The following is a 57,545-nucleotide window of genomic DNA, read 5'->3' on the forward strand; positions in this document are numbered from 1 at the left end:
AAGATTTAACGATTTTTGGTGACGGTATGCAAACGCGTTCTTTTTGTTATGTAGATGATCAGGTTGAAGGTATTTTCAGACTGTTGCATTCGGATTACGTATATCCGGTAAATATTGGAAATCCGGATGAAATCACGATTAAAGATTTCGCAGAAGAGATCATTAAACTAACAGGAACCAATCAAAAGGTAGTCTACCATCCATTACCAATAAATGATCCGTTACAACGCCAGCCAGACACTACAAAAGCAAAAGAGCTGTTGGGTTGGGAAGCAAAAGTAAGCCGCTCTGAAGGAATGAAGATTACTTATGATTATTTCAGATCACTTTCAAAAGAAGAGCTTTCAAAAGAAGAACACAAAGATTTTTCGAATTATATCAAATAATAATAAAAGAAAACGGGCATTATTCCAGAAATAATGCCCGTTTCTATTTTTCGGAAGCTGCTTAAAAAGCATTATTTTCGATGAGTTTTTTCATTTGCTGATCCAGATTAAAATGATTTTTTGCATGAAAAAAAATAGTCTTTTTCATTTTTTGAATTTCTTCTTTACCAAGTCTGGAGATTTCGATCAAAGTGGTGTTTAAATCCTGAAAGTTTTCAACGGGAACGACCCAGCCAAGGTTATTTTCGGTTACTATATCTTCGCCTTCACCGCCTCCAAAATAAAAAACAGGAAAGCCCAAAGCACTATATTCGAATATTTTTGAAGGAACAGAGCCGTAAATCCTCGTTTTAAGCGGAACAAGGGCAATGTCTAAGCTTTTCAAAGTTTCATGCAAAACGTTACGTTCTAACATTCCGTGAAAAACAATTTTTTTAGTTGGATTTTCATTAAGGTAATTCACAATCTGAGCTTTCTCAGCCCCGTCGCCAAAAATATGAAGTTCGATGTTGCCGTTTTCAAGATTCATTTGCTGAATAAGTTCAAAAAGACCTTGTGCAACCCCCAATAATCCGGCGTAGAATAATTTAATGGGGTCTCCGGAATTGTCTTTTTCCTCCAGGAAATTTTCAACAAAATGATCCGGATAATTGCGATACAAAAAACATTTCTTTTCAGGAAAGATCGAATGAATATGAGTAATGATTTCATTAGATTGCCCGAAAATGTGTGTGGCTTTTTGGTAAATAAACCGTTCAATAAAAAGCAAAATCTTGTGCGAAATACTATTTTTCTTAAGTACTTGTAATTCGATAGCAGCGGTAGGCCAAAGATCTGAAACATTCAAAATTATGGTTTTACGCTTTAGCCAAAGAACAAAAACCGAAATAAAAGAGAGCAGCAAAGGAGGTGATTGTACAATAACTTTTTTAGGCGTTTTGGCAAATAACAAATAGAAAAATAAAGCAGTTGAAAAGGAAAGTGTCGAAACAATTCGTTTAAAGATATTCGGGCTGTTACTTGGATAAATCCAAAGACGTTTTAATGTAATGTTCTGAATCTTCTCAGTAACAGAAAATAGGCCTTTGTATTCCGGAAATAATTCACCTTTCGGATAATTTGGAAGCGGAGAAATTACCGAAACTTCATATCCGTTTTGATTTAATTTTAAAGCAAGTTGTTCTATTCTATTGGCGGCAGCACCTTTTTCAGGTGGATAATAGTTTGATATAATCAGAATATCCTTCATTAGTTTTTATCCAATAAAATTGAAACAATTCGCTCAGATGCTTTTCCATCCCAAAGCTCCGGAATACTACTTTTTCGTGGGCCATTTTTCAAGAACAGACCAAAGACATTTTGTAAATTTTCTAAGGACGTTCCCACAATAGTGTTAGAGCCGATGGTTTCGGTTTCAGGGCGTTCGGTGTTATTTCGCATCGTAAAACAAGGAATTCCCATTACAGTTGTTTCTTCAGAAATACCACCGCTATCGGTAATAACTGCAAAACTGTTTTTTACTAAATACATAAAATTCAGGTAACCTTGGGGCGCAACAAAAATGATGTTTTTAAAAGAAATTGCACTTTCTCCCAAAATAGCCTGTGTTCTTGGATGAATAGGAAACAGTATTTTTTTGTTAGTTACCAAATCATCAATTCCCTGAAGCAAAGCAATAAGAGAAGAAACCTTGTCGACATTTCCGGGGCGGTGTAAGGTCAGGACAACATAGTTTTTGTCGCTAAGCTGATGTTCTTCCCAAAAATCAGGAGGAGAAATTCTATTGATGTTTTGGTATAAAGTATCGATCATAACATTTCCTACGAAATGTACATTTTCAGGATTGGAGCCTAATTTTAGTAAATTTTCTGAGGCTGAAGTTGAGGTTGTAAAAAAGTAATCGGTAATACTATCTGTCAACATTCTATTGATTTCTTCGGGCATTGTTAAATCTCCGGAACGGATTCCTGCTTCAACATGCGCTACCTTGGTATTGCATTTTTTAGCCACGATTGAACATGCCATCGTCGAATTTACATCACCAACAACCAAAACCAAATCGGTAGGATTTTGAAGTAATTCCTTCTCAAAAGCAATCATAATTGCGGCAGTTTGCTCGGCCTGCGAGCCACTTTTTACCTCCAGATTTACATTTGGTTTGGGAATATTTAATTCTTCAAAAAAAGTATCACTTAAATTCTTATCGTAATGCTGACCTGTATGAACCAATCGAAACGAAACATCAAAACCTTCATTTTGTTTGTTTTGTATAGCATTAATAAGGGGAGCTATTTTTATAAAATTAGGTCTTGCACCTGCGATTAGGGTGATTTTCATAGGTTAATTGAATTCTTTTTAAAACATTCTTTTGGCAAAAGTAAAGTTTAAATTGAATTCTTGGTCGATTGAGAGATTTTCTTCAATACCTAAGTGTAATTTTTGAGAATTAAGGAACTATCTTTTATATCCAATTTTCACTCTCTCACTTTCATTTTCTTTTTTCTCCGCTAATTCATCTAAATAAGAAAAAACCAATTCAATATTCTTGTCATGATTCTCTAACTTTTTTTGAATCTGAAGAATATCAACTTTTATTTCAGTTGTATCCAAAAGCATTTGTCTCACTTTGGTGAAAATGCGCATGATTTGAATATTGGTTTGAATTGCTTTGTCGCTATTTAAAATACTTGAAAGCATTAATATTCCATGTTCTGTGAATGCCATTGGGGCATAGCGTAAACCCATCTTTTCAGAATTGGAGGTCGCAATTTGCGACCTCCAATTTTCAAATTCTATTTTGGTAAGTTCAAACATAAAATCATTAGGAAAACGGTTTCGATTCCTTTTGACTTGTTCTTTTAATCGTTTAGTTTCAATTCCATAAAGTAATGCCAAATCACGATCCAGCATTACTTTTTGATTGCGGATATAATATATTTTGTTGGAAATAATTTCTTCAGAAAGTAAAGATTGATCCTTCATAAGTTTTTAATTAGAAAAACAAATGTAGGATTTTATTTATATTAAAGATAAAATTTAAATTGTTTTAACTTTCCGCTTTTGCTTCTTTCTAAGACGGTTTTTCGGGTAAAACTAAAATTCAAATTGGGTTCTAAATACACAGCAATTGCCTTTTCTATTTTTTGAATTTGAGTTGCATTTAATTCAATATCACTTACATACTCAATTTCAAAAGAATCTAATTGCATTTGTTTGATGGTAAATTCTTTAACATTTCCGTCGTCTTCAATAATGCTTTTGGTTATATAATAAAAGGTCAAACCAGGTGATTTTTTGCCGCTTGGGAGAGTCGCAATGTCGTTGGTTCTTCCAGTAAGTTTTTTTAGAATAGGTTTTTGTAGTGTACTTTTTTCGTCTAAAATTCCAATATCACCAATATCATATCTAATAAACGGATGTGCTTTGTTGAATAAAGAGGAAATCACAATGCGGCCTTCGCTACCGTAAGGCAAAACCTGATTGTTTTCGTCTAAAATTTCAACAAACAGGGTTTCAGCATTTACTTGCCAATCGCCGTTTGGGTTTTCAAAAGCAATCAAATCCAATTCTGAAGCACCGTATTCATTGATAATCGGAATTCCGAATTGTTTTTCTAAAAGCTTTTTATCCGATTCAAAAAGCATTTCGGAAGTGACAAAACAGGCTTTTAAAGTAGGGCAAACGTCTTTTAAAATAAGATTTTTTTGTTCTAAGTATTTGGCAAACAAAACGATTGAACTAGTATATCCATTGATATAATCGAATTTTTTAGTTTTAAACTTTTGTAGAAACTTTTCAAGAACAGCATCAGATAAATCAAAAACCGGAAACCGGAAACGATGCGTCAAAAAATCCTTAATTCGTTCTTTGTGATAGCCAATAAAATCCATTGGAATACCATAAAAACGAGCCTGATAGGAGTGATTAAAGTCGATATGGTACCAACCGAAACGCATAAAAATAGAGGTCCAGGTTAGGGCATGGCAGTATTTATCTTTGGCAAAAACAAAGGGAGTACCACTAGACCCGGATGTTTTGTTGAGGTAAATGTTTTTTCTCGAATAACCTTTTGATAGTCTTTCTTCGAGTGGTTTCTGTAAATTTTGTTTGTTTAAAACGGGTAAATTTTCCCATTTCAATTCGGTTATATCCCCGATCAATTCTTTATAAAAAGAGTTGTTTTCCAGATGAAAAGCTACAATTTCTTCTTTTTTCTGTTGAAGAAAACGAAGATATTGTGTTTCCGATAAATTCTTGATTTCATTCAATTCAGCTTTGGCTTTCTTTATCGGAAAACCATTTAATTGCAGTGAAATATCGAAAAGAGAAATCATTTGTGGTATTATTTTTCGTCAAAAATAATACTATCGAATTACTAACAGAGAAGAATCAACAACTTTTTAAGATTTAATTATTTTTTACGTACAAAAGCAATTATTTTTGCACCACAACTAAATACAACTATACCATGACAATTTTACTATTGGGATCCGGCGGAAGAGAGCATGCTTTTGCTTGGAAAATGACTCAGAGTCCACTTTGCGAAAAACTTTTTGTTGCACCAGGAAATGCAGGAACGGCAGCAATTGCTACAAACGTTGCAATGTCTCCAACAGATTTTGATGCAATCAAAGCATTTGTAATTCAGGAAAATGTAAAAATGGTGGTCGTAGGACCAGAAGATCCTTTGGTAAAAGGGATTTACGATTATTTTAAAAACGACGAGAGTTTACAACATATTCCGGTTATTGGCCCATCAAAATTGGGAGCTCAATTAGAAGGAAGTAAAGAATTTGCCAAAGAGTTTTTAATGAAACATAATATTCCAACTGCGGCTTACGACAGTTTTACTGCCGAAACAGTAGAGAATGGATGTGCTTTCTTAGAAACATTGCAGCCTCCATATGTTTTAAAAGCAGACGGTTTGGCAGCAGGAAAAGGAGTTTTGATTATTCAGGATTTAGAAGAAGCTAAAACAGAATTGAGAAACATGTTGGTTCACGAAAAATTTGGAGCAGCAAGTTCAAAAGTAGTAATCGAAGAATTTTTGGACGGAATAGAATTAAGCTGTTTTGTTCTGACTGACGGGAAAAGCTATAAAATTTTACCAACAGCAAAGGATTACAAACGTATTGGTGAAGGTGATACAGGTTTAAATACAGGTGGAATGGGAGCTGTTTCTCCGGTACCTTATGTTGATGCTGTTTTGATGGAAAAAATTGAAACACGTATCGTAAAACCAACTATTGAAGGTTTCCAGAAAGATGGAATTGAATATAAAGGATTTGTATTTATTGGTTTAATCAATGTAAAAAACGAACCAATCGTTATTGAGTACAATGTAAGAATGGGAGATCCTGAGACTGAAGTTGTAGTACCAAGATTACAATCAGATTTAGTTGAATTGTTCCTTTCAGTGGCCAATCAAAAATTAGATTCATTCGAATTAGAGGTTGATCCGAGAAGCGCGACTACAATTATGGTGGTTTCTGGCGGATATCCGGAAGATTTTGAAAAAGGAAAAGTAATTACAGGTTTAGAAAACATTACTGATTCTATTGTTTTTCATGCAGGAACAAAAATAGAAGGCGAGACTGTCGTTAGTAATGGAGGACGTGTATTGACCGTAACTTCTTATGGAGACGATTTCCAACAGGCCATAAAAAAATCTTACCAAAATATAGATAAACTAAATTTTGATAAGATGTATTTTAGAAAAGATATTGGCTTCGACTTACTTTAAAAAAGAGTGAGCTGTAGTATCTTGGTTTTCAGTTCCGGCGTCATCAAAAATGCGTAATTGTTTGATCCAATAAACGATTGCGCATGAACAGATGATCATAAAAATCCAGTTAATAGTATTAGCACCAAACCAGGTAACAAGTTCTAAACGACGTAAAAAATCAAGTGGTGCGAATAAAATGTTAACGAATAAGTACTGTATTCCTTCAAAAAAAGCTGTCATAATTTATAAAATTATATGTTATTTATTGTTGTGTAACGCATTGAAATCAGAATTCCAGTATTAGAATCTTTTTTCAACTTGTTGGTTTTCCTTTTTAAACAAGTATTATATTTACAATCACAAAAGTATAAAATATCCTTATGATAACAAGTGTTTTTAAAAAATCTACGCCATTAAATTATTCATTGGTCGTAATTTTGATACTGGTTTTCTTTTTTCTTTTTCAAATTCAGGAACCATCATGGATGAGTTCTTATTTTTTGGCGTTCCAAAAAGTGAGTTTGTTGTGCTTTATTTTGGCCTCTTTTTTCCTGATTAATTTTATCGTAAAAAAGAACGGGCTCAGTAAAGACAATGGATACGCGATACTTTTTTACTTATTGTTTCTGTTGTTTTTCCCCACAATATTTAACAATGCCAATGTAATATATGCCAACTTTTTTGTACTGTTGGCACTTCGAAGATTAATTTCGCTGCAATCTTTGAAAGCTTCAAAAGAAAAAATATTTGATGCTTCATTTTGGATTTTAATAGCCTCTTTATTTCAATTTTGGTGTATTCTCTTCTTGATTTTAGTTTTTATCTCCATAGTTTTTCATGTTTCGAGAGATTATAGAAACTGGATTTTACCATTTATAGCGCTTGTGGCGGTATCGATTATCTTTTTATTGATCTCTTTAATTTTTCATATTGATATAACTGAATTTTTTCAGAAACGCGCTGTAATCGATTTTAACATTGATTATTTCAAGAGCAATTACGAAAACGGAGCACTATCAATTTATGTGGCTGTAGCTTTATTTTTTGTGGTTTCGATGCTGATGACATTGTCTAATCGACCGCAAATAGTACATTCTTCATACAAAAAAGTAGTGGCATGTTTTTTTATTGCGGCCTTTGTATACATACTTTCAACAGATAAAAGCAACGATTTACTCTTTTTTAGTATTGCTCCTTTGACGATCATGGCAGCAAGCCATGTAGAGTATATGCAACAAAAACTGAATAATGAAATTGTGTTTTACGTGTTGATTTTGTGCAGTTTATTTACATTTTTCTCACAGTTATAATTTACTTCCGTAAGCAAGATCGCCTGCATCACCAAGTCCCGGAACAATGTAGTTCTTCTCATTTAGCTTTTCGTCTAAAGAAGCTACCCATAAATGACAGTTTTCAGGAAGATTTTCCTCAAGAAAAGCAACACCCTCTGGCGCTGCTATAACCACTACAATATGAATCTCTTTTGGAGTTGCGTTTTGAATTAGTTTTTCGTGAACTGCAACAATAGACTGACCTGTTGCCAGCATTGGATCGAGAAGTAAAACCGTTTTATTGTTTATGTTTGAAACTGCTTGATATTCAACCCGAATTTCAAATTCGGCATCGTTATTTGGATGATACCTGCAGGCCGAAACAAAGCTGTTTTCGGCATGGTCAAAGTAATTTAGAAAACCATTATGCAACGGTAAACCAGCTCTTAGAATAGAACATAAAACCAAATCACTTTCTATCTCGGTTGTTTCTTTAATGCCTAGGGGAGTTTGAATTTCGACATTTTTATATGCCAGATCCTTGCTCAGTTCATAAGCCATAATTTCGCCAATTCTTTCAATATTTCTTCGAAAACGCATACTGTCGTTTTGAACATTTACATTTCTGATTTGACCTAAAAAATGATTTAATACACTGTTGTTTTTAGAGATATAATGAATTTTCATAATGAAATTTTAGAATTATGGATATATTGTAGTGCAATAACGAAAAATTAATCGTTTTCTTCACACCATAAAAGTATAAAAAGTATCTTTGTGACTCTAATAAATAAAGACATGTTTTCAAAATTAGCATATTCTGTTTTCGAACAAAGCATCAAAGATTATCACCAATTTGATAATGTTGATCAACCTATAAACAATCCTTACCCAAAGGATAAGTTTGAGCATTTATTGTATTTAAAAAACTGGATTGACACTGTTCAATGGCATTTTGAGGATATTATTCGTGATCCGCAAATTGATCCGGTAGCGGCGCTGACGTTAAAAAGAAGAATCGATGCTTCAAACCAGGAGCGTACAGATATGGTTGAATACATTGACAGCTACTTTTTGCAAAAATACAGTGATGTAAAAGTAAAAGATGGTGCAAAAATCAATTCTGAAAGTCCGGCATGGGCTTTTGATAGATTGTCTATTTTAGCTTTAAAAATTTATCACATGCATGAAGAAGCCACTCGTGCTGAAGCTTCACAAGAACATAGAGATAAATGTCAGGAGAAATTAAACGTGCTTTTAGAGCAAAGAAGTGATTTATCAACTGCAATTGATGATTTACTAACTGACATCGAAAATGGAGATAAATTCATGAAAGTGTACAAACAAATGAAAATGTACAATGATGATGAATTGAATCCAGTTTTATACCAAAACAAAAAATAATTTGGCAGAGTTGTCCAATAGAATAAAGCATGTAGCCGTCATGAGACTATCCGCAATGGGAGATGTCGCCATGACGGTTCCTGTTTTACGCGCTTTTGTAAAACAGTATCCAACGGTTAAAATCACTGTAATATCGCGTCCGTTTTTTAAACCATTTTTTGATGGAATCCCAAATCTTGAGTTTTTTGCTTTTGATGAAAAAGAACGCCACAAAGGATTTGCAGGACTTTTAACATTGTACGCCGATGTAAAAAAACTTAAAATTGATGCTTTTGCAGATCTTCATAACGTTCTGAGATCTAAAATTGTAAGTCTTCTTTTTGCTTTAAGCGGAAAAAAAAGAGCCACAGTTGATAAAGGCCGTGATGGTAAAAAAGAATTAACGCGCGCCGAGAATAAAATTTTTAAGCAATTGCCAACCATGTTCGAAAGACACTCAAAAGTGTTTGAAAAACTTGGTTTTCCTTTAGATTTATCCAATCCGGAATATCCCGCAAAGGCAGAATTAAGTTCAGATATTGTAGAAATCATTGGCAACCAAAACCAAAAATTAATTGGGATTGCACCTTTTGCCCAATACGATTCTAAAGTTTATCCGCAAGATCTGATGCAGGAAGTTATTGCTAAACTGGCTGAAAACAAAGCGTATAAAATTTTACTTTTTGGAGGAGGAAAGAAAGAAATTGAAATTCTGGATTCCCTTTCAGAACCATTTGAAAATGTAATTAATATGGCTGGAAAAATTAAATTTCAGCAGGAATTACAACTTATCAGTAATTTGGACGTCATGCTTTCTATGGATTCCGGAAACGCCCATATCGCTGCAATGCTGGGAGTAAAAGTCATTACACTTTGGGGTGCTACACATCCATATGCGGGATTTTTACCATTCGGACAAAACCTGGAAAATGCTTTGACTTCAGACCGAAATCAATATCCAAAATTGCCCACATCGGTTTATGGAAACAAAATCGTTGAAGGTTATGAAGATGCTATGAGGTCGATTTCTCCAAAAGATATAGTGGAAAAGATTCAGTTAAGCATATAATCCATTTAAATCATAGAGAAAATATCCGATGGTTTTCTTTTTGTTTTTATTGGCAACAATTACAACAAAATGATTTTCTTTTTCTGTAGAGAGCAAAATGTGCTCAAAATCTTCTGTTGAATTTCTGTAGATTTTATGCACCAGTTGAGATTCTTTAACTTTGCTCGATAGTATTTTGGCAGCTTTTAATTTGCTTATATAAGGCCAAATATTAAAAGTATTCTTATCAGAAGGCGTTATTTCGGTCATTTTACCAATCATTGTTGCACTATATTTCTCTTTGCTAAGTAATTTAGGGCCTTTTTTATTTTGTTGTTTTTTAATGATAAAGTAGATACAAAAAAGGGCTGTAATTACAAAAAGTGCTATAAATGATAAACGAAGGATGTGATGTATTGTCATGATATTTAATATTTAAACGTGTTGACAAATTCGATTTAGCTCTACAAATCTCCGGAAGAATAGGAGATTGCGATTACTTTAATTTTACCCCTAATGTAATGAAAATTTAGCAATATTTTAGAAAAAAATCGGCTTTATTGTAATTGGTATTATAGCCAAATCTTCTCATCCCGGCATCTGCCATAAATATAACTTTTTAGATTCGAAATCGTGGCTTGATAATTTGGTGCTTCATAACCAAACCGTTCGTGTTCCATTTGTTCTTTTTCTATAGCATCGCAACCTTTTATAACTTCTTTGAGCATATCCAGCATGGCGAGTTCTTTGTTGTTTGTTTTCTGAAATTTAAATTCTACAAGTTCATCCTGAAGTTCTTCATAATATTCCACAAGTTTCTCAACCTCAGGTTCTTCTAAAAGATATTCTTTATTTTTAAAAATTTCCTGTACCGATTTCATAACGTAATTTTTTAAGTCTCAAATTCCAATTTTACAAAGATTACTAATAATTATAAAACAAAAAAAATTCCAAATCCCAATTGTAAGTTTGGAATTTGGAATTTGAATATTTTTTGAGATTTTAACGACTAAACATCATCATAATCTACATAAATAGACTCTGAAGTTGGATGCGCCTGGCAGGTTAAAATTAAACCTGAAGCAATTTCCTTATCGGTTAAAATAGAGTTTTTAGTCATTTCAGCACTTCCTGAAGTTACACGAGCCAGACAGCTGCTGCAAATTCCACCCTGACAAGAGTATGGAGCGTCAATTCCTTGTTTTAAAGCTGCGTCAAGGATCGTTTGTTTTTGAGACATTTCGAATGAAACTTCGTCATCATCTACCAAAACTGTAATTTTAGTATGTCCTTCTAATGAGGTATTTATTTTATTTTCCTGCGTAGAAGAAGTAAAAAGTTCAAACTTAATAGCTGATTCTTTTACATTTTTCTCTTTCAGAATTCCCGAAACCGTGTCGATCATTTCTTCCGGACCGCAAAGGAAAAATTTATCAAATTGCAGTTCTTTGTGTTTGTTATTCAGAACAAAATTTACCGCCGATTTGTCGATTCTGCCAAACAAAGCATTTTCGGCTTTGGCCTGACTGAAAACATAATGTACAAAAAAGCGACCTACATATTGCAATTGCAAATCGTGTAATTCCTGATAAAAAATAGTTTCGTCTGGAGTTTTATTTCCGTAAACCAATACAAATGAACTTTTTGGCTCACTTTTTAAAACCGATTTTATAATAGAAAGTACAGGAGTAATCCCGCTTCCTGCTACAAAAGCTGCATAATTTTTTTGTCTTTCAGCATCCGGTTCAAAAGTAAATTTTCCTTCGGGATGACCTACTTCAAGAACATCTCCTGCCTTAAGTCTCGTATTGGCAAACTGAGAAAATAAACCATTTTTTACTGCTTTTACAGCAATGCGTAATTCACCGCTTTCCGGTGCAGAGCAAATCGAGTAAGCACGACGAATCTCTTGATTGTCAAGAGTTAATTTTAAATTTATGTATTGTCCCGCTATAAATTTATAGTCGGGTTTTAGTTCTTCGGGAACATTAAAAAGAACAGAAACAGCATCGGCAGTTTCGCGCTTTACCTCTTTAATTATTAGTTTTAAGAATGAAGGCATGGTTGTATTTTTTATGCAAAAGTAGCAAACGACGGTTAATTCACAGGCACTAAGTTATTATTTTTAACTTTTTTTGTAACGTTTTCTTACATTTGATCACATACTAAGAAATTCAAAACAAATAACCATGATTAAAAAGTTTATTTATCTGGAATGGAAAGCCTTTGTTAGGTCTGCATCATTTGGCACAAGTGTCGTGATGAAAGTTTTAATAGGGTTTTTAATGGTCTACTTTTCCTTGCTTTTTGTTGGAGCAGGAGTAGGAGCATTTTATATACTGAAAAAAATGAAACTGGAACCATTAGTAACTGTCAATCAATTTTTGATTTATTATTTTCTTTTCGACCTTGTCATTCGTTTATTGATGCAGGCAATCCCGGTGCTGAACATCAAACCTTTGTTGATTTTACCCTTCAAAAAACCAACCATCGTTCATTTTTCATTGGGCAAAACAGCTTTGTCTTTTTTTAACTGGGTTCACGCGCTCTTTTTTATTCCTTTTTCAATTGTGCTAGTTCTGGAAGGTTACGATCCTTTGGGAGTTGTCTTTTGGTTTTTAGCAGCGTTCTCCTTAATCTATATCAACAATTTTTTGAATATTGTTTTAAGTAATATTGATAAGTTGTTCGTTGTTTTTGTCGGAGCAATTATTGTTTTAGCAACAGCGCAGTATTATAAACTCTTTGATATTACCAGTTTTACAACACCATTTTTCCAGGGATTTTATGCGATGAAAGGATTGTTTTTGATTCCAGTCTTAATCTTAGTAGGACTTTACCTGTTCACATTCAAATACTTCAAGAACAATTTGTTCTTAGATGCCGGACTTTCTAAAAAAGAAGACATCGCTAAAACGGAGAATCTTTCCTGGCTGAATCAGTTTGGAACTTTAGGAACGTTTCTTAAAAACGATATCAAATTGATTAAGAGAAATAAAAGATCAAAAACGACCATACTAATGAGTTTTTTCTTTTTGTTCTACGGATTAATCTTTTTCGGAAACAAACAGCAGCCGGAAGTGATGAATATTTTTGCCGGAATATTTGTTTCAGGCGGATTTTTGTTTGTCTTTGGCCAGTTTGTACCTAGCTGGGACAGTTCGTATTACCAACTAATGATGACCCAAAACATTCCGTATCGCGGATACATTACGTCAAAATGGTGGTTGATTGTAATTGCTACTTTTATATCGACTATACTTTCTTCTTTCTACCTGTTCTTTGGATGGGAAATTTATTTAACCGTTGTTGTTGGGGCCGTTTATAACATAGGAGTCAATTCACATCTGGTACTTTTGGGTGGTGCTTTCACAAAAACACCAATCGATTTAAGTTCGGCAGGAGGTGCTTTTGGAGATAAAAAAGCATTTAATGTTAATGCCATGCTGTTAACGTTACCTAAGATATTATTGCCTTTAGGACTATATGCAATCGGACTTTATTTAGGAAACAAAACCATCGGATTAGCACTTGTCGCAGGTGCCGGAGTTTTAGGCTTTGTTTTTAAAGACAAGGTTTTTTCCCTAATCGAAAAAAGATATAAAGTAGAGAAGTACAGTACTATAAGCGCTTATAAACAAAAAAACTAATGCGTTAATTTGAAAATGTGTCAATTAGAGAATTGATCGCATATAATTGAAAATCAATTAAATTAACGATTAAACAAATCAACAATTAAACTATTAAAAATGATACAAGTAAATCAACTTTCAAAAAAATATAACGGAACAACGGTTTTAAACATTAACAACCTTGAAATTCCAAAAGGACAGAGCTTTGGCTTAGTAGGAAACAACGGAGCAGGAAAAACTACTTTTTTTAGTTTATTACTAGATCTGATTCAGCCTTCCACAGGGAATATAAAAAACAATGATATTCAGGTAAATACAAACGAAAACTGGAAATCTTTTACAGGATCTTTTTTAGATGAAAGCTTCCTGATTGGGTATTTGACTCCGGAAGAATACTTTTATTTTATTGGAGATTTACGCCATCAGAATAAAGCGGATATTGATGCTTTGCTGTTGGAGCACGAAGAGTTTTTTAACGGAGAAATCCTGAACAACAAAAAATACCTGAGAGATTTATCTAAGGGAAACCAGAAGAAAGTGGGGATTATTGCAACACTTATTGGAAATCCTGAAGTTGTTATTCTCGATGAGCCTTTTGCAAATTTAGATCCGACAACCGTGAGCCGATTAAAAAAGATCATTAAAGACCTGGCCGATAATCCAAATGTTACTGTGCTGGTTTCCAGTCATGATTTGCAGCATACAGTAGAGGTTTGTGATCGAATTGTAGCCCTAAATAAAGGTGAAGTGGTGAAGGATATTCAGACTTCAGAAGAAACCTTACAAGAACTCGAATCGTTTTTTGCTGTATAAGTTTCTATATTTCAAAAAGAAGCGTATTTTTACAAGTCAATATACTAAAAATCCTTTTTAGAAGTTAATTGATATAAACTCTTTTCTATTGAAAAAGAATACTCTTAAATATAGTTTTTTCGTCGTTTTTTTATTCTTTTTGATAGCCTGTTCTACCAAGAAAAATACTTTTTTGGCCAGAAATTCCCACGCGCTTAGTACAAAGTATAACATTTTGTATAATGGCGGAATAGGTCTTGACAAGGGATTAAAGGCTATTCAGGCCAACAATCAGGATAATTTCTGGAAAATGCTTCCGATCGAAAAAATGCAGATCGATGAGAATTTTTCGGAAGCAGAAAAAGCGAAGAATGCAGATTTTGAAAAAGCCGAGACCAAGGCAACAAAAGCCATTCAGAAGCACTCTATGAACATTGGAGGAAGAGAGCGAAATTCACAAATTGACGAAGCTTATCTGATGCTTGGAAAAGCCAGATACTACGATCAACGGTTTATTCCGGCTTTGGAGGCATTCAACTATATTTTGTACAAATACCCTAACAGCAGTAATATTTATACGGCAAAAATCTGGCGTGAGAAAACCAATATGCGTTTAGGAAATGATGCTATTGTAGTAAAAAACATCAACCTGTTATTAAAAAATACAGATCTGAACAAACAGACTTTTTCGGATGCAAATGCTTTATTGGCAGAAGCCTATTTAAATTTAGAAGAAAAAGACAGTGCGGTTGCCAAACTTAAAATTGCGGAAAAATTTACCAAAATAAATGAAGACCGCGCACGATATCGTTTTATCTTAGGGCAGATGTATCAGGAAGCCGGAATAAGAGACAGTGCCTTTTATTATTATGACGGTGTGATCGACATGAATCGAAAAGCCGATCGAAAATACATGATGCATGCTTATGCAAAAAAGGCTCAGTTGTTTGATTATAAAAACGGAGATCAGGATTTGTTTATAGAAATGTACAATAAATTACTGGCAGATCGTGAAAACAGACCCTATCTAGATGTGTTATTTTATGAAATGGGAGTCTTTTTTGATAAAAATGACGAGCAGCAGGATGCCTTATTTTTCTATAATAAGTCACTGGGAAGAAAGTCAAAAGACCCTTATTTGACTGCTTCAACCTACAGGAATATTGGGAATATGTATTTTAAGAACACCAATTATTCGGTGGCGGCCAAATACTACGACAGTACATTAGTAAAACTAGATCCTAAAACCAGAGAATTTGCTTTTATTCAAAAAAACAGAAAAAATCTGGACAACGTAATTAAATACGAAGCGATTGCAAAACGCAACGACAGTATCATTAAAGTTTATGGTTTGTCTCCGGCCAACAGAAAAAGTTATTTTAACGATTATATCGCAGCACTTAAAGAAAAAGATGAGGCGAAACGAATCTTAGAAGAAAAAGAAAAGGAAAAATTAGCCAATATTGATCGCAACACTAAGGCTGATGGAGGACCAACCGCTGTAAATCCACAAGCAGTAGGAGGGACCAATCCGGGAATAGGAGCGTTTAATCCGCCATCAGGAAACGAAACGGCAAGTACAAGTACTTTTTATTTTTACAATCCTACGACAGTTGCTTACGGAAAATTGCAATTTAAGAAAGTATGGGGTAACAGAGTCTTAGATGGAAACTGGAGACTGTCAGCTGTGAAATCAGCCAATACTGCAGCCTTAAATGATACTTTAAATAATAATGATGCAAACAAACTGAAAGATACCATTATTATTGAAAAGTATACTACTGATTTTTACGAAAAACAACTTCCTCAAACACAGGCTGCAATTGACAGCATTGGTGTAGAGCGTAATTTTGCGTATTACCAATTGGGACTAATCTACAAAGAGAAGTTTAAAGAATATGATCTGGCAAGCAATAAACTCGAACAATTGCTAAAAAACAAACCGGAAGAAAAACTGGTTTTGCCGGCGATGTATAATTTGTATAAAATATATCAAATTACCAATCCTGCACGCGCAGAGAGTATAAAATCGGATATCATAACCAACTACCCAAGTTCGCGATACGCACAAATCTTAAACAATACGAATGCAGGAGATTTAGCCTCACCGGATAAAGAATACCAAAAATGGTACAAATTGTATGAGGAAGAACAGTTTGATACCGTCTTAGACAATATTGACAACCTGATTAATCAATATTCAGGAGATGAAATTGTTTCTAAGTATGAATTGTTAAAAGCCAATACATTAGGTAAAGTAAATGGTTTGGCAGCTTATAAAAAAGGTTTAGAATCCGTTGCCGATAACTATCCGAACAGTGATGAAGGTAAAAATGCGCGTGAGATCTTAGAAAAGCAAATACCGGGCTTAGAAAAAATGGATTTTACTTCGGTGGATAGTAAAAACTGGAAAATTTTATATGTAATTCCTAATAATGATTCTGTAACCCGTAAAAAGATTGAAGAAGCAATTAGAGTATTTTTATTAGTTGAAAACTACGAGAGGTTAACAACTTCTTTTGATAAATACAACAGAACCGAAAGTTTTGTGGTTATTCATGGTTTAAAATCAGAGGCTTACGCCAAAGATATTTCAGGAGTTTTTAGAGATGATAAAAAGTATAAAATATCAAATCCGGCAATTATTATCTCGAGTGATAATTACAAATTGGTTCAAATTAAAAAAAATCTCGAAACCTACTTAGCCCCAAAAACCCCATAATCATGTTTGACAAAGTAAAAAAAAACGGAACAGAACTTTTAGGAAAAACAAACCGAATAGTTGAAGGAACCTCTATTGTTGGAGATATCGTTTCTAAAGACGATTTTAGACTAGATGGTGAATTGATAGGAAATTTTACTTCGCAAGGCAAATTGGTTATAGGAGCCTCCGGTATTGTAAAAGGCGAAATTGTTTGCAATAATGCCGATATTGAAGGCGTATTTCAGGGAAAAATTAAAGTTTTAGAAGTCCTTAATATAAAAGCAACGGCACAGATTCATGGAGAAGTTGCCATCGGAAAACTGTCTATAGAACCTGGCGCGAATTTTACCGCTACCTGTACCATGTTAACTCATACTAAAGAAGTAACCCTAAAAGATGGAAAAGGAACCGAACAAAAACAAAAGGAACAAGTGGCTTCCACTTATTAACATTCCCGTTCAAATGGGAATTATAATTTTTTTATTTTCCTATTTTGGTACATGGCTGGATGAAAATCACCCGAGCCAAAAACTATCTTACAATACCATTTTTGTAATGATTGGGGTTGGATTAGCACTATATAATGTTATTCGCCAGGTTAATGAAATCAATAAAACAAAGTAATTGATCTATTTAGCAGCTTTAAATAAATAGTGCATCTTTGCAGAAAATTATTTCAAATGTTAGTAAAAAGCTACAAACCCATTTTATATTTATTCTTCTTTGCATTGGCCGCGTATGTAGTGCACAAAGCATTATTTTTAGTTTTAGACATTAATGCCCAAAATTTTTATTACCGTATAGAATTTTTGTATTTGATTTTTTTCGGGCTATCTGCGCTTTTATACCTTATATTATTAATAGTAAAGAAAAAGAACTTTGAAGTTATTGGTATGGCTTTCCTGTTCGGAACCTTTACACAGATGTTAGTAGGATATCTAATTTTAAGACCTATTTTGGAAAACAAAAGCGGTGAGGTGATGGTTGAAAAAATCAATTTTTTTATAACATTTATTTTGTTTTTGTTATTTGAGACGCTTTTAACTGTCCGATTATTAAATGAAAAGCGTTAAAATAGGGATTCTGTAAAACAACGTTCAAAAATAATTTTTCATATCCTTTTGAATATTAATAAAAAATGTACCTTTGCACCAAATTTTAGAAACGTAAAAAATAAGATTTTTAACAGATATGGTGATTTCAAACAAACCGCTCAAATTTATTCTTGCAGCTTTAGTAGCTTGTTCTCCAGTAATGGGTTTTGCAAATTCAGAGAATGACTCAACGCATGTACATACTGAGGCCGCTCATGAAGAAAAAGTAATTTCACACAACGCACCTTCGGAAGGTGAGCACGCAGCTCTAGATCCAAAAGCAAAAGTGGACGCTTTTATTGATCATCACTTACAAGATTCTCACGATTTTGTTTTCTTTTCAGATGAAAAAGAAAATAAACAATATGGTTTTCCATTACCAGTAATTCTTTTTGACGGAGGTTTGAAAATTTTCTCTTCTTCAAAATTACACCACGGTGAAGCTGTTGCTGAAGTTGACGGAAACTTTTACAAATTGGTTCACGGTAAAATTTACAAAACAGATGCTGCCGGAACGATTAATTTAGATCATCACGGACATCCGGAAAACGAAAAGCCATTAGATTTTTCTATTACTAAAAATGTAGTGTCAATGCTTTTTGTTTCGGTACTATTATTTTTAATGTTTACCGGATTAGCAAAATCATACAAAAAAGGACCAATCCCAACTGGATTTGGTAGAGTATTAGAACCGCTTATTATTTTCATCAGAGATGAGATCGCAGTTCCAAATATTGGAGAGAAAAAATATAGAAAATTTATGGGTTACCTGTTAACTGTATTTTTCTTTGTGTGGTTGTTAAACTTATTAGGTATGACTCCACTTGGAATTAACGTTACCGGAAACATTGCAATCACAGTTTGTTTAGCTGCGTTTACTTTTATCATTACTCAGTTTAGTGCAAACAAAGATTATTGGGGACACATTTTCTGGATGCCAGGAGTTCCTGTTCCGATGAAAATTATTTTAGCTCCAATTGAAATCTTAGGAACATTGACAAAGCCATTCGCATTATTAATTCGTTTGTATGCAAATATTACGGCAGGTCACGTAGTAATTATGAGTTTGATCGCTATGATTTTCGTAGGTAAAAATTTAGCTGCAGATTTACCAATCTCTTTAGGACTTACATTATTTATTTCGGTAATCGAAGTTTTAGTTGCATTTTTGCAGGCGTTCATTTTCACAATGTTATCTTCATTGTTTATTGGTATGGCAGTTGCTGACCACGATCATGATCACGGTCACGAAGACAATGTTATTATTTAATTTAGAAGTTTAATTTTATATATATAAATACTTATGGGAACAATTCCAACTTTAGTAGGTGCAGGTTTAGTAGTAATCGGTGCTGGTTTAGGTCTAGGTAAAATCGGTGGATCTGCTATGGACGCTATTGCTCGTCAGCCAGAAGCTGCTGGTAAAATTCAAACTGCGATGATTATTATCGCGGCTTTATTAGAAGGTTTAGCATTTGCTGCTTTAATCTTAGGAAAATAATAAAGAAAGAACTAACAACATCTTTAACGGTTGGTTAAAGGTGTTGTTACTTTTAAAAAAAGAAATTAAATATTTAATATAGTTATAAAATGGATAAGTTAATTAACGATTTTTCATTCGGTTTATTCTTTTGGCAAGCGCTAATCTTGTTGGTTTTGATTTTACTTTTAGTAAAGTTTGCCTGGAAACCAATTATGGAATCTATTACAGCAAGAGAAGAAGGTATTAAAAATGCATTACTTTCTGCAGAAAATGCAAAGAGAGAAATGGAAAACTTACAAGCTGACAATCAAAGAATTTTGAATGAAGCTCGTTCAGAGCGTGACGCGATGCTAAAAGAAGCTCGTGAAATGAAAGAGAAAATGATTGCTGATTCTAAAAACGAAGCACAAGAAGCTGGTCAAAAAATGATCGAGCAAGCTAAAGCTGCTATCGAAAGTGAAAAGAATGCTGCTATGGCTGAATTGAAATTACAAGTTTCAACTTTATCATTAAGCATCGCTGAAAAATTATTGAAAGATGAATTATCTAACAAAGAATCTCAAACTAAATTAGTAGAGAAAATGTTAGGTGACGTAAAGCTAAACTAAGATTATGGCAAGTACAAGAGCAGCAATTCGTTATGCAAAAGCAATTCTGGACTTAGCAAACTCTAAAGGTGTTGCCGAAGCTGTCAATAACGATATGAAGTCAATTGCAACAGCAATTGAGAGTAATTTAGAATTGAGTACCTTTATTCAAAACCCAACTACAAAAGTTGAAGTTAAAGAAAGTGCTCTTCTGGAAGTTTTCGCAGATGTAAATGGTGTAACTAAAGGGTTATTTCATTTATTGTTTGAAAACAAAAGATTTGAAATTCTGGAAGCTATTGCTTTAGAATACAAAAAAATATTTGACGAAGGTAACGGTGTTGAAGTAGCAAAAGTTACAACAGCAATTCCAATGGACGCAGCTTTAGAAGCTAAAGTTTTGGCAAAAGTTGCTACTTTATCAGATAAAAAAATAACAATTGAAAATACAGTAGATCCATCAATCATTGGAGGATTTATTTTAAGAATAGGTGATCAACAATACAATGCTTCTGTTTCAAACAGATTGCAGGTATTAAAAAGAGAGTTAAGTAATTAGTTTTATTACACATAAAAGTGTCTAAATTATAAATTAAGATGGCGGAAATCAAACCTGCTGAAATTTCAGCAATATTAAGAAAGCAAGTAGAAGGTTTTGAATCTGGTGCTACGCTAGAGGAAGTAGGAACAGTACTTCAAGTTGGAGACGGTATTGCTCGTATTTACGGGCTATCGAATGTACAATATGGTGAGTTAGTTGAATTTGACAACGGACTTGAAGCTATTGTATTGAACCTTGAAGAAGACAATGTTGGTGTGGTACTTTTAGGACCATCAACTGGAATCAAAGAAGGTTCAACAGCAAAAAGAACGCAACGTATTGCTTCTCTTAAAGTAGGTGAGCAAATGGTAGGACGTGTAGTAAACACTCTTGGTTTTCCAATTGATGGAAAAGGACCAATTGGTGGAGACTTATATGAAATGCCTTTAGAAAGAAAAGCACCTGGTGTTATCTTCCGTCAGCCGGTAACTGAGCCATTACAAACAGGAGTAAAAGCAGTTGATGCTATGATCCCGGTTGGTCGTGGACAACGTGAGCTTGTAATTGGTGACCGTCAAACAGGTAAATCAACTGTTTGTATCGATACAATCTTAAATCAAAAAGAATTTTACGATGCAGGAAAACCTGTATTCTGTATATATGTTGCAATTGGGCAAAAAGCTTCAACTGTAGCAGGAATTGCTAAAATGTTAGAAGAAAAAGGTGCAATGGCTTATACAGTTATTGTTGCAGCTAATGCTTCTGATCCAGCTCCAATGCAAGTTTATGCTCCTTTCGCAGGTGCAGCAATCGGAGAATATTTTAGAGATTCAGGTCGTCCGGCTTTAATTGTTTATGACGATTTATCTAAACAAGCTGTTGCTTACCGTGAGGTTTCTCTTTTATTAAGAAGACCACCGGGACGTGAGGCTTACCCTGGAGACGTTTTCTACTTACACTCTCGTTTATTAGAGCGTGCTTGTAAAGTAATTGCTGATGACGGAATTGCTAAAAACATGAACGATTTACCAGATTCTATCAAGTCTATCGTAAAAGGTGGTGGTTCATTAACTGCATTGCCAATTATCGAAACTCAGGCTGGTGACGTTTCTGCATATATCCCAACAAACGTAATTTCGATTACAGATGGTCAGATTTTCCTTGATGGAGATTTGTTCAACTCTGGAGTTCGTCCTGCGATCAACGTAGGTATCTCTGTATCTCGTGTTGGAGGTAATGCTCAGATTAAATCAATGAAAAAAGTTTCCGGAACTTTAAAATTAGACCAGGCTCAATTCCGTGAATTGGAAGCTTTCGCTAAATTTGGTTCTGACTTAGATTCAGTTACTTTAAACGTAATTGAAAAAGGAAGAAGAAACGTTGAAATCTTGAAACAAGGTTTGAATGATCCTTATCCTGTTGAAAATCAAGTAGCTATTATCTATGCAGGTTCTAAAAACTTATTAAGAAACGTACCTGTAAATAAAGTAAAAGAATTTGAAGCTGATTTCTTAGCTTACTTAAACAGCAAACATAAAGATACGCTTAACGCGTTAAAAGCTGGTAAGTTAGATGACAACATTACTGATGTTATCGAAAAAGCAGCAAAAGAAATTTCAGCAAAATATAACTAATTAGATAATTAGTAAATTAGATAATTAGAGAATGTTTCTGCATTTTTTAATTATCTAATTTTCAAATTGTCGCATTTTCTAATTAATAGATGGCAAATTTAAAGGAAATCCGTAATAGAATTACTTCCGTTTCATCGACGATGCAAATTACATCGGCTATGAAAATGGTTTCTGCTGCAAAGCTTAAGAAAGCACAAGATGCAATCACTGCAATGCGCCCTTATGCCGAGAAATTAACGGAGTTGTTGCAAAATCTTTCCGCTACACTTGATGGTGAAGTTGGAGGTGATTACACTACACAACGTGAAGTAAAAAAAGTATTGCTTGTAGCTATAACTTCAAACAGAGGTTTATGTGGTGCATTTAATACTAACGTAATTAAAGAGGTTAAGAATCGTACCGATTTTTATGCCGGAAAACAAGTGGACGTTTTTGCTATTGGTAAAAAAGGAAATGATGTTTTAAGCAAAACACATAAGGTACACGGTCATCATAATGCAATTTTTGATCATTTAACTTTTGAAAATGTTGCCGGAATTGCTGATAATTTAACGGAGAAATTCTTGTCTGGAGAATATGACAGAATCGAATTGATCTACAATCAGTTTAAAAATGCTGCGACACAAATCGTTCAAACAGAACAATTTTTACCGTTAGCGCCAATTAAATCTGATACAGCAGTTTCTACAGGAGATTATATTTTCGAACCTTCAAAAGAAGAAATCGTGTTGACTTTGATTCCAAAATCATTAAAAACACAATTATATAAAGGAATCCGCGATTCATTTGCTTCAGAACACGGAGCACGTATGACAGCAATGCACAAAGCAACTGACAACGCAACTGAATTAAGAAACCAATTGAAATTAACTTACAACAAAGCACGTCAGGCTTCTATTACAAACGAAATCTTAGAGATCGTTGGTGGAGCGGAAGCTTTGAACGGATAAGAACATTTCAGTATAAGAAAAAGCAAAAGAGCCGACATAGCAATGTCGGCTCTTTTTATATATAGGGGGTCGTTCTTTTTACATCGTTATTATAAAATGGTGATTCTCAATTTAGTCAAAAAAGAGAATCAATACCATTTTATAAAATCACCTATAGCTTTGTCTTTCATGGGAACAAACTAGCTTTATTAGTCCCGGTGCTCTGTTTTTTTAAGGGTTACATTTCAGCAGAATCAATCCCTGTGCTTTGTCTTTTATAGGAACAAACTAGCTATATTAGTCCTAATGCTTTTCTTTTTTTGAAGGGTTGCATTCTAGCTTTTCATTCCCTTTGATACAAAGTTAAGATAGGAGCGGCTTTGAAAATTTATAGAATTTTCAAACTTTTTTATACATTTTACAGGTGCAGTTGCGTCCCAATTTTGTGAGGAGCAATGAAAAAAATTGAGTATTTTTGAAATCTATTTTTTTTAAACAATGAAACTACAAATACAAGAACTCACTACAGTCGAAGAAATGCTGGGGCAAATTGAAACCATGCGATTTCTTTATCCAAAGCTTACCGTTGAAAAGTACACCGCCTATCTTTCAGACATGGTTCCTCATAACTACATCCAGATCGGAGTTTTTGAAGATGGAGTTTGTTTGGGAATTACCGGTTGCTGGTCGGGTACAAAACTATGGACAGGTAAATACCTCGAAATAGACAATTTTGTTGTAAATCCTGAGGTTAGATCAAAAGGTATTGGCAAATTACTAACGGATTATATCGAACAAAAAGCCTTAGATTTAGATTGCAGCAGTATCGTTTTGGATGCTTTTACCGGAAATTTTGCTGCACATCGTTTCTATTACAATCAAGGATATGGACCAAAAGGTTTCCACTTTGTTAAAATTTTGGACGAAAAAAAATTAACCCAATAAAATAACCGGCAAGTTTTTTTATTGAACCTACAAAATCAATAATAAACCAAAGAATTGGTTATTTTTGTTTTATAAATTTTATTACAGACATATTTTGGGATTATATAAAAATCTATTCAAACAAACTGCTATTTACGGACTAGCGACGGTTTTGCCGAGAATGCTAAGTTTTCTATTAGTGCGATTATATACTGGTATTTTACCAACTGCAGAATACGGTGAGGTATCCATTGTTTTGTCTTGGATGGTTTTCTTTAATGTGGTGCTTTCCTATGGAATGGAAACAGCATTTTTTAGATTTTATAGTGCCGAAGAAGATAAGAAAAATGTAATAGCAACGTCTACCATTTCGATATTTTGGTCGTCCATCATCTTCTTGTTTGCCGCCTTAATTTTTAGAAATACACTGGCAACTCTGGCCGAAGTGGATGTGCAGTACATCACCTATACCGTGTGGATTCTGGTTTTAGATGCTTTGGTTTTAATTCCTTTCTCTAAATTAAGAGCCAATCAGCGACCTATGGTTTATGCAGCGATTAAAATTGGTAATGTTATTATCAACTTATTGCTGAACATTTTTTTCCTGATGTATCTTCCTAAACTGGCAGCATCAAACCCGAATTCTGTTTGGGATAATTTGTATGTCGAGAACTTCCAGATTGCCTATATATTCATTGCAAATCTGATGGCAAGTTTAGCCACTTTTATCGTGCTTTCGCCAAATTACCTTTCCCTTGGACGAAAATTTGATCCGGTACTTTGGAAAAAAATGATGAAATACGGATTGCCTATTTTAGTTGCAGGGCTTGCTTTTGCGGTTAACGAACATTTCGATAAAATTTTATTGGGTTATCTATTACCGGAGAACCTTGCAAAATCAGAGGTTGGGGCTTATTCCGCCTGTTACAAACTTGGATTGTTTATGGTTTTGTTTGCAACAGCTTTTAGATTAGGTATAGAACCTTTCTTTTTCAGTCATGCAAAAAACGAAAATGCACCTCAGACCTATGCCGTAATTACTAAATATTTCGTCATTCTGGGTTCGTTGATTTTATTGGGAGTTATTGTATTTGCCGATGTTTTAAAATATTTATTACTCGATAATAAATCCTATTGGGAAGCAATGAAAGTAGTACCGTTAATCATTCTGGCGAATTTCTTTTTGGGAATTTACAACAACCTGTCGGTTTGGTATAAACTAACAGACAAAACACAAATAGGGGCTTATATCTCAATCGTAGGAGCAATTGTAACTTTGGTTTTAAATTATATTTTAATTCCAAAATACAGTTATTACGGTTCAGCAATTGCTACCATCTCTGCTTACGGAAGTATGATGTTGATTTCTTATATTTTAGGAAACAGATACTATCCGATACCTTATGATATGAACAAAATCGGAGCTTATCTGGGAATTTCAATTGTATTTTCGGCTATTTCTTTTTATGGATTTAGAGAAAATTATTTTGTTGGAATCCCATTATTTTTAGGCTTTGTCTATTTTGTGTATCACAACGAAAAACAAACGATCAAAGGAATCATGAATAAAAAGTAACAGCACTTTTTAATCTTTTATAATAAAAATGAAAATACAAATTATCAATAAATCACAGCACGCTTTACCCAACTACGAAACGATCGCTTCGGCGGGAATGGATTTACGTGCCAATTTAACGGAAGTTATTACGTTAAAACCTTTAGAAAGAACCATTGTAAAAACCGGACTTTTTATAGAGTTGCCTATTGGCTATGAAGCCCAGGTGCGACCAAGAAGCGGATTGGCTGCGAAAAAAGGAGTAACTGTTTTAAACTCTCCGGGAACCGTTGATGCAGATTATAGAGGCGAAATAGGCGTAATTTTAGTAAATTTATCCAATGAAGAATTTGTAATTGAAAATGGAGAACGAATAGCACAACTTATAATTGCAAAGCATGAAAGAGCGGAGTGGATTGAAGTTGAAGAGCTTTCTGAAACTTCAAGAGGAGAAGGCGGATTTGGCAGTACAGGAGTGAAATAGTTTTCAGTCGCGGTCACAGTAATCAGTTTCTGTACCTTGCGATTAAAAGTTTTAAATCACAGCATAAATATTAAAATTAATAACCAAACGAAGAGGATTTTTTAAATCTTCCCATTAAAATAAATAAAAAGAAATGAAGATAATCGTTCCAATGGCAGGTCGTGGATCAAGACTTAGACCACATACTTTAACCGTTCCAAAACCATTAATTCCTGTTGCAGGTAAATCGATCGTACATCGATTGGTAGAGGACATTGCTAAAATCTTAAAAGAACCAATCGAAGAAGTTGCTTTTATTTTAGGAGACCCGGCTTTTTTTGGAGACGATCTTGTAGCAAGTTTAGAAGAACTGGCAGGAAGTTTAGGAGCTAAGGCTTCCATCTACCGTCAGGATTTACCTTTAGGAACAGGTCATGCGATTATGTGTGCCAAAGAATCATTGTCAGGTCCGGCAGTAATTGCTTACGCAGATACTTTAATCAGAGCCGATTTTGAATTAGATCCTTCTGCCGATGCTGTTATTTGGGTGAAACAAGTAGATCAGCCGGAAGCATTTGGTGTTGTAAAATTAAATGCCAATAATGAAATTATAGAATTAGTAGAAAAACCAAAAGAATTCGTTAGTGATTTAGCGGTTATTGGAATCTATTATTTTAAAGAAGTAGGTGATTTGAAAAAAGAACTTCAGGGAGTTTTGGATAACAACATCCAAAATGGTGGAGAATATCAGATCAACGACGGAATCAAAGCAATGATGGCTAACGGTAAAGTTTTTAAAACCGGTAGTGTTGATGAATGGATGGACTGCGGAAATAAAGATGTTACCGTTGAAACCAATTCAAGAATGTTAGGATTTTTACATAATGACGGTGAACATTTAGTAGATTATGATGTGAAACTGGAAAATTCTACCATCATTCCACCGTGTTACATTGGTGAAAACGTAGTATTGAAAAATGCAACAGTTGGTCCAAATGTATCCATTGGTAAAGGCTGCCACGTTGTAGACAGTTCAATCAGCAACAGTTTGATTCAGACTTATTCTCAAATAAAAAATGCACATCTTGACAATGCAATGATTGGTAATCATGTTGTTTATGATGGTAAATTTACCAGCGTAAGTATTGGTGATTATTCGGTTTTAGAATAGATTAGGAGCTGGAATAGATTCGTTTTTGTTTAAAAAATAAATTTTAAAAATGATACAAAAAGGAGTTATCGCAATTTTATTTTTCGTTTTGCTTGGCAACCCAATTTCGATTATGGCTCAGACAGAACCGGAAGATATTGCTATGGCAACCGATGAGTATCAGGATGCTTTTTATGAATCATTAAAACAAAAAGGAATTGAAAATTATGATAAAGCCATCACCTCATTGCAGAAATGCATCAAGTTAAAACCTAATGATGCGGTAGCTTACTTTGAACTCGGGAAAAACTATCTGTCTTTAAAAGATTATCGAAGTGCACAGGATTCATTTGAAAAAGCAACTCAGCTGGATCCAAAAAACAAATGGTATTGGTTGGGAATCTATGACGTAAGTTATGAAACTAAAAATTATCCTTTAGCGATTGAAACGATTCAGAGAATAATTGCGTTTGATGAAGAGTATAAAGACGATCTGATTTCGTTGTATATGATTACCAACCAATTTGATAAAGCATTGGTGGCAATCAATGAAATGAACGATAAGTTCGGAAAATCGGAAGATCGCGATCGATACAAATTGCAGATTTTATCTCAGGGAAAATACCAAAATGCAGAAATTGATAACTTAATTAATCAGATCAAACAGCATCCAAAAGAGGAATCAAATTATGTAAATCTGATTTTTTTATATTCAAAAGCAGAAGAAACAGATAAGGCACTGAATGTTGCGAAACAACTGGCTAAGGAAATTTCAACTTCAGAATGGGCGCAGGTAAGTTTGTTTAAAGTGTACCTGGACGCCAATCAGGCTGATAAAGCAATTAAGGCAATGAATGTAATTTTGGCAAGTTCAAAAATTGATTCTAAAATAAAACACCGTACGTTAAATGAGTTTTTGATTTATGCGAACAAGAACCCACAGTATGCAGCGGATTTAGAGAAAGCGATTTCTTATTTTGATAATGATTCGAATGTTGATGTGGCGAAAGAAATTGGAAAATTTTATCACAGCAAAGGTCAGTTTGAAAATGCGATTAAATATTATGTAAAAGATTTAAAAGCCAATTCAGAAACAGACCGTGAAACCAATTTGCTTTTACTTGAAGCATATGCGCAGTCCAAACAGTTTGAACCGATGACCAAACGGGCAATGAATATGATTGAGGTTTATCCAAGTCAGCCGCAATTTTACTATTATGCCGGTTTAGGAAATAATCAGTTAAAGCAATTTAAAAATGCAAAAACCGTTTTAGAAATGGGGCTTGATTATGTGGTAGAGGACAAAACACTCGAAGCAAATTTTAATATTCAGTTAGGAGAGGCTTACAATGGTTTGGGAGATGCTAAGAAAAAAGAGGAATACTTTTTGAAGGCAAATGAATTATTAAAGAAAAAAAAGTAAAGAACAGGTGCAGATGAAAAAATATATAGCGATAGCAGTACTGTCGGTTTTCATGATTTCTTGTAAATCAAAGGCAGTCGCTGTGCAGAACAATAATAGCGAAGTAAAAGAAGTTACTCCAAAAGAAGAAAAAAAAGTAGTAGAGAATCATTATAACAATAAGTTAGATTTTTCAACGCTGTACATAAAAGCCGGAGCGCGATATGTTGACGATAAACAAAGTCAAAATGTTACGGCCGAGATTAAAATTGAAAAAGACAAACAAATTTTAGTAAGTGTTCGTTTTCTGGGGATTACCATGGCAAAAGCTTTGATTACCCCAACAGCAGTAAGCTATTACGAGAAAATAAACAGTACTTATTACGAAGGCGATTTTACAAGTTTAAGCAAATGGCTGGGAACCGAATTGGATTACAGTAAAGTTCAGAATTTATTGGTTGGTGAAGCCTTAGATGATTTGAGAAAAGGGAAATATGCACAGACCATCGTAGACAACCTTTTTCGTTTAGAAGATGAAAAAGATTCTAATTTGAAAAAGACATTCTATCTGGATGCCGAAAAATACCTGTTGCAAAAAGAAGAAATCTCGCAGCCATCAGAAAACAGAATGTTGCAGATTTCTTATGGTGACAGTAAAGTTTTCAATCAGGGAATACTTCCAACAAGTGTTGAAATCAGTGCGATTCAACCAAAAGGAAAAACAAATATTAGTTTGAATTACAATACGATTTCATTTAACGAAGAACTTTCTTTCCCTTACAGTGTGCCAAGCGGTTATAAGAAAGTTATAATTAAGTAAATTTGCAAAAAGAAAATATAAACATGCCAAAATTTCTCCTAAGCCTAATTTTTATATGTGCCACTACTTTTATGTGGGCGCAAGATTCGCAACAAGAAAAACTGGAACAGCGTAAAGCTCAAATTCAACAGGAAATTAGAGACAATGAAAAAATGTTGCAGTCGGTAAAGAAAAAAGAAAAATCGGCAGTAAATGTTTATTTAATTCAGGCCAATAAAATAAAGCTGAAAGAGAAGCTGATTAATACTACGGCAAAGCAGGAAAAACTTTTGAGTAATGATATGTATATTAATCAGGTTAAGGTTAATAAACTGAAAAAAGAACTGGAAGTACTAAAAGCGGACTATTCTAAAATGATACTTAAATCATACAAGAGTCGTTCGGAGCAAAGTAGAGCCATGTTTATTTTATCTTCAGAGAGTTTTTTACAAGCCTACAAGAGAGCACAATATTTAAAACAATATACCAATTTCAGAAAAAACCAGGGATTGGAAATTCAATCCAAAACGGCACAGCTGGAAGACTATAATGCGAGACTGAACGGTCAGCGTATTGTAAAGAAGAAGATTATTGCTGAAAATGAAAAAGAAAAACAAAGTTTAGAAACTGAAAAGAAAGAACAGCAAAAATTAGTTAATTCGATTAAAAAGGACAAAAACAAAATTATTGCCGATACCAGAAGTAAACAACAGGAAGCCAAAAGAATTGACAGACAAATTGATCGTTTGATTCGTGAGGCAATTGCTGAGGCCAACAGAAAAGCGGCCCTGGAAAGAGCAAAAGAAAACCCGGGATCGACAGCGTCTAAAACTCCGGTTTCATCCTCTAAAATTGCATTGACTCCGGAAGGAAAAATTTTGGCGGCCGATTTTAAAGCAAACAGAGGGAAATTGCCTTGGCCGGTAGAAAAAGGATTTATTTCACTAGGATATGGTGATCAGCCACATCCGCTTTATCCGTCACTAACGGTACACAATTCAGGAGTTGAGATTACTACCGAACAAGGAGCCAGTGCACGCGCTGTATTTGAAGGAGTAGTATCGAGTGTAATTGTTTTATCGCCAATAAACAGAGCTGTTATGATTCAGCATGGAGATTACTTTACGGTTTATCAAAATCTTAGTCAGGTTTTTGTTGAGAAAGGCGACAAAGTAAATGTAAAACAAAGCATTGGAAAAGTGAGAACCAGTGGTGACACCGGAAAAACAATCATTAAATTCTTAATTCTTCAAAATACATCCAATAATAATCCGGAAGGATGGCTGCAAAACAGATAAAACTATTGGGTTCAGAACTAAAAGAAAAATCCCTTTCACGAATACATTTCAGTGAAAGGGATTTTTTCTTGTTTTAAAAGTTTAAGAACCTGAAGGGTAAAAGCCTAAGCTCAAACAAAGGTACTTGTTCAATTTTGTACGGGTTTTTCAGCCTCCTAAACCTCCAACTTTTCTTTAAAATAAGGGCTTTTTTTGAAAGAAAGTGAACCGGAATACAAAAATCATCCTATTGTTCATTTGAAATTGTATCGATTGAAATTTAAAAATAGTATTTTTGCAGTATGGAAACAAACAGACAGAAAAAAATAGGCGGTGTCATCCAAAAAGATTTGGTTGATATTTTGCAAGGTGAAGTGCGAAAAAACGGAATCACTAATTTAGTAATTTCAGTATCCAAAGTTAGTGTTACTTCAGATTTATCTGTGGCGACAGTTTATTTAAGCATTTTTCCTCAGGACAAAGCAAAAGAAACTTTAGAAGGCATAAAGTCAAATACAACTTTAATTAAACATGATTTATCACAACGTGTGCGTCTGCAATTGCGTCGTGTACCGAATCTGGTATTTTTTATTGATGACTCTTTAGATTATATCGAAAAGATTGATAATGCATTATCCAACAGAGAAAACCCAATTGAAAACCGTGATCTTTTAGAAAAAAGAAGAAAATCATAAATTGAATTTCCCCCTTTACATAGCCAAACGTTATATTTTTAGCAGAAGTAAAAACAATGCTATTAATATCATCAATCGTATTGCCAGCATGGGAATTATTGTTGGAACAATGGCTTTGTTTGTGGTTTTGTCCGTTTTTAGCGGACTAAAAGTTTTCAGCCTTTCGTTTACAAACGAAATAGATCCTGATTTAAAAATGAGCAGTACCTATGGGAAATCATTTTTAATCACACCGGATCAGGAAGCTCAGCTTAAAAACATTGAAGGTATTGCTTCTTACAGCAAGATAATCGAAGAGCGGGTTTTGTTTTTGTTTAAAGACAAACAGCTGGTAACGTATCTAAAAGGTGTTGACAAAAACTATGTGGTTGTTAACGATATCAGGAAAAAACTTTTTAACGGAGAATGGCTGAAACCAGATACGTATCAGGTGGTTATTGGTTATGGAATTGCCCGCGATTTTTCGTTAGGAATCCTTGATTTCGAAAACCCGTTGCAAATATTTGCGCCTAAACCCGGAAAAGGAGCTATTGAAAACCCGGAAGAAGCGTTTAATAAAACAGACGTTTTACCAGTCGCCATTTATTCCATCAGTGAGGATTTAGATTCAAAATATGTTTTTGCTGATTTGAGTCTGGCGCAGGAATTACTAATGTACAAATCAAATCAGATTTCGGGAATAGAATTCAATCTGAAAGAAAATGCCGATGAAGGTGCGATCAGATCGCAGCTCCAAAAAGTATTCAAAAATAAAGTCACGATAAAAAGCAGAGCACAGTTGAACGAGTCTTTGTACAAGATGCTCAATACCGAAAACATTGTGGTTTATCTGATCTTTACACTGGTGATCATTGTAGCTCTTTTTAATTTAGTCGGAGCTTTAATCATGATGATTTTAGAGAAGAAAGCAAACTTAAAAACACTTTTTAATCTGGGAACAGAAATCAACAGTTTGCGAAAAATATTCCTGCTTCAGGGAACGTTATTGAGTGTTTTTGGAGGTCTAATTGGTCTTGTTCTGGGAATTATTTTGGTCCTGCTTCAACAGGAATACAACCTGATTATGCTGACACCAACTTTGGCATACCCGGTCGTTTTTACTTTAGAAAATGTACTCATTGTTATGGGAACCATTGTATCACTTGGTTTTGTTGCTTCTTTAATAGCAAGCAGCCGGGTAAGTAAAAAGCTTTTAGATTAATATTTCTACAAGGAAAATATTACCTATATTTATCGTCTTAAAAATCTACAGCATATGATTGTTTCTGCTTAGTCCTATTTTATTTTTGGAATAATTAGGATACTTACGTTTATTTTTTGAGTTCAGATTCTTACATCTGGACAAATTTTATCATTTATCTTAATATATCATGACAGAAACTACCATACAGAAAAGTTTATTTTCTAAAATTTACACTACTTTAAAACAAGCACTCAAAGGAGACGAATCTTTTGATTACACCGCAGGAAACATTAAAAAAGCAGTCATTCTATTAGCCATTCCGATGGTTTTGGAAATGATGATGGAATCCGTTTTTGCGTTGGTCGATCTGTATTTTGTCGGGCATTTGGAGCATAGCAGTTTTGCGATTCAAACCGTAGGATTAACCGAGTCGGTTCTAACTATTATATATTCTCTGGACATCGGATTGAGTATGGCAGCAACGGCTGTTGTGGCAAGACGAATTGGGGAAAAAGATCCTGTTGCCGCTGCAAAAGCAGGTATGCAGGCGTTATTTATTGCATTTGTGCTGAGTATTTTTCTGAGCATTTTTGGAATTATCTATGCAAAAGATATTCTTCTTTTAATGGGAGCATCTGCAGATGCAGCCGAACATGGCTTTAGATACACTCAAATCATGATTGGTTCCAGTTTAAGTATTACCTTTTTATTCCTGATTAATGGAATTTTCCGTGGTGCGGGAAATGCGGCCATTGCAATGAAAAGTCTTTGGATTGCCAATATTTGTAATATTATTTTATGTCCGATACTAATTAATGGTTTTGCTACAATTCCTGCGTTTGGTTTAATTGGTGCCGCGATTGCTACCACCACAGGAAGAAGCCTTGGGGTGCTGTACCAGATTTATCATTTGTTCTATGGAAATGGAGTCTTAAAAATTAAAGTTTCTTATTTAATTCCGGACCTCACGCAGATAAAAGCCTTAGTTAAAATTGCAGCCCCAGGAGTATTACAATTTGTTATAGCTTCCTGCAGCTGGATTTTTCTGGCACAGTTGGTGGCTACCACGGGAGGCGATCACGGATCGGCAGGTTATCAAACGGCTCTTAGAATAATGATGTTCTTTATTCTTCCAGCCTGGGGATTAAGTAATGCCGCCGCAACTTTGGTGGGGCAAAATCTGGGAGCCAAACGAGTTGATCGCGCGGAAAAATCAGTATTTACCACAGCAAAATACAACGTAATTTTTATGGCAACCATCATGATCGTTACACTGTGTTTTGGAGAGTATATTATCTCGTTTTTTACGAATGATGATTTGGTTAAAAGCGTTGCGGTCGAGGCATTGCAAATCATGAGTATCGGATTTGTCTTCTACGGAATAGGGATGGTTTTGACCAATACCTTTAATGGGGCAGGAGATACCTGGACACCAACAGGAATTAATTTCTTTGGGTTTTGGTTGTTCCAGATTCCGTTAGCCTATGCATTAGCCAAACATTTTAATATGGGACCAAAAGGTGTTTTTATAGCCATTCCGGTTGCCGAAACGGCCATAACGCTTGCCGCAATATTCTTTTATAAAAGAGGAAAATGGAAACGTGTTCAGGTTTAGGTTGTACAATATTTCTTAAAAATAAACGTTAAAATACCGCTAACCAATAACTAACATGATGAGAAATCAAATTAAGTTTTCAACCTTTTTAGGAATTTTAGGATTAGGGATTATTTTTGCTTTTAAACCTTTTGACAAAAAGATTATTGTAATTGATGCCGGTCATGGAGGAAATGATTTTGGGGCAACCTTAAATGATGTTCAGGAGAAGAGCATCGTAGAAAAAATTGCGAGAAAAATTAAAGCTCAGAATAATAATGAGAACCTGGAGATTGTTTTACTTCGTGATGGAGATCATGAAATGGAATTAAAAGAAAGAGTTTCAATCATCAATAATCTTAATCCGAGTTTAGTGATTTCGCTACACCTTGCTTCTTCACCAAATTTTAGTAAGAACGGGATAGAAGCCTACATTTCTTCAAATGCAAAATTTCACGATCAATCTAAAGCATATGCGGAAACTTTACTTGAAAAAGTAGTCGCTAATTACTTTTCAGAAGGAATAGTTAAAGAAGCTCCATTTTATATTTTGAAAAATTCAAATTGTCCCGCAATGACTCTGGAAGTTGGATATTTGTCAAACATAAATGACAGAAATTATATTACCAGCGAAAAAGGACAAGCCGAAATTGCTGATAAAATATTAGAAGCAGTAAAGTAAAACAGCTTTTATTAAATACAAAAAGGGCCTTCAATTTTGAAGGCCTTTCTTATTTTTTAAACAAACTCATACCCCGCATAAACCTGTTCGATCTCTTTCATAATGGCGAAAAGATTTTCAGGTTCATCTGTAGTAACCAGTTTTTGTTTGTATTCTTTAAACGAATGGATTCCTTTGAAATAATTGGTGTAATGGCGGCGCATTTCTACAATTCCCAAGCGTTCACCTTTCCATTCCATTGACCACATTAAATGGTTTCTGGCGGCTTCAACGCGATCAATAACGGTTGGAGCAGGTAAGTGCTCACCGGTATTAAAATAATGCTTTATTTCGTTAAAAATCCACGGATAACCAATCGCGGCACGACCAATCATGATTCCGTCGATACCGTATTCATTTTTATATTTTAAGGCTTTTTCCGGACTGTCGATATCGCCATTTCCAAAAATAGGCATGGTGATTCTCGGGTTGTTTTTTACACGTGCAATGTGCGACCAATCGGCGTGGCCTTTGTACATTTGTGCACGGGTTCTGGCGTGAATTGTTAAAGCCTGAACACCAATATCCTGAAGTCTTTCGGCAACTTCATCAATGTTGATGGAGCTTTCATCCCAGCCCAAACGTGTTTTTACCGTAACAGGTAAATCAGTACTTCTGATAACCGCTTTTGTTAAACGTACCATCAAATCTACATCTTTCAAAACTCCGGCTCCGGCACCTTTACAAACTACTTTTTTTACCGGACATCCAAAGTTAATATCAACCAAATCTGGTTTAACGGTAGAAACAATTTTAGATGAAAGTGCCATTGCCTCCTCATCTCCTCCAAAAATCTGAATTCCAACCGGACGTTCGTAATCAAAAATATCCAGCTTCATTCGACTTTTGATAGCATCACGAATCAATCCTTCCGACGAAATAAATTCAGAATACATTAAGTCAGCGCCATGCGTTTTGCACAATCTGCGAAACGGCGGATCGCTCACATCTTCCATCGGTGCGAGTAATAAAGGAAATTCGGGTAATTCTATGTTGCCAATCTTGACCATCTTCAATATTTTTTGCAAAATTACAACATTTAGTTCAATTTGTACCAAATTGAGGTTCAAAGGTTCAGAGTGGCAAAGGTTCAAAGGTTTTTTTTAGGTTTTTTGATAACCTTTGTCCCTTTGAACCTTTGTCCCTTTGAGCCTTCTCAACGGTAATCAAAAAAACGAATAGGTTTTCGGCTCATCGGATTAAAAACCAAAGGATTCAAAGCTTCTTTTGCGGCGAATTCAATTTTTGGCGTTACTCTTAATTTGGCTCTGAAATGGTCTTTGATTTCCTGTAAAAATTCAGGGCTTTGATTTTTTACGGCTATTTTTATTAGGATTTCATCGGTTCCCAAATCGTTGGTAGAGATCTCGATAATATGATTTTCGATATTATCAAAACCACTCAAAACATCATTCATCGCTGGCGGATAAAGTGTTGTGCCTTTGTATTTGATCATTTGTTTTTTACGGCCAACAACAGGACCAACACGCAAAGTATTTCTTCCGCAGGCACAAGGGCCGTTGTGTAGTTGTACAATATCTCCGGTTTTGAAACGCAGTAAAGGCATGGCTTCAATACCTAAAGTGGTAAAAGTCAATTCGCCAATTTCGCCTTCTTTTACGGGAATGTTATTTTCATCTAAAACTTCAACAATGATCAGTTCGGGATGGTGATGACCACCAACGCCGTGTTCACATTCGGTAAAAGCAGTACTCATTTCGGTGGAAGCATAAGTCGAAAACAACTTAATGTTCCACTTTTCAGTGATTTTATTAGACAAAGTATTCATGGAAAAATCCTGATTTCGCAAAGATTCCCCAATACAAATTGCTCCTTTTATGCTGGAGTTGTTATAGTCAATTCCGTGTGCTTCGGCATATTCGATCAACTTTAGTAAAAAAGAAGGAACGGTAATGAGGTAAGATGGTTTGTATTTTAAAATAGAATCCCATTGCAGTTCCGGAATTCCGGCACCTACCCGAATGACACCCACTTTTAATTTTCGCAATCCGAGAAAATAAGCCAGACCAGCCATAAATTTTCGGTCAATGGTAGTCATAAGCTGTACTACATCGCCTTCAGCAATTCCGGCACAGGCAAACGAAATGGCTTCGTTATAAGCCAGACGGTCCAGATCAGAATCGGTTAAACCAAAAGTAACAGGATCGCCTAAAGTTCCGGAAGTAGAGGCATAATCAATAATTTGATGCTGCGGTACACACAAAAAATCATCGTTATATTCTTGTAAATCTTCTTTTGTCGTTACGGGCAAATGCTGTAAGTCTTCAAGTGTTTTAATCTTCGAAAGATCAATGTTTTGTCCGGCAAAAAGACGTTTGTAAAAAGGAGAATTTTGACCGATATAGTGTAAGAGTTCCGCTAATTTCTGCTCTTGAAAAAGTTTAATTTCTTCTAAAGAATTTTTTTCTATTAATGGAATCATTGTAATTTTCTTTTGATTTTTTTTAAATATTTTTCAAGGACTGTTTTGTCAGGAACAGTGGTGACCTCTTTTGTTAAAGCTTTTTCAAAATTAGACAGGGAAAGCTGGTACTGTTTTTTTTGATAAAAGTACAACCCTGCTTTGTAATACACAACCCAATAATCAGGGTTTAGTGATTGGTAATTATGAATAAACTCAGGACTTATGGTTTCTTTGTTTTTCAGATACAAATCGATCTTGTGATCTTCGGTTCTAAATTTCCGGTAATTTTTATAAGAAACAGTTTCTAAAAAAGGATCTTTCGGAATGTCTAAATTTACTTGCTGAAACGAAACAATTGAATCTGTTTTTCGCTCTTTAAAAACAGTGTCCAGATTATAGCAGACAAATTCGCCCAATTGATACGGATTTGCCGATACCCAAACCTGTTTTGTTGCAGGTTTGAAGATAACACCGTGATGGGCCATCAACTGGTTCAATGCTTTTTCATTTCCGTACCCCAGACTAATGTTGTTCAAACCCTCTTTATTGCGCAGTATATCGGATGCAATTTTGGGATTGATTTTCGGATTTTCAGAAAAAAGTTCCTTCATTTTCTCGAGACGATATTCGGAATGACTGTTAGCAATTTGGGATTGATTGCGTTTGTCGTTTTTTAATTCCTCTCCCTGAAAATGATTGGAACACAACAATTGATCGCTGTTTGGAACATCGTAAACATCCATTCTTTTAGGTGTGACTTCAATTAGAACCGCTTTGTTGTCCTCGGCACTTCCTACCATTATGGATTCTGATACAAAAACAGCTCTTTTTTGGGCAATGGCAATGGCTTCGCTGATGTTTTGAGCATGCTGTAATATTTCGCGGGTAAGAATCGAAATGGGTGTTTTGGCAATCAGTGGGATTTTAGATTTTCCGGCATTAATGGTAACAGTTAGTCCCTTTACATTCATTCCGGAAACAGCACCAATCATTCCGGGCCAGGTAATCATCATAAATTTGTGGCCTTCTTTTGGATGGATAAACGCTACGATTTTGTTTTCTGCGAAAGCATCATTCACATAAAAATCAAAGTTACGTCCGAGAATTAAATTCCCGTCTTCCGATTTCTCTCCCCAGGCAGCAAAAGAGGAACAGCCGACCAAAGCCAGATCCTGCAGTGCATGACCAATATCGTGTGCGGCATGCAGGTATAAACTGCGTTGGTACTGCGGCGCTATATTATCAAAATCACGTGAGGTATATTGTGAAACGCCAAAAATCTCGGTTTGATATTCGTTGGGAACATTTGAATAGAGTTTCCGATTGTACCATTTGAGGAAATGACGAAGAAGTTTTTGCTGAAATTTTGAAGGAACAATATCCTGTATTTTAGAGAAGAAAATATGCTCCTGCTTTTTTAAAAGAGAATCTGACAAAGCACCGGTATTGAGCCCTATTTCCAGAGGATCACCTTCGGCATACAATTCCCAGAGGCCCTGCTTGTTTTTTAAAAGTGAATTTTTTCCGGAAACAAAAACACTGTCAGCTATTTTGATTACGGTAGGTTTTGTTGCGTTATATTGGGTTAGATCAGGCTGGTGACGCATAGATTTTGATGTTCCGCAAGATGCTAACATCATTAAAAAACCGATAATGAAAAAGAGTATAATTCGGTTTTTCATAGCTTTTTATTCAGAGGCCTGATTGATTTTGGTTACTAAATACTCTTTTCCAACAATTTCAGAGCAGGTTACCACAGCGCCAATGGTGACTCCCAAAACACCGTGCATGTTAATACTTTGGCCTGTAAGATATAAATTATTCAGTTTGGTTTTTGACGGAATTAGCGTTTTCATCGGATTACTGGAATCTTTAACATATCCATACATATTACCGCTGTCACCTCCAATATAATCCCGATAGGAGAGCGGTGTCGAGGTATGAACCGATTGAATACAGTTTTTGATACCCGGAAATTTCAGTTCGATTTCTTCTAAAAATCTCGCTGCCTTCCTGGATTTAAATTCTTCATAACTTTCTCCGCGGTCATTTTCTTCAACGGTAGTATTAAAAGTATCGCTCCACGGAAGTACATCATCGTATTTCATATAGGTAATAAAAGTCATCCCTTCGGCCCATTCTTCCTGCTTTTTTGAGGCATTCATAGAAGCCATAAAAGCTTTTGGCCAGGAATCATCATCATAATCATGAGAGCTCCAGACTTCACTGCTTTTCTTAAAATGATAGTGGTTGTGATTGATGTATTTGAAAGTTTCCGGTTTAAAAACGAGATACAGACTAAAAGCCGAAATAACACCTTCAAGACTTTGAACCCGACTGTAGAATGATTTTCGGAAGTGTTCTTCACCAGTCATTTTCAAGGTCGTTTTGGGTTCAATGTTGGAAATAAAATAAGAAGCGGAAACACGGGTTCCGTCTTTCATGTCTACCGAAGTTACTTTTTTGTCTTCGACATTAAAACGGGTCACTTCTTTGTATTTGTAAAATTCGCCACCGTATTTTTTGAGCTGCTTTAAAAGTTGTTTTGTTATCTGACTTCCACCATTAATGCACCGCCACGAACTTTGTATGTAGGAGTTTACAGAAAGCGCATGAACATAAAACGGTGATTTATCGGCAATTCCGGCATACAAAAAGTTAGAACCGGCCAGAACCGCTTTTAGCTTTTCATTTTGGGTGCATTCTTCAATCGTTTGCTTGGCGTTTAAACCTAAAATTTCATTGTCGTATTTCCCTTCCCATTCTAAATTGTAGAGCGGAAAAGATTCGCAAATTGCTTTTATTCTTTTGCAGTATTCCTCGATATTGGCTTTTTCATCGGGGAAAAATTGTATGAGTTGAGCCGTAAAATTGGCGTAACCCTGTGCATGAGGATATTCATTTGGATCGTCTTCAAAAGAGATGATATCAAAACCGTTATCGTCTAATTTTTTAAGATTTAGATGATCCATAATCCCCAAATACTTAAAATATTTGTAGAGATTTTGTCCTTCTGCTAGGCCTCCGATATAGTGAATTCCGGTATCAAAAATGGTTTTATCGCGCACAAAAGTCTGGAGATTTCCACCATACTGATTGTTTTTTTCGAGTACACAAACGCTATAACCTTCTTTGGCGAGAATAATCGAAGAGACCAATCCGCCAAGTCCGCTGCCAACAATTACAACATCGTAATGCTCTTTCATGCTAATTTTTTCTTTACTATCGTAATGCCTTTTTCTTCTGAGAGAATTTCAAAGCCGGAGGTCATTAATTTTGTTTTATAATGTTGGCAATATATTAAAATTATGGTAGAAAATTTTGAAATGATTTTTTCAGGATCCTCGTTATAACTTTCGTCAGAAATCAAAAGAACATCGTATTGATTTTCAAGTACAGCTTCTAATTGATCCGGATAAATTATTTTTCTTTTCTTTAAAAAATAGTTGGTTTTTGAAACCGCCCGTTTTTCTTCATCCTCGTTAAAGGAAGTTATTTTTCGCTGGGGTTCCTGCAAGCTTAGCAACACATCCAATTGCCCGTAATCATTCGATAAATGTAATATTTTGGCATTCGCCGAAAACTGTTTGTTTAAACGGTAATAGGTTTCCAGATTGTTTTTTAAATCGTTTTTGACACTGTTGATAATTTCAATTTCCTTGTAATCGTAACTGTGCAGAAGCATTTTTTTGAAATAGTCAGGACCTTCTAACTGCTGACGAATTTTGCGGTACTCTTCTTTAAAAAAAGCACTCATTTGTTTGGTTCTCTCGGCATAATTTTTTCCAAAAGAAAGATCATCAGGAGCAATTCTTTCTAAAATTGAAACCGTAAGCTGGCTGTTATGGATGACAAAATCACCTTTTGGAATGGCTTCTGAAGCGCCGTGAATGACCACAGGAATAATATCCAGATTAAATTCTTCTGCCAGATAAAATGCACCTTTGTGAAAACGCTTGACCAGATTGCTTTCAGAACGTGTTCCTTCAGGAAAGATCATGAGCGAATAACCTTCGTTTACTTTTTGACGCAAATGTTCCACTCCGCCTTCGATCCCTTCCGAAACCGGATAGAAACCTGCTTTTCGAACGGTACCGCCAAAAATAGGAGAATTGTACACCCAGTCGCTTACCAAAAAGATAATTTTTGGACTAAGCATTCCCATGGCCAGAATATCAATAAAAGAAGAATGGTTGGCAATAATAATGGCCGGTTTTTCAAAGGTTTCACCAAATTTATTAATGACCTTTTTACGAAGAAACGGATTGGAATACAATACCGATTTCATGAATTTTGAGATCACGTAACGGAAGGCTTTCATTTTTGTTTTCTCCTTTATCGGAAGAATCGGCATGATGGTGATGCAAAAAAGTGACATCACAATTCCGCCCAGACCGTAGTAGAAAAAGGAAATTACACCGTGAATAAAAGTGCGCAGTACAAATGGAGGATTCCCTTTTTTGGAACGGTTTGAAATGAATAGTTTAAAAAGAATCGGGTAGAAAATAAACGTAATAATAAGTGCTGCAAAAACCCCGATTAAAGACACAGACGAGATCGATCTCAGGGCAGGATGCTGTGCAAAAATCATGGCACCGATTCCTAAAATAGTGGTGATGACTGCAAGAATAATAGAAGTTCGGTAAATGGCAATTTCATTTTTCCCCGTTGTATATTCTTTTTGAAGGGCACTGGTCATAAAAATACTGAAATCGACACCGTGACCAAAAATAAGGGTACAAACGATCATGCTGAAGATGTTCATCTGAATGCCAAAAATGCCCATAATTCCGGCTGTAACAATTCCGGTTAAAGCAATCGGAATACAGCTTACAATGACCAATTCGAGTCTTCGGAAAAAGAAAAACAGAATCAGAATTACAGCTACAAACGAATAATTGACCAGCGAATTAAAATCGGTTTTTAAAGTACTGAAAAACGTTTCGTTCATTTGCTGACGATCAATCGCAATCAGATTTTTTTTAGCGGTGGCCAATTTTACAAAAGCATCTCTTTGCTCCGGACTTACTTTTACCAGAGTAGAAATCGTGAAGAAACCGTCTTTTTCGGTTACAAATTCTTTTAGTTGTAAAGGCTGTATTTTCAGGTATTCCTGTGCCGAAATGGGTTTGAAGTCAAAGTTTAAATGATCAAAAAAGGCAGTATAGGTGGTGGGTTTAAAGCCAAGTTTTAAACCTTCGGCAATTAGTCCGGTTTGTAAAAGCTGTTTTTTGTTGGCGTCCCAAAACGAATTCCACTGATCGATTTTTTGCTGTTGTTCCTGTTGGGAAAGCATGATGCCTCCAACAGAACTAAAATTTAATATTTTGCCGTTTTGTTTTTCTTTTGACAGATCGGTAAACAGGGCAGAGTTATTTTGTAAAACCTCTTCCATACTATTTCCGTAGGAGGCCACATAAATGGTTTTTGAGGTAAGATTTGTGCTTTCTTCCAGCTCTTTTTCAGCGGCTTTTATTTCCTTCGGAATAAAATTCAATTGCGACAAATCGTTATTGAATCCCACATTTTTATACGTAAAACAACAAACAATAATGATTAAAATGCAAAAACCGATTAGGAATTTGTTGTTGTGAAAGGAAAAATGAGCGAGTTTATCGATCACATTTTTCTTGTGTTCTGCATTGTTTTCTTTTGGTTTGTAGAGATGCGGAACGATTAAAAGAGAGAAAAATGCGGAAGCCATTACAATAACCGCAGCAAAAATTCCCAAATCATTTAAGGCATCGGATTTGACAAAAAGCAAACATAAAAAAGCAACGGCCGTGGTTGAACTGCTCATAATTACCGGCATGGTAATGTCTTTGTACAGTGTTTTTACATCGCTGTTATGTTTGTAATGGGTAAGGATATGAATCGAATAATCAATGGTAATTCCCAATAAAATAGATCCAATTCCGAGTGAAATGGCCGAAATATGCTCTTTCACAAAATACAAAAAGGCTACGGCAAACAAGGCTCCAAAAAGGGTGGGAAGAAAAATAATTAAAGGGATAAGTACTTTTCGATAGAATAAAATCAAAATCAACATCAGCGTAAACATGGCAATCGAAGTGGTCAGAATGATATCACTTTTGATTTGATTGGCATTTGCCACGGCAATGAGTGCCGAGCCAAAATAACTGATCGAAGTTTTGGTTTTGAATTTCTGATTTAGCTGGTCCTGAATGGATTTTAGTTTTTCGGCAAAAATGGTATTCTGTTCGGTTTCACTCGAAGGAAGATTGGAGGTGATAAAAAGAAGGAGTTTCTTTTTGTCTTTGGTCATGACAAAACCATTGTCAAGGGTAAAATCGTCGCCAATATTTAATTGTTGTAATTTTTTTAAAGCGATAAATGAAATTCCCAACGGATCCTGTAGAATAAAATCTTTTGTGATAAATCCGGACGGAGAGATAATGGACTTATAATTGCCCTGAACTGTCGCTGCAATACTGTCTTTCTGAAGTTTACTTTGCAGAGCTTTGTAATCTTTATTTTCCAGAAAAAGAGGCAGATTGTTGTAGACAAAATCGATGGTTTCCTGAATGTTTTCTTCATCAAGTTTTCCTTGAATTCCGGTTACATAGGGTTTGCAGGATTGGGCAACACTGTCTGAAAAGGCAGTTGCCATTTCCTTTAAATCTTCTTCGGTTCCGTTTTTATCGAGTTTGAAAATAACGGTAATTTTATCGGCAAAATTAAGCTGCTTTAGCACTTTTGCTGTAGCATCTGCTTTATCGTTGGTTGGAATCAGTTTGGTGATGTCCTCTTCAAATTTAATTTGTGAGGCAAAAAATCCAAAAGCAAAGAGCATCAAAACAGCCAAAGCAACCGATAACGTTTTTCGTCGGTTTACAAACAAATGAATGGCGTAGAAATAGTGATGCATAAGTATTTAATATTGTTTTTGGGCTATAGTTTTTTCGCCACGAATTTCACGAATTAGCAAAAAATAATTTTTTTAATGCGTGGCCAAACTTATATAATCTTTGTTTTATTTTTAGAACTAAAAGCGGTTAAAAGCAAATAACTGATTAAACCTGTTGAGAGCGCTAAAACGGATGCTAAAATAAGACTTCCCACGATATATTGTGTAGCATTTTTTTGAATATCATCGAGTGTAAGCGAGCCATCTAAAGTTAGTGCAACATCATTCGAAACAAAATAACTTCCCATTTTTAAGGAACCGTAAATAACAAAAGGGATGAACGGCGGAAAACTCACATTGGAAGCCAGATAAGCAATCACTTTATTGAGCTTAAGTAAGGTAGCAAAAGTTAAAAGCAATACGGTTTGAAATCCCCAAAAAGGAGAAATTCCGATAAAAATGCCCAAAGCAATTGCCGCCGATTTCTTAAAATTAGAATCGCTGCTCTCTAAAATATCTTCAAGGAAGAATCGTTTAAAACCTTTTTTTTTTGCTCTTCTAAAAAAATCTCTCGGTTTAATATACAGCAAGGCATTAAGAACCAAAACGGTATTTAAGATACTGATTCGCGTAAAGTCTTTAAAGGGACGAAAGTGTGAAACACGTTCAGCGGGATCGTATAAAATTTGAATCGGAATGTTTTTAACGACAATACCTTTCCAGGCAGAGCGAACGATTACTTCAATTTCAAACTCAAATTTATTGGTATAAAAGCGTTTCGGAATGAGTCGCAAAGGGTAGAGTCTGTAACCAGATTGAGTATCGTCAAGTTGAATTCCGGTTTCAAATTTAAACCAGAAATTAGAAAATTTATTTCCAAAACTACTTTTCTTAGGCACATTTTCCTGTGTCATATTGCGGCTTCCAATCAATAACGAATTGGGTTCGTTTTGAATCGCAGCAATAAAATTCGGAATATCTGAAGCAAAATGCTGTCCGTCTGAATCAATGGTAATGGCATACTCAAAATTCAACTCGATTGCTTTTCGGAAACCATTTCTTAAAGCTCTTCCTTTTCCCAGATTTTCAGGATGATGAATTTGAGTGTATTGCGAATAGTGTTTCAGGATTTCAGAAGTTTCATCGGTCGAACCATCATTAACAATAATGATATTTGAAGTGAAATCTAAAACAGAATCCAGCACTCTTCTCAGCGTTTTATGATTATTGTACGTTGGAACAATAACACAAAAGTGAGTCGAACTTAACAATTCCTGCTGTGGTAAAGTAGGTTTCATGGGGATTTTTTTCCTTAGTTTACTTTACAAATTGTCTCTCTTTTTCGGAGAAACTCTTTGATTGTAAAATAAAGTCTTTTAGGTATTCTTTTAAAGTAGCATTTTGCTCAGCGTAGTGGTCCGTGAGGTATTTTTTGTCTTCTTTAATATTTTTTTTATAACCGGTAATTCCGGGAACGTTCTCCTGAATGCTTAGCCGAATCATTCGCATTTCAATATTATTCGGATCGTTTTTTATAGTGGCTTCCAATAATTTGGCACCTTCTTTAAAACGGGCCATTTTATTTTTTAACCGATCTTCATATTTTGAATCCAATAAAATAGAGGCCGCTTTGTAGGCCACCAAAATGGTATCATCGTTGTTAGAAACAGCGGCAAGTTTTTGTGAAAATTCTTTAGCATTCGATTCTGATTTTGTGACGTCAGAGTACATTTTTCTAACGCTGGCCAAATCCGGAGTACCTGCAAAATTAATCCATAAAAGTAAAGACAGTAATAGTTTCATAGTTATATCTTTTTGTACACATTGCTCAGTTTCAGGGCAACGGTGTCGTTAAAATAAGTGGTGTTTTTCACCTTAACCAAATCTTCTTCTGTTGTAACGATATCCAGTTCTAAACGCAATTCAGGATTTATTTCGGGATTGATTAATGCCATAAATTTTACATTTGAAAGCGTCTGGATCATCAAAGTACTTTTGGTAATTGATTCCGTAAGTTCTTTAATAATCTGGATCATACAAACTCCCGGCATAATTGGATTCCCCGGAAAATGACCTTTGAAAACGTCATGTTTTTCATTGACCAAAATCGCAATTGTATATTTAGAATCTCCTGTTTTTTCTTCGGAAAGAACTGTGTAAAAATCTTTTAAAACCATATTTTTTTATTTGCCAAAAGGATAAGAAACACCTAATTGAAAACTAACATTTGTATTATAATCTCTAAACCAGTAATCATTATTGTTACCATTGCTGCCGTAATAATCACTATCCAGAACATCCACAACTCCTTTTTTGAAACGAGCTTCAAAAGTTAATCCGGAAGGCAATCTATAACCAATACCCATTATAAACGCCAGGTCAATATCTGATTTTTCATAAAGTAAATTGTCCTGTAATCTAAAGTCTAAAGTTGGACCAACCTGAAACTGAAAGCCATTTTTTAAAGTAAACTTATTAACCATAGCAATAGAAAGATAGTCGATTTCTAAAGTTTTAGTTTGAACAACATCATTGCCATTATTATAACTGATATAAGTTTTAACATTACTCGCTCCTTGCTGGCTATAAGTGATTTCCGGCTGTAACGTGTAAATTTTAGTTAATTTGATTTCACCAAAACCTCCTATATAAAAATCAGTTCTATAGTCTGAACGTGTATTGGAGAATGTAGAAAAAGAAGCTCCGGCTCTTAAACCCGGTTTGAATGTTACTTGTGCCTGTACACTTGTTAGGGCAAACAAGGCCAATACGATAATTACTAAATTTCTTTTGTTCATGATTTAATTTATTTTACTTTGAAAGTGTAACTAATACCTATTTGGAAAACCTGATTTAAAGTAATGTCATCATAATAGCGTCTGTTTTCATTGTCATAATCATATCTGTCATATCCATAAATATCAACTAATCCTTGTTTTAAGCGGGCTTCAAAAGTTAATCCGTTTGGAAGGGTATATCCAACTCCGCCAACAATAGCAAAATCAACATCAACAGGGTTCTCGCCAAATTTGTCAAAATTATCATTGGTTTTAAAATCTATAGATGGACCAGCTAATACGTGGAAACCTTTTCCTTTAAAATTAAATTTAGCCACTGCTCCAAGTGTCAGATAATTTATTTCGGCTTTCTGACTTCTGCGACGAGAAGTATTGTTGTCAAAATCTAAATAAGACAGACGAATATCAGCACCCTGTCTCGAATAATTCAACTCCGGTTGCAGCGTAAAATATTTATTGAATTTTATAGCCATTAATGCACCAAGATAAAAATCAGATTTTGAACTGCTATTTTCCGGCATATTACTTAAATCCGATACATTTAAACCTCCGCGAAATCCCGGACTAACCTTTACCTGGGCATTTGACGTTATAATTCCAACAAATAAAACGAAGGCAATTACGGTTATTTTTCTCATTTTGGTTTTGATTTAAGTTTAGGTTTAGTTTAAATTTTTATTCTGATTTAAAGTAATTTAATTCAATTTTCAACTTAATATTTTGATGATTAATCAAAATCTTCTCGGCAAAAATATCGTTTTCTGAACTAAATGTCAGTGTAAATTTTTCTTTTGTTTTAGAAGACTGAACGACCTTTTCTAATTTGTGGTCTTTTTTGGAGATAAAAAGATAGTTGTCACGTTTTCCATCCGGAGATTTATAAATGTCAGCAGATTCGTTTTCAAACTGTTGCTGAATCAGATAATCTTTTTTTAGTAACAAACGGAAATCTTCTTTTAGCGTATGAATCAGGATTTTTCGGTCTAATTCAGATACAATCGAATTGACTTTAAAGTCCGTTTCAGAAATCTCAAAGTCTAGTAATTTGTTGCCAAATTCGGTAGTAAAAACAATACGATGTGTGGTGTCATTGATCTTTTTGGCGATGAAGATTCCCGACATTTCATGACCGTAAACCGTAATGTTGGTTTTATATACATAATCGGTTTTTGAATCGGCGAAATAAGGAACCTGGTAAGACGTTCGGTCTAGTTTTTTAGGGGTATAGTTTTTTGTGACTGCGCTACAAGAAACCAAAACAATCGCCAGAAAGCAATTAATTATTAAAAACGGAATCGTCGATTTTTGCATTGATCACTTTATTTTTAAGTACAATTCGGGTATAATCTTCAGAGGATTCTAATAGTTTAACCTGAACTACAGTTGCTTCTTCTTTGTCGAAAGTCAGTTCAATTTGTTTGATGTATTTTTTTAAGGTGGCATCTTTCGGAACAAATTTAGCAATATTTTGTCCCTTTGATTTGAAGTAAGAAATCGTAAATTCCTTATCGTCAAACATATTGCCGCTTACACTTCCAACAATTAATTTATTGATTCTTCCGAAGATCTTGCTGTTGCCAATATCAACGGCACTTTTTTTGCCTTCGTCGTTAATGAGGATTTTCCCATTCTTAAAAACAATACTGTAATTATATGGTTTTTTGTATTGCCATTGCAGCAATGAAGGCTCTTTAAAAATCATCTTTCCCGAAGTTTCAATGTCTTTTGATAAAAAGTCAAGATGTTTGTACTGAACAAAATCAGTACTCAGGGTTTTTATTTTTTTTGAAACTACATTTACATCCTGTTTGAAAGCAGTAATTTCTGCATCAGACATTTTCTGTTCCTGAGCAAACAAGTTGCCTGAAATCAATAGGAGTAGTAGTGCTATTTTAGTTTTCATATTTATTACGAATTGCGCTTTATTATTTTGCCGCAGATTAAAGGATTTTCACAGACTAAAGTATTAAAATCCGTTTTTTATCCGCGTCTTCGCGTAAGCGAATCTGCTTCATCTGCGTTCAGTTTTCATAAGCTTTAAGATTCAAAAGTTCTTCGGTCGAAATCACCTTGTAATTGTTTTGCTCCAAAAATTGCAAAAACTGTTCCAATACCAAAACAGAGTGTGATCCGGTGTCGTGTAAAAGTACAATTCCACCCGGAGAAATACGTTTTATAATTCGGTTGAAAATTAAATTCTGATTTTTGGTTCCGCCATCCAGCGATCGGATATTCCATCCTATCACTTTATGACCGGTGGTCTTTAAAGCCCTTCTGATCGAAGGCGTTGTAACTCCATAAGGCGGACGAAAGAAGTTTATTTTTTTGGAGGTGTATTTTTCCAGAAGGGTGTCTGTTTTTTTGATTTCTTCTCTTATTGTTTTGGCAGTATAAAAATCAAAAAAATTAGAATGACTGTACGAATGATTGCCAACCAAATGCCCTTCTTCAATAATTTGTTTTACAATCTCAGGATGTTTTTCAATGTTTTTTCCAATGCAAAAGAAGGTCGCTTTTACCTTGTATTTTTTCAATAATTCCAAAACTTCTAAAGTAAAAACGCCTGGTCCGTCATCAAACGTAAGGGCAATCTTTTTTTCGGTTTCCAACGGATTATTGCAGTATGCTTTTACATGATAATTAGAAGAAATTATAGAAGAGCCTACCGCGTTTATGCCTAACCAAATTAAAACAATTGCGATAAACCATACCCAGTTAATTGCGATATACAGCTTTAAAAGAAGCAATAGCAGCAATAAAAAGAGAAAGAATAACGAAATGTTTTTATGCGTTATCATCTTGAAAGTAACGTAAAACTATGATTTTTTCCGTTGAGCTGATTGTACAATAAAATGGTTTGGTAAGCCGGTTTTTCAACCGAATTCGCTTTTATGATTTCAGGGATTTCCTGTGTTTTTAAAATTTTAGACGCCATCCATAAAGCAAAAGCCGATGCGGTATCGTACTCACCACTCAAATGTTTGTAATACAATTGAGGGGTTTGGGCGAAGGCCTTTTCAGTTAAATTTTTATAATAACTTTCAAAATCTACATTGCCGTCAAATCCTAAAATCAGAGCATCAATATCCGAAACGTCTAATTGATTGGATTTCAAAAAGGAGATAATTTCAGCTTCAATTTCGTTGTCGTCCAGGGTGTTTATGATTGCGATGTCGAGTACTTCTGCATAGGTAGTCTCTTTTCGCTCATTCTCTAAAACGAAAAAGCTGGCACCTTCTCCATAAACGGCACCGCTTGTAGTAGAATCTAAAAGGTGGTAAGGTTGCTGGTTGTCTTGTTTGATACGTCCTGACAATTTAAAAAGAGCAGTAGTATAATCGCCATTTTCATCAACTCCACCCACGAGAACAGATTGTGCTTCTTCTTCCTCAATTTGCATTTTAGCATCTAAAAGTGCCGATTCAAAAGAAACAGCTCCGTTTACATAGGTAAAATTGTAACCGTTGCATTTTTGCAACAGGGCAATTTGAGCACCAACCGTATTATGAGTCGATTGAATAAAGGATGTCGGGGTTAAGAATTCCTCTTTATTATCAAGGATATTTTTCAGGAATTTTTCGGAGTCTTCGATACATCCTAATCCTGTTCCGGTAATAATGGCATCCACATTCTCAATTTGTGCATCTTTCATGGCAATTGCCGAAGCCACAATTCCGTTTTTGACTCCTTTTGCCATTCTTCTGATGGCTGCGGGAGAAATATAATCTTTGTAAACCGGCGGAACAATTTCAAGGACGTTTTGGTTGTGATTGTGAAGGGCTTCTTCTAAAAAAACAGTATCAAATGTTTTTTGAGTCGAAATACAACCTATTCCATTTATATATGTTTTTTTTAATTGCATTTTGAAAATATAAGAGTCGAACAGTTACCTCCAAACCCGAAAGAGTTAGACAAAACATGTTCGATATTTTTATTTTTTAAAGAAGTTTGCGGTTTTAAATCAAACTCTTCCATTGGTGTTTCGAAATTCAGGTTTGGATAAACTACACTATGCTGAATGGCCAAAACGCTATAAACGGCTTCAATGGCTGCCGCGGCGGCCAAAGTATGTCCCGTAAAAGGTTTTGTCGAACTAAAATCGGGTACTTTTTCGTCTCCGTAAATTCGAAGTAGTGCTCTTCCTTCAGACAGGTCATTGTTAGGAGTTGCTGTTCCGTGAACGTTGATATAGTCAATGTCACCAGGTTTTAAACCCGAAATATCAAAGGCTTTTTTCATGGCCAGGTAAGCACCATCACCATTTTCTGAAGAAGCTGTTTGATGGAAAGCGTCATTGGCATTACCATAACCTGAAACACGAGCCAGTACTTTTTTGTTTTGCTTTTTTACAACTTCATCAGATTCTAAAACCAGGAAAGCAGCTGCTTCACCCAGATTTAGTCCCTTGCGGTTGTTGTCAAAAGGTTTGTTGTAATCGTCAGATAAAATCATGAGGGTTTTGAATCCGTTGATCGTGAATTTTGCCAAACCATCGGTTCCGCCAACAATTACGCGATCCAGTTTCCCGGATTTTATCAGTCTTGCACCCAACATAATTGCGTTTGCTGCCGATGAGCAGGCGGTACTTATTGTGGTAACAATTCCTTTTAAACCTAACTCTTCTGCAATTTTTTCGGCTACATCACCACCATCGTGACAAGTAATGTATTTTACCAGTTCCGGATGTTTGAAATAATCGTAATAGTGCTTTTCAGTCATATCCATTCCGCCCACGCTTGTTGCGGAAATAAGTCCGGTTCGGAATTCATTTATAGAAGTAATTCCGGCATTTTTAACGGCCTGTTTTGCGGCGAAAGTGCCAATCATGGCCGTTCTCGAAAAGTTATTATCAGGAGTAAGTTCTAATTCTTTGACCAATTCGTCATTGGTTTTTTTAATTTCCCCTACTTTAATGATATCAGCGTGAACCGTTTCAATGTTTTCGATACGCGTTACCGCAACTTTATTTTCGATTAACGAAATGTAGTTTTCTTCGACTGAATTTCCAATCGAGGAGATAATTCCCATTCCGGTTATTGCAACACCTTTCATTTTTAGACTTGCTTAGATTATTGGATATTAGACTTCTTAGACATCAGACTTGCTTAGATTTTGAGATTTTAGATAATTCTATTAACTAGTCTAAAAATCTAAGCAAGTTTAAGCAGTCTATTTCGTTCTGTTAGCGCTAATGTACGCAGCCATAGTTTCGATGGATTGAAAGATGGTTTTCCCTTCTTTTGGATCAACCAGTTTAATTCCGTAATCCTTATCTAAAATCACGATCAATTCAAGCGCATCAATGGAGTCTAAACCTAAACCATCTCCAAACAAAGGGTCGTTATCTGCAATATCTTCGATCGCGATATCTTCAAGGTTTAAAGTAGTAATGATTTTGTTTTTTAATTCTTCTTTTAATGCTTCCATGATTATTTATTATATAATGTATTGATATTTTCGTTGTTATATTTTGTGCTTTCTTCTTTGCTGATGGTGCAAAGAAAAGCTTTGTAATCGTCGTTGAAAAACTCTACCCAGCCACAAAGAACCGTATCTGCTTTATTTGTATTCAGAAGAATAGTAGAATAATTGGACATAAATTCAGTGTTAAAGGCATCAAATATAAAGAAAGAATTTTCACTTTTCAGCTGATGGCGAATACTTATTTCACCCAGACAAATATTTGGCAGTGTATAGACAAAAACCGCCGGGCTAGGAAAGTAGTTTTCTTTGTCGGAAATAGATTCCTGATACTTAACATCGGTATCTAAACTTGATGATTTATTGGCCAGAACCAAGGCAATATTGTTTTCTTGTTCTATTGAAGTTATCGGACTCAAAAGAAGTTCAGCTCCTAAAAAAGCCAGTTTGCTCAAAGCATCCATTTTGAAAAACTTCGGGTATTGCATGTCAAAATTGCGATAGGCCTGTTTGGAGAAATCAGCAAAATTGGTCGGTTCCGTTTTGAAAACAGAAGTTCCGTTCAAAACAATTTCGTTGTTTTCAATGGTGCAATAGGATTGTATGTGAGTTTTATTTGGATTCATTGTTTTATTGCTGACACAGATTCTTAATATCCCTCTTTAAACTTATTTGTGAAAAAAGAATAGGAATGTTCAATTTTTGATTTTCTTTAATCATTGTCAAATAGATGTCATTTTTGTCTAAAATAAATATTCTACTTGTTTGAAACATCGAATTAATAGCCAGGGGATTAAGATTATTATAAATTATTATATTTCCGGAATTTCTATGTTTTTCAAAACCTTTTTTTTCGCAATACTGATTAATAAGCAATTTGTTTTCTTCCGCATTGTATTTGCTGATAATTTTAGTTAGCTGTTTTTCAGTCGCTTTCCGATAAATTGTAAATGCGCAAAATAAACTAAAAATAAAAAGCAGATAAAATTCAATTCCAGTTTTTGAATAATCCCTATGAGGATTAAAATAAACCAAGAAAGGCATTAGAAACCCCCAACTAAAAAATAAATAAAGAATTATTGTATCAAATTTGTCAAGTCAACTTTCAGAATAAACTAGCTTATTTTGCTCAATACTTTTTCTCCTATTTAAGTTCTTTAAACGTCTCATTTTATTTTTTCAAAAACAACTGCCGTATTGCAACCTCCAAATCCGGAAGCTGTTTTCAGGAAAAAATCAATAGTTGCCTCTTCGTTTTTCTCAATAACATTGATCACTTCGCTAACCCCAATTTCATCAAAACCTTTCGATTCAAAAAGCATATTTTGATTTACGGATTCAATAGCGATTACGGTTTCTAATAATCCGGAAGCGCCTAAAGTATGACCGTAAAATCCTTTCAGACTATTGACCGGGACATTTTGCAGCCCTAAACGGTTTAGGGCAATGGCCTCCATTTCGTCATTAAACGGAGTTGCAGTTCCGTGTGCTGAAATATAATCGATTTTATGGGGCTCAATTTGAGCTTCTTTCAAAGCATTTTGGATACTTCTGAACAAACCTTCGCCTGTTCTCGATGGACCCGAAATATGATTAGCATCGTTTATCGAACTGTCTCCAATAACTTTTATTTTAGCATTTGTAGCTTCTGCCGAAACCAGAACCGCAGCTGTTGCTTCGCCCAAACTTACACCGGTTCTGTTTTTAGAATACGGTTTACACGGTAAATCGCTCATGGCCTGAAAAGCATTAAAACCGGACAAAACAAATTCTGAAACTTCGTCGCCGGCCACGACAAAAACATGGTCATAGAGACCTGACTGGATCATTCTTTTGGCAATAGAAATTGCTAAAATTCCTGAAACACAAGCATTCGAAACGACAATGGGTTGTGTTTGAAATCCGAAAAAAGCAGCAACATTTTTTGCCAGAACATCTAAATGTGCGTTAGCAAAATTTTCTTCCGAATTGTCTTTTAAAGCCGTTACATTTCCTTTTGTGGTCGAAAGTATAAAAGCCGTTTTGGAATCTAATGGAACCGCTGCATTTTTGATAATCGGCTTTAAAGCCAGAATCATCATTTTCTCCAGACGGGAGTATTTTGTTTCCCTACTGATTTTTGCAAAGGCAGTGTTTATTTTTTCATCATGAATTACCGAACCATAAAATGGAACCGGCATCAAAGAAATGTCATTATTTAGCTGAATGCCCGAATCACCGCGAAGAATTGCTTCAACGTTTGATTTGACATCAAAACCTAGTGGGGTGATGCAGTTGGTTTGTGTAATGTATATTTCTTTTAACATTTTATGATTTTATTCCGGCGTATTTTTTTTATTTGTGTCAATTCGTGCAATTCGTGGCTACTTCAACAACCCAACTTTCTTTTTCCATTCTTCATAAAAAGGAGGATTGGTCAGCATTAGATTTCCTTCCTGATCTAAAAATACCTGAACGGTTTCTCCGGTGCAGGCCACTTCGCCTTTATCATCCAGTATTCTAAAACGGTAGATCATTTTGGCGGCAGGTGTATCAATTACGGTTGTTTCTATCGTTACCACATCGCCATAACGCAAAGACAATTTGTGTTCGCATTTTGATTTTACGATCGGGGTGGTGTAACCTGTTTTGGCAATATCCAAATAGGTAAGTCCGTGTTCACGGCCAAACGCTTCACGACCATCTTCAAAATAGGTGATGTAATTCCCGTGCCACACAATTCCAAGCGGATCCGTTTCGTTAAAACGAATTCTGATTTCATGCGAAACGGTTAGTTCGGTTGCTTCGTTAAACTGTTCTTTTCTTTTTGTCATAAAATAAGGCAATGGATGTTGTGATAATGAAGAACAAAAATAACAAACTTATTTTTGGGATGATTTCAAGGAAAGAAACGTTGCGCAATAAAACATCATAGAACGCTTCTAATCCCCAATTCATAGGAGATGATTTGGCAATGATCTGCATGATGTTTGGCATTGCAAAAACGGGAACCCAGATTCCGCCAATGGCTGCCAGAATAATAACGCTTGTCGCACCAAATGGAGCCGATTGTTCTTGTGTGCTTGCGATTGTTCCCAGCAGAATTCCAAAACCAATGGCTGCAAAACCTGAAAATAAAGCGACCACACTCATTAAGAACAAATGCCCTTCGACATTTAAAGGAGGCAAACCAATATGTGGAAATAAAAAGATTGCCACGGCCACCATCATGTAAAACTGAATCATACAAATGGCTGAATAGGTAATGGTTTTACCAATAATAACGACGAGGTTAGAAACCGGATTGGTGAGTAATCGAACAAATGTTCCCTGAGATTTTTCTTTTACGATATTGATGGACAATGGTATCACAATAAAAAATATGGCAAAAAGTGTCCAGGCCGGAACGTTGTGCTGTACAGAATTGGGACGTACTTCTTTGTTGTTTATTTTTGGAATGATTTCTTTGAACGTGATAAAGCTCTTTTGCTCAAATTCGGCATTTCCTTCTCCCAGTTGATTCTGGAAAGTCGTATAAATGGATTTTGTCTCGATTTGAGAAATCATCTTATCGATCGAGCTCATCACGGCATTTTTGAAGCTCATTTGAACTGCCGGATCAAAATACAATTTGACTTCTTTTTCTTTAATGACCTTAGGTTTTTCGGTTTGCACTGTAGTATCCGTTTCTGTTAGGCCCATTTTGCTCACAATGTTTTCGACATTCTGATCAATTTTGGTTTGCAGATCCACACTTAATTTTTCCGGAATTACAATGGCCAGTTGAAATTTACCTTTGTAAACCGCTTCTTTAGCTGTTTCTTCGGTAATAGGTTTGTGGTCGATTTGTGTGACAACACTAAAAAGTTGACTTTTCTCCAGATTATCAAAAACGGTTTTAGACACAGCACCTTTGTCGTTATCCACCAGTAAAATCTGAATTTTGGTATCGCTTACGGTTTTAAAAGTGCTGTCCTGAATTAAGGTTACGGTAATAACCAAAACTAAAGGCATGATAAATAAAATGATTAATCCGCCTAAATCTCTTTTGAGCAGGAGGAATTCTTTTACGACTGACATCCAAATTTTATATACCATCTCTAAAGTCTTTACCGGTTAATGAAATAAAAACTTCCTCAAGATTTCGGGCTTCTTCAGTAGAAGCAATTAAACTTGAAGGCGTACCCTGAGCGTATATTTTGCCACGGTCTAAAATGGCAATGTTGGTACAGAAATCTTCCGCTTCTGCCAAATGATGAGAGGTATAAATAATGGTTGTTCCGTTTTGATTTAAGAGTTTCAGATAGTCAATAATGGCATTTTTAGACTGTACATCAACACCAACGGTTGGTTCGTCTAAAAACAAAACTTTGGGATTGTGTAAAATTCCCGCAATCAAATTGACTCTGCGTTTCATACCGCCTGAAAAAGTTTCGATACGTTTGTCGGCAAATTTTAATAATCCCAAAAGATCTAAAGTTTCAACGACTTTGTCTTTCAGGTAATTGTCTTTTAAGCCGTACATACTCCCAAAATAATGTAAATTCTCCCGGGCTGTTAGGGTAGGGTACAAAGCATATTCCTGCGGAACAACGCCAATGATTTTTTTGATTTTGGAAGAATGATGGGTATAATTCAGCTTATCGATCGTGAAATGCCCTGAGGTTGGTTTTATCAGTCCGCAAAGCATAGAGATTAAAGTGGTTTTTCCGGCACCATTCGGACCTAATAACCCAAAAATCTGACCTTCACTGATCTCCAGCGAAACATCGTTCAAAGAATACAGATCTGCATTTTTGTACTTTTTCGAAAGGGATTCTATTTTTATAATGGATTGCAAAATATTCTTAGCTGATCGCTTTTTTTAGTTTTTTGAAAAAGATTTCCTCGCGATTGGCAATGTCCAAAAGTTCGTTGGCAATCGTATTGTAGGCATCTTCTTTGGCACTTCTGTTTTTGTAAATTCGGGAAGCTTCAACCGCAAAGTCTCTCCATGAATCTCCAATCTGGGTCATTTCTTTAGAAAGGACTTTTAATTCTTCATTGTTTAAGATAACCGAAGCTTCCTGTAAAAATGCGGCA

The 57,545-nt window shown here is 35.1% G+C and carries 59 protein-coding genes (2 of these 59 cut by a window edge); 28 read left to right on the top strand and 31 right to left on the bottom strand.

Annotated features, from left to right (window positions below; all coding sequences use genetic code 11):
* On the top strand, positions 1 to 386 hold the 3' end of the coding sequence (locus ACN1CN_RS05915) for a UDP-glucuronic acid decarboxylase family protein (protein WP_419134981.1). Its footprint begins 598 nt before the window's first position; only the last 386 of its 984 coding nucleotides appear in the window; its start codon lies beyond the left edge, outside the window; its stop codon occupies positions 384 to 386.
* Positions 387 to 447: 61 nt separating this feature from the next.
* Here the strand turns inward: ACN1CN_RS05915 and ACN1CN_RS05920 are convergent, their stop codons facing one another.
* From ACN1CN_RS05920 to ACN1CN_RS05935, 4 genes are all read right to left on the bottom strand, one after another.
* Complete coding sequence (locus ACN1CN_RS05920; protein ID WP_419134982.1) at positions 448 to 1,635, bottom strand: glycosyltransferase family 4 protein; 1,188 nt, start codon at positions 1,633 to 1,635, stop codon at positions 448 to 450.
* Positions 1,635 to 2,723 carry a non-hydrolyzing UDP-N-acetylglucosamine 2-epimerase gene (gene wecB / locus ACN1CN_RS05925; protein WP_419134983.1) on the bottom strand — a complete coding sequence of 363 codons (1,089 nt, stop codon included), beginning with the start codon at positions 2,721 to 2,723 and terminating at the stop codon, positions 1,635 to 1,637. The genes ACN1CN_RS05920 and wecB overlap by 1 nt, the downstream gene beginning before the upstream one ends.
* A gap of 117 nt (positions 2,724 to 2,840) precedes the next feature.
* Entirely contained in the window at positions 2,841 to 3,368 is a 528-nt protein-coding gene (locus ACN1CN_RS05930; protein WP_419134984.1) for an ORF6N domain-containing protein, read from the bottom strand.
* A 41-nt stretch (positions 3,369 to 3,409) separates the two neighbouring features.
* Complete coding sequence (locus ACN1CN_RS05935; protein ID WP_419134985.1) at positions 3,410 to 4,720, bottom strand: phenylacetate--CoA ligase family protein; 1,311 nt, start codon at positions 4,718 to 4,720, stop codon at positions 3,410 to 3,412.
* Between the two features lie 134 nt (positions 4,721 to 4,854).
* Here ACN1CN_RS05935 and purD point away from each other — a divergent pair, with 134 nt between their 5' ends.
* Positions 4,855 to 6,129, top strand: a complete 1,275-nt coding sequence (gene purD, locus ACN1CN_RS05940) for a phosphoribosylamine--glycine ligase (protein ID WP_419134986.1) — start codon at positions 4,855 to 4,857, stop codon at positions 6,127 to 6,129.
* On the opposite strand, the gene ACN1CN_RS05945 is transcribed toward purD, so the two are convergent.
* Positions 6,121 to 6,351: a DUF6341 family protein gene (locus ACN1CN_RS05945; protein WP_017496855.1), complete on the bottom strand. Its 231-nt coding sequence runs from the start codon at positions 6,349 to 6,351 to the stop codon at positions 6,121 to 6,123. The two genes, purD and ACN1CN_RS05945, sit on opposite strands and share 9 nt — an antisense overlap.
* Positions 6,352 to 6,491: 140 nt before the next feature.
* On the opposite strand from ACN1CN_RS05945, the gene ACN1CN_RS05950 reads away from it, so the two are divergent.
* Positions 6,492 to 7,421, top strand: coding sequence for a DUF6427 family protein (locus ACN1CN_RS05950; RefSeq protein WP_264525836.1), 930 nt, complete (start codon positions 6,492 to 6,494; stop codon positions 7,419 to 7,421).
* Here the strand turns inward: ACN1CN_RS05950 and upp are convergent.
* On the bottom strand, positions 7,416 to 8,069 hold the full coding sequence (gene upp, locus ACN1CN_RS05955) for a uracil phosphoribosyltransferase (RefSeq protein WP_419134987.1): 654 nt from the start codon (positions 8,067 to 8,069) through the stop codon (positions 7,416 to 7,418). The genes ACN1CN_RS05950 and upp overlap by 6 nt on opposite strands.
* 111 nt (positions 8,070 to 8,180) lie before the next feature.
* Between upp and ACN1CN_RS05960 the strand changes: the two genes are divergently transcribed.
* Entirely contained in the window at positions 8,181 to 8,786 is a 606-nt protein-coding gene (locus ACN1CN_RS05960; protein ID WP_202700896.1) for a DUF4254 domain-containing protein, read from the top strand.
* A 40-nt stretch (positions 8,787 to 8,826) separates the two neighbouring features.
* Positions 8,827 to 9,834 (top strand): glycosyltransferase family 9 protein, encoded by a 1,008-nt coding sequence (locus ACN1CN_RS05965; protein ID WP_419134988.1) that lies wholly within the window; start codon positions 8,827 to 8,829, stop codon positions 9,832 to 9,834.
* On the opposite strand, the gene ACN1CN_RS05970 is transcribed toward ACN1CN_RS05965, so the two are convergent.
* From ACN1CN_RS05970 to ACN1CN_RS05980, 3 genes are all read right to left on the bottom strand, one after another.
* Complete coding sequence (locus tag ACN1CN_RS05970) at positions 9,823 to 10,236, bottom strand: hypothetical protein (RefSeq protein ID WP_419134989.1); 414 nt, start codon at positions 10,234 to 10,236, stop codon at positions 9,823 to 9,825. The genes ACN1CN_RS05965 and ACN1CN_RS05970 overlap by 12 nt on opposite strands.
* Before the next feature lie 149 nt (positions 10,237 to 10,385).
* Positions 10,386 to 10,694 carry a hypothetical protein gene (locus tag ACN1CN_RS05975; RefSeq protein WP_419134990.1) on the bottom strand — a complete coding sequence of 103 codons (309 nt, stop codon included), beginning with the start codon at positions 10,692 to 10,694 and terminating at the stop codon, positions 10,386 to 10,388.
* Between the two features lie 128 nt (positions 10,695 to 10,822).
* Positions 10,823 to 11,875, bottom strand: a complete 1,053-nt coding sequence (locus tag ACN1CN_RS05980; RefSeq protein WP_291286390.1) for a ferredoxin--NADP reductase — start codon at positions 11,873 to 11,875, stop codon at positions 10,823 to 10,825.
* A 127-nt stretch (positions 11,876 to 12,002) separates the two neighbouring features.
* Here ACN1CN_RS05980 and ACN1CN_RS05985 point away from each other — a divergent pair, with 127 nt between their 5' ends.
* From ACN1CN_RS05985 to ACN1CN_RS06095, 23 genes are all read left to right on the top strand, one after another.
* A complete protein-coding gene (locus ACN1CN_RS05985; protein WP_419134991.1) occupies positions 12,003 to 13,463 on the top strand; it encodes a DUF5687 family protein in 1,461 nt (486 codons plus the stop codon).
* A 99-nt stretch (positions 13,464 to 13,562) separates the two neighbouring features.
* The gene (locus ACN1CN_RS05990) at positions 13,563 to 14,258 is read left to right on the top strand and encodes an ABC transporter ATP-binding protein (RefSeq protein WP_264525843.1); all 696 of its coding nucleotides are present in this window, start codon (positions 13,563 to 13,565) and stop codon (positions 14,256 to 14,258) included.
* 88 nt (positions 14,259 to 14,346) lie between these two features.
* On the top strand, positions 14,347 to 16,959 hold the full coding sequence (locus tag ACN1CN_RS05995) for a tetratricopeptide repeat protein (RefSeq protein WP_419134992.1): 2,613 nt from the start codon (positions 14,347 to 14,349) through the stop codon (positions 16,957 to 16,959).
* Positions 16,960 to 16,961: 2 nt separating this feature from the next.
* Positions 16,962 to 17,390: a bactofilin family protein gene (locus ACN1CN_RS06000; protein ID WP_173968127.1), complete on the top strand. Its 429-nt coding sequence runs from the start codon at positions 16,962 to 16,964 to the stop codon at positions 17,388 to 17,390.
* The gene (locus tag ACN1CN_RS06005; RefSeq protein WP_173968126.1) at positions 17,338 to 17,565 is read left to right on the top strand and encodes an AtpZ/AtpI family protein; all 228 of its coding nucleotides are present in this window, start codon (positions 17,338 to 17,340) and stop codon (positions 17,563 to 17,565) included. Before ACN1CN_RS06000 ends, ACN1CN_RS06005 begins: the two co-directional genes overlap by 53 nt.
* A 56-nt stretch (positions 17,566 to 17,621) precedes the next feature.
* A complete protein-coding gene (locus ACN1CN_RS06010) occupies positions 17,622 to 18,014 on the top strand; it encodes a hypothetical protein (protein ID WP_264525846.1) in 393 nt (130 codons plus the stop codon).
* Between the two features lie 118 nt (positions 18,015 to 18,132).
* Positions 18,133 to 19,305, top strand: coding sequence for a F0F1 ATP synthase subunit A (gene atpB / locus ACN1CN_RS06015; protein WP_419134993.1), 1,173 nt, complete (start codon positions 18,133 to 18,135; stop codon positions 19,303 to 19,305).
* A gap of 33 nt (positions 19,306 to 19,338) precedes the next feature.
* Positions 19,339 to 19,536, top strand: coding sequence for an ATP synthase F0 subunit C (atpE, locus tag ACN1CN_RS06020; protein WP_008465835.1), 198 nt, complete (start codon positions 19,339 to 19,341; stop codon positions 19,534 to 19,536).
* An 89-nt stretch (positions 19,537 to 19,625) separates the two neighbouring features.
* Complete coding sequence (locus ACN1CN_RS06025) at positions 19,626 to 20,126, top strand: F0F1 ATP synthase subunit B (RefSeq protein ID WP_264525848.1); 501 nt, start codon at positions 19,626 to 19,628, stop codon at positions 20,124 to 20,126.
* A gap of 4 nt (positions 20,127 to 20,130) precedes the next feature.
* A complete protein-coding gene (gene atpH / locus ACN1CN_RS06030) occupies positions 20,131 to 20,664 on the top strand; it encodes an ATP synthase F1 subunit delta (RefSeq protein WP_419134994.1) in 534 nt (177 codons plus the stop codon).
* Between the two features lie 38 nt (positions 20,665 to 20,702).
* Positions 20,703 to 22,280: a F0F1 ATP synthase subunit alpha gene (gene atpA, locus ACN1CN_RS06035; RefSeq protein ID WP_213296122.1), complete on the top strand. Its 1,578-nt coding sequence runs from the start codon at positions 20,703 to 20,705 to the stop codon at positions 22,278 to 22,280.
* An 89-nt stretch (positions 22,281 to 22,369) separates the two neighbouring features.
* A complete protein-coding gene (gene atpG, locus ACN1CN_RS06040; protein ID WP_419134995.1) occupies positions 22,370 to 23,230 on the top strand; it encodes an ATP synthase F1 subunit gamma in 861 nt (286 codons plus the stop codon).
* Between the two features lie 477 nt (positions 23,231 to 23,707).
* Positions 23,708 to 24,154, top strand: a complete 447-nt coding sequence (locus ACN1CN_RS06045; protein WP_291286395.1) for a GNAT family N-acetyltransferase — start codon at positions 23,708 to 23,710, stop codon at positions 24,152 to 24,154.
* A 94-nt stretch (positions 24,155 to 24,248) separates the two neighbouring features.
* Positions 24,249 to 25,709 (top strand): lipopolysaccharide biosynthesis protein, encoded by a 1,461-nt coding sequence (locus ACN1CN_RS06050; RefSeq protein WP_419134996.1) that lies wholly within the window; start codon positions 24,249 to 24,251, stop codon positions 25,707 to 25,709.
* A gap of 28 nt (positions 25,710 to 25,737) precedes the next feature.
* Positions 25,738 to 26,172, top strand: coding sequence for a dUTP diphosphatase (dut, locus tag ACN1CN_RS06055; RefSeq protein ID WP_173968120.1), 435 nt, complete (start codon positions 25,738 to 25,740; stop codon positions 26,170 to 26,172).
* 133 nt (positions 26,173 to 26,305) lie between these two features.
* Positions 26,306 to 27,322, top strand: a complete 1,017-nt coding sequence (locus ACN1CN_RS06060; protein ID WP_264525853.1) for a sugar phosphate nucleotidyltransferase — start codon at positions 26,306 to 26,308, stop codon at positions 27,320 to 27,322.
* A gap of 49 nt (positions 27,323 to 27,371) precedes the next feature.
* Positions 27,372 to 28,724: a tetratricopeptide repeat protein gene (locus ACN1CN_RS06065; RefSeq protein ID WP_419134997.1), complete on the top strand. Its 1,353-nt coding sequence runs from the start codon at positions 27,372 to 27,374 to the stop codon at positions 28,722 to 28,724.
* Positions 28,725 to 28,737: 13 nt separating this feature from the next.
* Positions 28,738 to 29,523, top strand: a complete 786-nt coding sequence (locus tag ACN1CN_RS06070) for a DUF4292 domain-containing protein (protein ID WP_419134998.1) — start codon at positions 28,738 to 28,740, stop codon at positions 29,521 to 29,523.
* Between the two features lie 23 nt (positions 29,524 to 29,546).
* Complete coding sequence (locus tag ACN1CN_RS06075) at positions 29,547 to 30,800, top strand: murein hydrolase activator EnvC family protein (protein ID WP_291286399.1); 1,254 nt, start codon at positions 29,547 to 29,549, stop codon at positions 30,798 to 30,800.
* Positions 30,801 to 31,081: 281 nt separating this feature from the next.
* Positions 31,082 to 31,474 carry a 30S ribosome-binding factor RbfA gene (rbfA, locus tag ACN1CN_RS06080; RefSeq protein WP_264525857.1) on the top strand — a complete coding sequence of 131 codons (393 nt, stop codon included), beginning with the start codon at positions 31,082 to 31,084 and terminating at the stop codon, positions 31,472 to 31,474.
* Between the two features lies 1 nt (position 31,475).
* Positions 31,476 to 32,675: an ABC transporter permease gene (locus ACN1CN_RS06085; protein ID WP_419134999.1), complete on the top strand. Its 1,200-nt coding sequence runs from the start codon at positions 31,476 to 31,478 to the stop codon at positions 32,673 to 32,675.
* A gap of 169 nt (positions 32,676 to 32,844) precedes the next feature.
* Positions 32,845 to 34,272 (top strand): MATE family efflux transporter, encoded by a 1,428-nt coding sequence (locus ACN1CN_RS06090; protein WP_419135000.1) that lies wholly within the window; start codon positions 32,845 to 32,847, stop codon positions 34,270 to 34,272.
* 55 nt (positions 34,273 to 34,327) lie between these two features.
* The gene (locus ACN1CN_RS06095) at positions 34,328 to 34,933 is read left to right on the top strand and encodes an N-acetylmuramoyl-L-alanine amidase family protein (protein ID WP_419135001.1); all 606 of its coding nucleotides are present in this window, start codon (positions 34,328 to 34,330) and stop codon (positions 34,931 to 34,933) included.
* A 56-nt stretch (positions 34,934 to 34,989) separates the two neighbouring features.
* Here the strand turns inward: ACN1CN_RS06095 and dusB are convergent, their stop codons facing one another.
* The 22 genes from dusB to ACN1CN_RS06205 all read right to left on the bottom strand — a co-directional run.
* The gene (gene dusB / locus ACN1CN_RS06100) at positions 34,990 to 35,982 is read right to left on the bottom strand and encodes a tRNA dihydrouridine synthase DusB (protein WP_264525861.1); all 993 of its coding nucleotides are present in this window, start codon (positions 35,980 to 35,982) and stop codon (positions 34,990 to 34,992) included.
* Positions 35,983 to 36,128: 146 nt separating this feature from the next.
* Entirely contained in the window at positions 36,129 to 37,415 is a 1,287-nt protein-coding gene (locus ACN1CN_RS06105) for a phenylacetate--CoA ligase family protein (RefSeq protein WP_419135002.1), read from the bottom strand.
* A complete protein-coding gene (locus ACN1CN_RS06110; protein WP_419135003.1) occupies positions 37,412 to 39,079 on the bottom strand; it encodes a C45 family autoproteolytic acyltransferase/hydolase in 1,668 nt (555 codons plus the stop codon). The genes ACN1CN_RS06105 and ACN1CN_RS06110 overlap by 4 nt, the downstream gene beginning before the upstream one ends.
* A gap of 6 nt (positions 39,080 to 39,085) precedes the next feature.
* Positions 39,086 to 40,603, bottom strand: a complete 1,518-nt coding sequence (locus ACN1CN_RS06115; protein WP_419135004.1) for a phytoene desaturase family protein — start codon at positions 40,601 to 40,603, stop codon at positions 39,086 to 39,088.
* Complete coding sequence (locus tag ACN1CN_RS06120; protein WP_419135005.1) at positions 40,600 to 44,286, bottom strand: 1-acyl-sn-glycerol-3-phosphate acyltransferase; 3,687 nt, start codon at positions 44,284 to 44,286, stop codon at positions 40,600 to 40,602. Before ACN1CN_RS06120 ends, ACN1CN_RS06115 begins: the two co-directional genes overlap by 4 nt.
* Before the next feature lie 89 nt (positions 44,287 to 44,375).
* Complete coding sequence (locus ACN1CN_RS06125; RefSeq protein ID WP_419135006.1) at positions 44,376 to 45,563, bottom strand: DUF2062 domain-containing protein; 1,188 nt, start codon at positions 45,561 to 45,563, stop codon at positions 44,376 to 44,378.
* A gap of 19 nt (positions 45,564 to 45,582) precedes the next feature.
* Positions 45,583 to 46,068: a hypothetical protein gene (locus tag ACN1CN_RS06130; protein ID WP_264525867.1), complete on the bottom strand. Its 486-nt coding sequence runs from the start codon at positions 46,066 to 46,068 to the stop codon at positions 45,583 to 45,585.
* Between the two features lie 2 nt (positions 46,069 to 46,070).
* Positions 46,071 to 46,442, bottom strand: a complete 372-nt coding sequence (locus ACN1CN_RS06135; RefSeq protein WP_264525868.1) for a 3-hydroxyacyl-ACP dehydratase — start codon at positions 46,440 to 46,442, stop codon at positions 46,071 to 46,073.
* 6 nt (positions 46,443 to 46,448) lie between these two features.
* Positions 46,449 to 47,063, bottom strand: coding sequence for an outer membrane beta-barrel protein (locus ACN1CN_RS06140; protein ID WP_419135007.1), 615 nt, complete (start codon positions 47,061 to 47,063; stop codon positions 46,449 to 46,451).
* Positions 47,064 to 47,071: 8 nt separating this feature from the next.
* A complete protein-coding gene (locus ACN1CN_RS06145; protein WP_419135008.1) occupies positions 47,072 to 47,701 on the bottom strand; it encodes a porin family protein in 630 nt (209 codons plus the stop codon).
* A gap of 37 nt (positions 47,702 to 47,738) precedes the next feature.
* Positions 47,739 to 48,374 (bottom strand): hypothetical protein, encoded by a 636-nt coding sequence (locus ACN1CN_RS06150; protein ID WP_264525871.1) that lies wholly within the window; start codon positions 48,372 to 48,374, stop codon positions 47,739 to 47,741.
* A complete protein-coding gene (locus ACN1CN_RS06155) occupies positions 48,340 to 48,966 on the bottom strand; it encodes an outer membrane lipoprotein carrier protein LolA (protein ID WP_264525872.1) in 627 nt (208 codons plus the stop codon). The genes ACN1CN_RS06150 and ACN1CN_RS06155 overlap by 35 nt, the downstream gene beginning before the upstream one ends.
* 118 nt (positions 48,967 to 49,084) lie before the next feature.
* Entirely contained in the window at positions 49,085 to 49,861 is a 777-nt protein-coding gene (locus ACN1CN_RS06160; protein WP_419135009.1) for a polysaccharide deacetylase family protein, read from the bottom strand.
* Positions 49,858 to 50,925, bottom strand: a complete 1,068-nt coding sequence (locus ACN1CN_RS06165; RefSeq protein WP_419135010.1) for a beta-ketoacyl synthase N-terminal-like domain-containing protein — start codon at positions 50,923 to 50,925, stop codon at positions 49,858 to 49,860. The genes ACN1CN_RS06160 and ACN1CN_RS06165 overlap by 4 nt, the downstream gene beginning before the upstream one ends.
* Positions 50,916 to 52,115: a beta-ketoacyl-[acyl-carrier-protein] synthase family protein gene (locus ACN1CN_RS06170; protein ID WP_419135011.1), complete on the bottom strand. Its 1,200-nt coding sequence runs from the start codon at positions 52,113 to 52,115 to the stop codon at positions 50,916 to 50,918. Before ACN1CN_RS06170 ends, ACN1CN_RS06165 begins: the two co-directional genes overlap by 10 nt.
* Before the next feature lie 117 nt (positions 52,116 to 52,232).
* Entirely contained in the window at positions 52,233 to 52,490 is a 258-nt protein-coding gene (locus tag ACN1CN_RS06175) for a phosphopantetheine-binding protein (RefSeq protein ID WP_017496902.1), read from the bottom strand.
* Positions 52,491 to 52,492: 2 nt separating this feature from the next.
* Positions 52,493 to 53,110, bottom strand: coding sequence for a 3-oxoacyl-ACP synthase (locus tag ACN1CN_RS06180; RefSeq protein ID WP_419135012.1), 618 nt, complete (start codon positions 53,108 to 53,110; stop codon positions 52,493 to 52,495).
* 540 nt (positions 53,111 to 53,650) lie between these two features.
* Positions 53,651 to 54,790, bottom strand: a complete 1,140-nt coding sequence (locus ACN1CN_RS06185; RefSeq protein ID WP_419135013.1) for a beta-ketoacyl-[acyl-carrier-protein] synthase family protein — start codon at positions 54,788 to 54,790, stop codon at positions 53,651 to 53,653.
* Between the two features lie 57 nt (positions 54,791 to 54,847).
* Positions 54,848 to 55,297 (bottom strand): acyl-CoA thioesterase, encoded by a 450-nt coding sequence (locus tag ACN1CN_RS06190; RefSeq protein ID WP_264525879.1) that lies wholly within the window; start codon positions 55,295 to 55,297, stop codon positions 54,848 to 54,850.
* Entirely contained in the window at positions 55,272 to 56,561 is a 1,290-nt protein-coding gene (locus ACN1CN_RS06195; protein WP_419135014.1) for an ABC transporter permease, read from the bottom strand. The genes ACN1CN_RS06190 and ACN1CN_RS06195 overlap by 26 nt, the downstream gene beginning before the upstream one ends.
* A complete protein-coding gene (locus tag ACN1CN_RS06200; protein ID WP_419135015.1) occupies positions 56,551 to 57,303 on the bottom strand; it encodes an ABC transporter ATP-binding protein in 753 nt (250 codons plus the stop codon). Before ACN1CN_RS06200 ends, ACN1CN_RS06195 begins: the two co-directional genes overlap by 11 nt.
* A gap of 7 nt (positions 57,304 to 57,310) precedes the next feature.
* Positions 57,311 to 57,545: the end of a BtrH N-terminal domain-containing protein gene (locus ACN1CN_RS06205; protein ID WP_291286425.1), read on the bottom strand. It continues 764 nt past the right edge of the window; only the last 235 of its 999 coding nucleotides appear in the window; the start codon falls outside the window, past its right edge — the gene reads right to left on this strand; its stop codon occupies positions 57,311 to 57,313.

This window comes from Flavobacterium sp. T12S277 (assembly GCF_048514875.1).
In the GTDB taxonomy this organism is placed as follows: Bacteria; Bacteroidota; Bacteroidia; order Flavobacteriales; family Flavobacteriaceae; genus Flavobacterium.

What these genes read in the sequence shown, in the direction of transcription:
- ACN1CN_RS05920 (WP_419134982.1), bottom strand. Translation starts at nt 1,635, where the DNA reads ATGAAGGATATTCTGATTATATCAAACTATTATCCACCTGAAAAAGGT.
- wecB (WP_419134983.1), bottom strand. Translation starts at nt 2,723, where the DNA reads ATGAAAATCACCCTAATCGCAGGTGCAAGACCTAATTTTATAAAAATA.
- ACN1CN_RS05930 (WP_419134984.1), bottom strand. Translation starts at nt 3,368, where the DNA reads ATGAAGGATCAATCTTTACTTTCTGAAGAAATTATTTCCAACAAAATA.
- ACN1CN_RS05935 (WP_419134985.1), bottom strand. Translation starts at nt 4,720, where the DNA reads ATGATTTCTCTTTTCGATATTTCACTGCAATTAAATGGTTTTCCGATA.
- purD (WP_419134986.1), top strand. Translation starts at nt 4,855, where the DNA reads ATGACAATTTTACTATTGGGATCCGGCGGAAGAGAGCATGCTTTTGCT.
- ACN1CN_RS05945 (WP_017496855.1), bottom strand. Translation starts at nt 6,351, where the DNA reads ATGACAGCTTTTTTTGAAGGAATACAGTACTTATTCGTTAACATTTTA.
- ACN1CN_RS05950 (WP_264525836.1), top strand. Translation starts at nt 6,492, where the DNA reads ATGATAACAAGTGTTTTTAAAAAATCTACGCCATTAAATTATTCATTG.
- upp (WP_419134987.1), bottom strand. Translation starts at nt 8,069, where the DNA reads ATGAAAATTCATTATATCTCTAAAAACAACAGTGTATTAAATCATTTT.
- ACN1CN_RS05960 (WP_202700896.1), top strand. Translation starts at nt 8,181, where the DNA reads ATGTTTTCAAAATTAGCATATTCTGTTTTCGAACAAAGCATCAAAGAT.
- ACN1CN_RS05965 (WP_419134988.1), top strand. Translation starts at nt 8,827, where the DNA reads ATGAGACTATCCGCAATGGGAGATGTCGCCATGACGGTTCCTGTTTTA.
- ACN1CN_RS05970 (WP_419134989.1), bottom strand. Translation starts at nt 10,236, where the DNA reads ATGACAATACATCACATCCTTCGTTTATCATTTATAGCACTTTTTGTA.
- ACN1CN_RS05975 (WP_419134990.1), bottom strand. Translation starts at nt 10,694, where the DNA reads ATGAAATCGGTACAGGAAATTTTTAAAAATAAAGAATATCTTTTAGAA.
- ACN1CN_RS05980 (WP_291286390.1), bottom strand. Translation starts at nt 11,875, where the DNA reads ATGCCTTCATTCTTAAAACTAATAATTAAAGAGGTAAAGCGCGAAACT.
- ACN1CN_RS05985 (WP_419134991.1), top strand. Translation starts at nt 12,003, where the DNA reads ATGATTAAAAAGTTTATTTATCTGGAATGGAAAGCCTTTGTTAGGTCT.
- ACN1CN_RS05990 (WP_264525843.1), top strand. Translation starts at nt 13,563, where the DNA reads ATGATACAAGTAAATCAACTTTCAAAAAAATATAACGGAACAACGGTT.
- ACN1CN_RS06000 (WP_173968127.1), top strand. Translation starts at nt 16,962, where the DNA reads ATGTTTGACAAAGTAAAAAAAAACGGAACAGAACTTTTAGGAAAAACA.
- ACN1CN_RS06005 (WP_173968126.1), top strand. Translation starts at nt 17,338, where the DNA reads ATGGAAAAGGAACCGAACAAAAACAAAAGGAACAAGTGGCTTCCACTT.
- ACN1CN_RS06010 (WP_264525846.1), top strand. Translation starts at nt 17,622, where the DNA reads ATGTTAGTAAAAAGCTACAAACCCATTTTATATTTATTCTTCTTTGCA.
- atpB (WP_419134993.1), top strand. Translation starts at nt 18,133, where the DNA reads ATGGTGATTTCAAACAAACCGCTCAAATTTATTCTTGCAGCTTTAGTA.
- atpE (WP_008465835.1), top strand. Translation starts at nt 19,339, where the DNA reads ATGGGAACAATTCCAACTTTAGTAGGTGCAGGTTTAGTAGTAATCGGT.
- ACN1CN_RS06025 (WP_264525848.1), top strand. Translation starts at nt 19,626, where the DNA reads ATGGATAAGTTAATTAACGATTTTTCATTCGGTTTATTCTTTTGGCAA.
- atpH (WP_419134994.1), top strand. Translation starts at nt 20,131, where the DNA reads ATGGCAAGTACAAGAGCAGCAATTCGTTATGCAAAAGCAATTCTGGAC.
- atpA (WP_213296122.1), top strand. Translation starts at nt 20,703, where the DNA reads ATGGCGGAAATCAAACCTGCTGAAATTTCAGCAATATTAAGAAAGCAA.
- atpG (WP_419134995.1), top strand. Translation starts at nt 22,370, where the DNA reads ATGGCAAATTTAAAGGAAATCCGTAATAGAATTACTTCCGTTTCATCG.
- ACN1CN_RS06045 (WP_291286395.1), top strand. Translation starts at nt 23,708, where the DNA reads ATGAAACTACAAATACAAGAACTCACTACAGTCGAAGAAATGCTGGGG.
- dut (WP_173968120.1), top strand. Translation starts at nt 25,738, where the DNA reads ATGAAAATACAAATTATCAATAAATCACAGCACGCTTTACCCAACTAC.
- ACN1CN_RS06060 (WP_264525853.1), top strand. Translation starts at nt 26,306, where the DNA reads ATGAAGATAATCGTTCCAATGGCAGGTCGTGGATCAAGACTTAGACCA.
- ACN1CN_RS06065 (WP_419134997.1), top strand. Translation starts at nt 27,372, where the DNA reads ATGATACAAAAAGGAGTTATCGCAATTTTATTTTTCGTTTTGCTTGGC.
- ACN1CN_RS06070 (WP_419134998.1), top strand. Translation starts at nt 28,738, where the DNA reads ATGAAAAAATATATAGCGATAGCAGTACTGTCGGTTTTCATGATTTCT.
- ACN1CN_RS06075 (WP_291286399.1), top strand. Translation starts at nt 29,547, where the DNA reads ATGCCAAAATTTCTCCTAAGCCTAATTTTTATATGTGCCACTACTTTT.
- rbfA (WP_264525857.1), top strand. Translation starts at nt 31,082, where the DNA reads ATGGAAACAAACAGACAGAAAAAAATAGGCGGTGTCATCCAAAAAGAT.
- ACN1CN_RS06090 (WP_419135000.1), top strand. Translation starts at nt 32,845, where the DNA reads ATGACAGAAACTACCATACAGAAAAGTTTATTTTCTAAAATTTACACT.
- ACN1CN_RS06095 (WP_419135001.1), top strand. Translation starts at nt 34,328, where the DNA reads ATGATGAGAAATCAAATTAAGTTTTCAACCTTTTTAGGAATTTTAGGA.
- dusB (WP_264525861.1), bottom strand. Translation starts at nt 35,982, where the DNA reads ATGGTCAAGATTGGCAACATAGAATTACCCGAATTTCCTTTATTACTC.
- ACN1CN_RS06105 (WP_419135002.1), bottom strand. Translation starts at nt 37,415, where the DNA reads ATGATTCCATTAATAGAAAAAAATTCTTTAGAAGAAATTAAACTTTTT.
- ACN1CN_RS06110 (WP_419135003.1), bottom strand. Translation starts at nt 39,079, where the DNA reads ATGAAAAACCGAATTATACTCTTTTTCATTATCGGTTTTTTAATGATG.
- ACN1CN_RS06115 (WP_419135004.1), bottom strand. Translation starts at nt 40,603, where the DNA reads ATGAAAGAGCATTACGATGTTGTAATTGTTGGCAGCGGACTTGGCGGA.
- ACN1CN_RS06120 (WP_419135005.1), bottom strand. Translation starts at nt 44,286, where the DNA reads ATGCATCACTATTTCTACGCCATTCATTTGTTTGTAAACCGACGAAAA.
- ACN1CN_RS06125 (WP_419135006.1), bottom strand. Translation starts at nt 45,563, where the DNA reads ATGAAACCTACTTTACCACAGCAGGAATTGTTAAGTTCGACTCACTTT.
- ACN1CN_RS06130 (WP_264525867.1), bottom strand. Translation starts at nt 46,068, where the DNA reads ATGAAACTATTACTGTCTTTACTTTTATGGATTAATTTTGCAGGTACT.
- ACN1CN_RS06135 (WP_264525868.1), bottom strand. Translation starts at nt 46,442, where the DNA reads ATGGTTTTAAAAGATTTTTACACAGTTCTTTCCGAAGAAAAAACAGGA.
- ACN1CN_RS06140 (WP_419135007.1), bottom strand. Translation starts at nt 47,063, where the DNA reads ATGAACAAAAGAAATTTAGTAATTATCGTATTGGCCTTGTTTGCCCTA.
- ACN1CN_RS06145 (WP_419135008.1), bottom strand. Translation starts at nt 47,701, where the DNA reads ATGAGAAAAATAACCGTAATTGCCTTCGTTTTATTTGTTGGAATTATA.
- ACN1CN_RS06150 (WP_264525871.1), bottom strand. Translation starts at nt 48,374, where the DNA reads ATGCAAAAATCGACGATTCCGTTTTTAATAATTAATTGCTTTCTGGCG.
- ACN1CN_RS06155 (WP_264525872.1), bottom strand. Translation starts at nt 48,966, where the DNA reads ATGAAAACTAAAATAGCACTACTACTCCTATTGATTTCAGGCAACTTG.
- ACN1CN_RS06160 (WP_419135009.1), bottom strand. Translation starts at nt 49,861, where the DNA reads ATGATAACGCATAAAAACATTTCGTTATTCTTTCTCTTTTTATTGCTG.
- ACN1CN_RS06165 (WP_419135010.1), bottom strand. Translation starts at nt 50,925, where the DNA reads ATGCAATTAAAAAAAACATATATAAATGGAATAGGTTGTATTTCGACT.
- ACN1CN_RS06170 (WP_419135011.1), bottom strand. Translation starts at nt 52,115, where the DNA reads ATGAAAGGTGTTGCAATAACCGGAATGGGAATTATCTCCTCGATTGGA.
- ACN1CN_RS06175 (WP_017496902.1), bottom strand. Translation starts at nt 52,490, where the DNA reads ATGGAAGCATTAAAAGAAGAATTAAAAAACAAAATCATTACTACTTTA.
- ACN1CN_RS06180 (WP_419135012.1), bottom strand. Translation starts at nt 53,110, where the DNA reads ATGAATCCAAATAAAACTCACATACAATCCTATTGCACCATTGAAAAC.
- ACN1CN_RS06185 (WP_419135013.1), bottom strand. Translation starts at nt 54,790, where the DNA reads ATGTTAAAAGAAATATACATTACACAAACCAACTGCATCACCCCACTA.
- ACN1CN_RS06190 (WP_264525879.1), bottom strand. Translation starts at nt 55,297, where the DNA reads ATGACAAAAAGAAAAGAACAGTTTAACGAAGCAACCGAACTAACCGTT.
- ACN1CN_RS06195 (WP_419135014.1), bottom strand. Translation starts at nt 56,561, where the DNA reads ATGGTATATAAAATTTGGATGTCAGTCGTAAAAGAATTCCTCCTGCTC.